The sequence below is a fragment of the Nonomuraea jabiensis genome (assembly GCF_014204795.1).
GTDB lineage: Bacteria > Actinomycetota > Actinomycetes > Streptosporangiales > Streptosporangiaceae > Nonomuraea > Nonomuraea jabiensis.
In genome coordinates, this window is sequence record NZ_JACHMB010000001.1 from 1,479,000 (window position 1) to 1,536,482 (window position 57,483).

At 69.0% G+C, this 57,483-nt stretch carries 50 protein-coding genes, 2 tRNA genes and 3 rRNA genes; 26 read left to right on the forward strand and 29 right to left on the reverse strand.

The features are described from left to right. The first annotated feature begins 294 nt into the window (after positions 1–294). From HD596_RS06260 to HD596_RS06285, 6 genes are all read left to right on the forward strand, one after another. Positions 295–1,014 carry a GntR family transcriptional regulator gene (locus HD596_RS06260; protein ID WP_185068360.1) on the forward strand — a complete coding sequence of 240 codons (720 nt, stop codon included), beginning with the start codon at positions 295–297 and terminating at the stop codon, positions 1,012–1,014. A gap of 39 nt (positions 1,015–1,053) precedes the next feature. After that, positions 1,054–1,764: a dethiobiotin synthase gene (gene bioD, locus HD596_RS06265; protein WP_185068361.1), complete on the forward strand. Its 711-nt coding sequence runs from the start codon at positions 1,054–1,056 to the stop codon at positions 1,762–1,764. Positions 1,765–1,841: 77 nt separating this feature from the next. Continuing rightward, on the forward strand, positions 1,842–3,005 hold the full coding sequence (locus tag HD596_RS06270; protein WP_185068362.1) for a sensor histidine kinase: 1,164 nt from the start codon (positions 1,842–1,844) through the stop codon (positions 3,003–3,005). After that, positions 2,996–3,652: a response regulator gene (locus tag HD596_RS06275; protein ID WP_185068363.1), complete on the forward strand. Its 657-nt coding sequence runs from the start codon at positions 2,996–2,998 to the stop codon at positions 3,650–3,652. The genes HD596_RS06270 and HD596_RS06275 overlap by 10 nt, the downstream gene beginning before the upstream one ends. Then, positions 3,649–4,428, forward strand: a complete 780-nt coding sequence (locus HD596_RS06280; protein WP_185068364.1) for a DUF4097 family beta strand repeat-containing protein — start codon at positions 3,649–3,651, stop codon at positions 4,426–4,428. The genes HD596_RS06275 and HD596_RS06280 overlap by 4 nt, the downstream gene beginning before the upstream one ends. Before the next feature lie 50 nt (positions 4,429–4,478). Then, entirely contained in the window at positions 4,479–6,119 is a 1,641-nt protein-coding gene (locus HD596_RS06285; protein ID WP_185068365.1) for an acetolactate synthase, read from the forward strand. 3 nt (positions 6,120–6,122) lie between these two features. Here the strand turns inward: HD596_RS06285 and HD596_RS06290 are convergent, their stop codons facing one another. Beyond that, a complete protein-coding gene (locus tag HD596_RS06290) occupies positions 6,123–7,706 on the reverse strand; it encodes a serine/threonine-protein kinase (RefSeq protein WP_185068366.1) in 1,584 nt (527 codons plus the stop codon). Between the two features lie 251 nt (positions 7,707–7,957). On the opposite strand from HD596_RS06290, the gene HD596_RS06295 reads away from it, so the two are divergent. Beyond that, a complete protein-coding gene (locus tag HD596_RS06295) occupies positions 7,958–8,347 on the forward strand; it encodes a thioesterase family protein (protein WP_185068367.1) in 390 nt (129 codons plus the stop codon). Here HD596_RS06295 and HD596_RS06300 read toward each other — a convergent pair. The 7 genes from HD596_RS06300 to HD596_RS06330 all read right to left on the reverse strand — a co-directional run bounded on the left by HD596_RS06300 (position 8,337) and on the right by HD596_RS06330 (position 14,718). Then, on the reverse strand, positions 8,337–8,549 hold the full coding sequence (locus HD596_RS06300) for a biotin/lipoyl-binding carrier protein (protein ID WP_185068368.1): 213 nt from the start codon (positions 8,547–8,549) through the stop codon (positions 8,337–8,339). The two genes, HD596_RS06295 and HD596_RS06300, sit on opposite strands and share 11 nt — an antisense overlap. Before the next feature lie 32 nt (positions 8,550–8,581). Further along, a complete protein-coding gene (locus tag HD596_RS06305; protein WP_313042981.1) occupies positions 8,582–9,937 on the reverse strand; it encodes an acetyl-CoA carboxylase biotin carboxylase subunit in 1,356 nt (451 codons plus the stop codon). Between the two features lie 97 nt (positions 9,938–10,034). Beyond that, the gene (locus tag HD596_RS06310; protein WP_185068370.1) at positions 10,035–11,327 is read right to left on the reverse strand and encodes an HD-GYP domain-containing protein; all 1,293 of its coding nucleotides are present in this window, start codon (positions 11,325–11,327) and stop codon (positions 10,035–10,037) included. Continuing rightward, the gene (locus HD596_RS06315; RefSeq protein ID WP_185068371.1) at positions 11,324–12,673 is read right to left on the reverse strand and encodes an HD-GYP domain-containing protein; all 1,350 of its coding nucleotides are present in this window, start codon (positions 12,671–12,673) and stop codon (positions 11,324–11,326) included. The genes HD596_RS06310 and HD596_RS06315 overlap by 4 nt, the downstream gene beginning before the upstream one ends. A gap of 225 nt (positions 12,674–12,898) precedes the next feature. Then, the gene (locus tag HD596_RS06320) at positions 12,899–13,840 is read right to left on the reverse strand and encodes an NAD-dependent epimerase/dehydratase family protein (protein WP_185068372.1); all 942 of its coding nucleotides are present in this window, start codon (positions 13,838–13,840) and stop codon (positions 12,899–12,901) included. A gap of 9 nt (positions 13,841–13,849) precedes the next feature. Next, positions 13,850–14,077, reverse strand: coding sequence for a mycothiol system anti-sigma-R factor (gene rsrA, locus HD596_RS06325; RefSeq protein ID WP_376775822.1), 228 nt, complete (start codon positions 14,075–14,077; stop codon positions 13,850–13,852). Positions 14,078–14,112: 35 nt separating this feature from the next. Next, a complete protein-coding gene (locus tag HD596_RS06330; RefSeq protein WP_173526616.1) occupies positions 14,113–14,718 on the reverse strand; it encodes a sigma-70 family RNA polymerase sigma factor in 606 nt (201 codons plus the stop codon). 234 nt (positions 14,719–14,952) lie between these two features. Between HD596_RS06330 and HD596_RS06335 the strand changes: the two genes are divergently transcribed. After that, on the forward strand, positions 14,953–15,693 hold the full coding sequence (locus HD596_RS06335) for a class I SAM-dependent methyltransferase (protein ID WP_185068374.1): 741 nt from the start codon (positions 14,953–14,955) through the stop codon (positions 15,691–15,693). A 61-nt stretch (positions 15,694–15,754) separates the two neighbouring features. On the opposite strand, the gene HD596_RS06340 is transcribed toward HD596_RS06335, so the two are convergent. Together HD596_RS06340 and HD596_RS06345 are read right to left on the reverse strand one after the other, a co-directional pair. Beyond that, a complete protein-coding gene (locus tag HD596_RS06340; RefSeq protein WP_185068375.1) occupies positions 15,755–16,087 on the reverse strand; it encodes a TraR/DksA family transcriptional regulator in 333 nt (110 codons plus the stop codon). Positions 16,088–16,241: 154 nt separating this feature from the next. Continuing rightward, entirely contained in the window at positions 16,242–16,988 is a 747-nt protein-coding gene (locus HD596_RS06345; protein ID WP_185068376.1) for an SOS response-associated peptidase, read from the reverse strand. Between the two features lie 144 nt (positions 16,989–17,132). Here HD596_RS06345 and aroA point away from each other — a divergent pair, with 144 nt between their 5' ends. From aroA to hisN, 3 genes are all read left to right on the forward strand, one after another. Beyond that, positions 17,133–18,434, forward strand: a complete 1,302-nt coding sequence (gene aroA / locus HD596_RS06350) for a 3-phosphoshikimate 1-carboxyvinyltransferase (protein WP_185068377.1) — start codon at positions 17,133–17,135, stop codon at positions 18,432–18,434. A gap of 248 nt (positions 18,435–18,682) precedes the next feature. Continuing rightward, entirely contained in the window at positions 18,683–19,723 is a 1,041-nt protein-coding gene (gene rsgA, locus HD596_RS06355) for a ribosome small subunit-dependent GTPase A (protein ID WP_185078315.1), read from the forward strand. A 292-nt stretch (positions 19,724–20,015) separates the two neighbouring features. Beyond that, positions 20,016–20,849 (forward strand): histidinol-phosphatase, encoded by an 834-nt coding sequence (gene hisN / locus HD596_RS06360; RefSeq protein WP_376775823.1) that lies wholly within the window; start codon positions 20,016–20,018, stop codon positions 20,847–20,849. Here the strand turns inward: hisN and HD596_RS06365 are convergent. Continuing rightward, entirely contained in the window at positions 20,839–22,530 is a 1,692-nt protein-coding gene (locus tag HD596_RS06365) for a right-handed parallel beta-helix repeat-containing protein (RefSeq protein ID WP_185068378.1), read from the reverse strand. The genes hisN and HD596_RS06365 overlap by 11 nt on opposite strands. A gap of 64 nt (positions 22,531–22,594) precedes the next feature. On the opposite strand from HD596_RS06365, the gene HD596_RS06370 reads away from it, so the two are divergent. Continuing rightward, positions 22,595–23,437: a TetR/AcrR family transcriptional regulator gene (locus HD596_RS06370; protein WP_185068379.1), complete on the forward strand. Its 843-nt coding sequence runs from the start codon at positions 22,595–22,597 to the stop codon at positions 23,435–23,437. Here the strand turns inward: HD596_RS06370 and HD596_RS06375 are convergent. Further along, positions 23,434–24,219 carry a fructosamine kinase family protein gene (locus tag HD596_RS06375; protein WP_185068380.1) on the reverse strand — a complete coding sequence of 262 codons (786 nt, stop codon included), beginning with the start codon at positions 24,217–24,219 and terminating at the stop codon, positions 23,434–23,436. The two genes, HD596_RS06370 and HD596_RS06375, sit on opposite strands and share 4 nt — an antisense overlap. Then, positions 24,216–24,692: a low molecular weight protein-tyrosine-phosphatase gene (locus tag HD596_RS06380; protein ID WP_185068381.1), complete on the reverse strand. Its 477-nt coding sequence runs from the start codon at positions 24,690–24,692 to the stop codon at positions 24,216–24,218. Before HD596_RS06380 ends, HD596_RS06375 begins: the two co-directional genes overlap by 4 nt. Positions 24,693–24,813: 121 nt before the next feature. Here HD596_RS06380 and pstS point away from each other — a divergent pair, with 121 nt between their 5' ends. Genes pstS through HD596_RS06405 form a run of 5 tightly spaced genes read left to right on the forward strand, consistent with a single transcriptional unit; the run spans position 24,814 to position 29,293 of the window. Next, entirely contained in the window at positions 24,814–25,917 is a 1,104-nt protein-coding gene (pstS, locus tag HD596_RS06385; protein ID WP_185068382.1) for a phosphate ABC transporter substrate-binding protein PstS, read from the forward strand. A 6-nt stretch (positions 25,918–25,923) separates the two neighbouring features. Then, positions 25,924–26,904: a phosphate ABC transporter permease subunit PstC gene (pstC, locus tag HD596_RS06390; RefSeq protein ID WP_185068383.1), complete on the forward strand. Its 981-nt coding sequence runs from the start codon at positions 25,924–25,926 to the stop codon at positions 26,902–26,904. Continuing rightward, the gene (gene pstA / locus HD596_RS06395) at positions 26,901–27,776 is read left to right on the forward strand and encodes a phosphate ABC transporter permease PstA (RefSeq protein ID WP_185068384.1); all 876 of its coding nucleotides are present in this window, start codon (positions 26,901–26,903) and stop codon (positions 27,774–27,776) included. The genes pstC and pstA overlap by 4 nt, the downstream gene beginning before the upstream one ends. A gap of 15 nt (positions 27,777–27,791) precedes the next feature. Further along, a complete protein-coding gene (gene pstB, locus HD596_RS06400) occupies positions 27,792–28,568 on the forward strand; it encodes a phosphate ABC transporter ATP-binding protein PstB (RefSeq protein ID WP_185068385.1) in 777 nt (258 codons plus the stop codon). Beyond that, positions 28,568–29,293, forward strand: coding sequence for a response regulator transcription factor (locus tag HD596_RS06405; protein WP_185068386.1), 726 nt, complete (start codon positions 28,568–28,570; stop codon positions 29,291–29,293). The genes pstB and HD596_RS06405 overlap by 1 nt, the downstream gene beginning before the upstream one ends. On the opposite strand, the gene HD596_RS06410 is transcribed toward HD596_RS06405, so the two are convergent. Both HD596_RS06410 and HD596_RS06415 read right to left on the reverse strand, forming a co-directional pair. Next, complete coding sequence (locus HD596_RS06410) at positions 29,262–30,194, reverse strand: serine hydrolase (protein ID WP_185068387.1); 933 nt, start codon at positions 30,192–30,194, stop codon at positions 29,262–29,264. The two genes, HD596_RS06405 and HD596_RS06410, sit on opposite strands and share 32 nt — an antisense overlap. 33 nt (positions 30,195–30,227) lie before the next feature. Continuing rightward, the gene (locus HD596_RS06415) at positions 30,228–31,115 is read right to left on the reverse strand and encodes a phenylalanine 4-monooxygenase (RefSeq protein WP_185068388.1); all 888 of its coding nucleotides are present in this window, start codon (positions 31,113–31,115) and stop codon (positions 30,228–30,230) included. 127 nt (positions 31,116–31,242) lie between these two features. Between HD596_RS06415 and HD596_RS06420 the strand changes: the two genes are divergently transcribed. Both HD596_RS06420 and HD596_RS06425 read left to right on the forward strand, forming a co-directional pair. Next, complete coding sequence (locus HD596_RS06420; RefSeq protein WP_185068389.1) at positions 31,243–31,695, forward strand: Lrp/AsnC family transcriptional regulator; 453 nt, start codon at positions 31,243–31,245, stop codon at positions 31,693–31,695. A gap of 36 nt (positions 31,696–31,731) precedes the next feature. After that, the gene (locus tag HD596_RS06425; RefSeq protein ID WP_185068390.1) at positions 31,732–32,727 is read left to right on the forward strand and encodes a YncE family protein; all 996 of its coding nucleotides are present in this window, start codon (positions 31,732–31,734) and stop codon (positions 32,725–32,727) included. Between the two features lie 55 nt (positions 32,728–32,782). On the opposite strand, the gene rrf is transcribed toward HD596_RS06425, so the two are convergent. From rrf to HD596_RS06440, 3 genes are all read right to left on the reverse strand, one after another. Continuing rightward, positions 32,783–32,899: ribosomal RNA gene (gene rrf / locus HD596_RS06430) — 5S ribosomal RNA — on the reverse strand. 73 nt (positions 32,900–32,972) lie between these two features. Continuing rightward, positions 32,973–36,074 (reverse strand): 23S ribosomal RNA (locus HD596_RS06435). Positions 36,075–36,371: 297 nt separating this feature from the next. Continuing rightward, a 16S ribosomal RNA gene (locus HD596_RS06440) occupies positions 36,372–37,891 on the reverse strand. The 16S, 23S and 5S rRNA genes sit together here, the layout of an rRNA operon. A gap of 583 nt (positions 37,892–38,474) precedes the next feature. Between HD596_RS06440 and HD596_RS06445 the strand changes: the two genes are divergently transcribed. Together HD596_RS06445 and HD596_RS06450 are read left to right on the forward strand one after the other, a co-directional pair. Then, positions 38,475–38,873, forward strand: coding sequence for a hypothetical protein (locus HD596_RS06445; protein ID WP_185068391.1), 399 nt, complete (start codon positions 38,475–38,477; stop codon positions 38,871–38,873). Positions 38,874–38,994: 121 nt separating this feature from the next. Then, positions 38,995–39,168, forward strand: a complete 174-nt coding sequence (locus HD596_RS06450; protein WP_246554170.1) for a hypothetical protein — start codon at positions 38,995–38,997, stop codon at positions 39,166–39,168. On the opposite strand, the gene HD596_RS06455 is transcribed toward HD596_RS06450, so the two are convergent. The 9 genes from HD596_RS06455 to HD596_RS06495 form a co-directional block, all read right to left on the reverse strand. After that, complete coding sequence (locus HD596_RS06455; protein WP_185068393.1) at positions 39,135–39,818, reverse strand: response regulator; 684 nt, start codon at positions 39,816–39,818, stop codon at positions 39,135–39,137. The two genes, HD596_RS06450 and HD596_RS06455, sit on opposite strands and share 34 nt — an antisense overlap. Next, entirely contained in the window at positions 39,815–42,310 is a 2,496-nt protein-coding gene (locus tag HD596_RS06460; protein WP_185068394.1) for a sensor histidine kinase, read from the reverse strand. The genes HD596_RS06455 and HD596_RS06460 overlap by 4 nt, the downstream gene beginning before the upstream one ends. A 9-nt stretch (positions 42,311–42,319) precedes the next feature. After that, a complete protein-coding gene (locus HD596_RS06465) occupies positions 42,320–42,787 on the reverse strand; it encodes a group II truncated hemoglobin (RefSeq protein ID WP_185068395.1) in 468 nt (155 codons plus the stop codon). A 100-nt stretch (positions 42,788–42,887) separates the two neighbouring features. Then, positions 42,888–42,961: transfer RNA gene (locus HD596_RS06470), tRNA-Met, on the reverse strand. A gap of 205 nt (positions 42,962–43,166) precedes the next feature. Further along, positions 43,167–43,243, reverse strand: a tRNA-Met gene (locus HD596_RS06475). 58 nt (positions 43,244–43,301) lie between these two features. Further along, positions 43,302–46,250, reverse strand: coding sequence for a UPF0182 family protein (locus tag HD596_RS06480; protein ID WP_185068396.1), 2,949 nt, complete (start codon positions 46,248–46,250; stop codon positions 43,302–43,304). 129 nt (positions 46,251–46,379) lie between these two features. Beyond that, positions 46,380–47,426 (reverse strand): YlbL family protein, encoded by a 1,047-nt coding sequence (locus HD596_RS06485; RefSeq protein WP_185068397.1) that lies wholly within the window; start codon positions 47,424–47,426, stop codon positions 46,380–46,382. Positions 47,427–47,436: 10 nt separating this feature from the next. Then, positions 47,437–47,862 carry a molybdenum cofactor biosynthesis protein MoaE gene (locus HD596_RS06490; RefSeq protein ID WP_185068398.1) on the reverse strand — a complete coding sequence of 142 codons (426 nt, stop codon included), beginning with the start codon at positions 47,860–47,862 and terminating at the stop codon, positions 47,437–47,439. 86 nt (positions 47,863–47,948) lie between these two features. Further along, a complete protein-coding gene (locus HD596_RS06495) occupies positions 47,949–49,022 on the reverse strand; it encodes an NAD-dependent epimerase/dehydratase family protein (RefSeq protein WP_185078317.1) in 1,074 nt (357 codons plus the stop codon). A 79-nt stretch (positions 49,023–49,101) separates the two neighbouring features. On the opposite strand from HD596_RS06495, the gene HD596_RS06500 reads away from it, so the two are divergent. Genes HD596_RS06500 through HD596_RS06510 form a run of 3 tightly spaced genes read left to right on the forward strand, consistent with a single transcriptional unit; the run spans position 49,102 to position 51,943 of the window. Next, a complete protein-coding gene (locus HD596_RS06500) occupies positions 49,102–50,367 on the forward strand; it encodes a zinc-dependent metalloprotease (RefSeq protein WP_376775824.1) in 1,266 nt (421 codons plus the stop codon). Beyond that, on the forward strand, positions 50,364–50,924 hold the full coding sequence (locus HD596_RS06505; protein ID WP_185068399.1) for an NUDIX hydrolase: 561 nt from the start codon (positions 50,364–50,366) through the stop codon (positions 50,922–50,924). The genes HD596_RS06500 and HD596_RS06505 overlap by 4 nt, the downstream gene beginning before the upstream one ends. A 32-nt stretch (positions 50,925–50,956) precedes the next feature. Continuing rightward, positions 50,957–51,943 carry an endonuclease/exonuclease/phosphatase family protein gene (locus tag HD596_RS06510; RefSeq protein ID WP_185068400.1) on the forward strand — a complete coding sequence of 329 codons (987 nt, stop codon included), beginning with the start codon at positions 50,957–50,959 and terminating at the stop codon, positions 51,941–51,943. On the opposite strand, the gene HD596_RS06515 is transcribed toward HD596_RS06510, so the two are convergent. Both HD596_RS06515 and HD596_RS06520 read right to left on the reverse strand, forming a co-directional pair. Then, positions 51,930–52,514, reverse strand: a complete 585-nt coding sequence (locus HD596_RS06515) for a glycosyltransferase family protein (protein WP_185068401.1) — start codon at positions 52,512–52,514, stop codon at positions 51,930–51,932. The genes HD596_RS06510 and HD596_RS06515 overlap by 14 nt on opposite strands. After that, positions 52,511–53,026 carry a M48 metallopeptidase family protein gene (locus HD596_RS06520; protein ID WP_313042994.1) on the reverse strand — a complete coding sequence of 172 codons (516 nt, stop codon included), beginning with the start codon at positions 53,024–53,026 and terminating at the stop codon, positions 52,511–52,513. The genes HD596_RS06515 and HD596_RS06520 overlap by 4 nt, the downstream gene beginning before the upstream one ends. A 720-nt stretch (positions 53,027–53,746) precedes the next feature. Between HD596_RS06520 and HD596_RS06525 the strand changes: the two genes are divergently transcribed. Together HD596_RS06525 and HD596_RS06530 are read left to right on the forward strand one after the other, a co-directional pair. Beyond that, positions 53,747–55,483, forward strand: coding sequence for a hypothetical protein (locus tag HD596_RS06525; protein WP_185068402.1), 1,737 nt, complete (start codon positions 53,747–53,749; stop codon positions 55,481–55,483). A 56-nt stretch (positions 55,484–55,539) separates the two neighbouring features. Beyond that, entirely contained in the window at positions 55,540–56,880 is a 1,341-nt protein-coding gene (locus HD596_RS06530) for an ABC1 kinase family protein (RefSeq protein WP_221519210.1), read from the forward strand. Positions 56,881–57,483 lie beyond the last annotated feature (603 nt).

A 57,483-nucleotide genomic window follows, 5' to 3' on the forward strand; every position in this document is an offset into this window, starting at 1 on the left:
CCAGGAGAGCTGCTCGAACCGCAGACGGGACGAGTCGGAGGTGATCGGCACGGGCAGGTGGCTGCACCCCGGCACGGATCAAGAACCGGCCTCGGTTGCGATCGCGCGCGCCGCTGTGGATATCCTTCACAATCAGCCTGAGCTGCCCGGATCCGTGCGAGCCGGCTACCGTGCCCGCCCGGTGCCGGTCGGCCGCCACAGCCCGCGGTTGACCGCTCGGGCTGATGTGAGTTCCGATGATCTCGCGGTGATCAGACACGCCTTCACCGCTGTGGCAGAAGTGAAGGTGAGAGCGTGACAGACGACAGCCCCCGCGTACCGAAGTACTACGACGTCAAACGCAGCCTGCTCGAGCTCACCAAGACCCTGCCCGCGGGCACCGCGCTGCCGCCGGAGCGCACGCTCGCCGTACGGTTCGAGACCTCCCGCACCACGGTCAGGCAGGCGCTGACGGAGCTCGTGGTGGAGGGCCGGCTGCTGCGCATCCAGGGCAAGGGCACCTTCGTGGCCCAGCCGAAGGTGGCGCAGGTGCTGCAGCTCACCTCGTACATCGGCGACCTGCGCACGGCGGGGCTGGAGCCGGACACCAAAATACTCGAGATCGGCTACATCACCGCCGACGAGTCCCTGGCCAGACGCCTGGCCATCAACCCGGGCGGCCGCGTGCTGCGCATCCACCGCCTCCGGCTGGCCAACGGCGAGCCGGTCTCCATCGACACCACCCACCTGTCCGCCCGCCGCTTCCCCCGGCTGCGGCGCGAGCTCGAGGTGCACGCGTCCCTGTACGAAACGCTGCACAACGCCTACAACGTCCGGCTCACGGACGCCGAGGAGATCATCGAGACGGTCCTGGCCACCCCGTACGACGCCAAGGCCCTCGGCGTCGACGTCGGCCTCCCCATGCTCCTCCTCACCCGCCACGCCTTCGACGCCGACGGCAACCCCGTCGAGTGGGCCCAATCCCTCTACCGCGGCGACCGGTACAAGTTCGTCACCCGCCTGCGGCGCCCCTGACCCAGCCGGTCCGGCCCGCACCACATCTAGGCTGGTCATGTGAGTGTTCTCGTGGTCACAGGCACCGACGTCAGGGTCGGCAAGACCGTCGTGACGGCGGCGCTCGCGGCGTTGGCCAGGCGGCGGGGCGCCTCCGTGGCCGTGGTGAAGGTCGCGCAGACCGGGGTCGCGCCCGGAGAAGCCGGGGACGTGGATCAGGTGATCCGGATGTCCGGGGCCGGCACGACCTTCGAGGTGCGGCGGTTCGCCGAGCCGTTGCCGCCCGCCGCCGCCGCCCGCGTCGCCGGCGTGCCGCCCGTGTCGCTGGCCGAGGTGGCGCAGCTCGTACGGGAGCTTGCCGAGAGCAACCGGATGGTGGTCGTGGAGGGCACCGGAGGGTTGCTGGAGCGGTTCGACGAGGACGGCGGGACCGTCGGCGACCTCGCCCGGGCCCTTAGCGCGCAGGTGCTCGTCGTGGTCCGCCCCGGCCGGGGGGCGGTGAACCACACCGCGCTCACCCTGGAGGCGATGGCCAATCGGGGGCTGGAGCCGACGGGGATCGTCATCGGGCGCTGGCCCGGTGAGCCCGGGATCGTCGAGCGGAGTTGCGTGTGCGACCTGGAGATGCTGGCCGCGCGGCCGCTGGCCGGGGTGCTGCCCGAAGGGGCCGGGGGGATGGGCGGGGAGGAGTTCGCCGAGGTGGCGCGGAGAGGGCTGGGCGTGATGCTGGGGGGCTCGTTCGATCCCGCCGGATTCAAGGCGACGCTCTGAGGGTGGGGAAAACCCCACCATTCATCAGCACACCAGGGCTATTTCGCGTCTCACCCGCTGCTCAATACCGTTGAGCCATGAAAGTCCCCCGTCCGTGGTCGGCGCGGGCGTGGCTCGACACGGCCCACGTGATGATCGGTCTCCCGGTCGCCGTGCTGCTCGGCGGGCTGACGCTCGTCCTGCTCGTGTGGCCGCGCCTGCTGATGCGGAGCGTGCCGCTGTTCACGGGCGTGCAGCGCTCCAGGTTCGAGGCGTTCCTGGGTGCGCGCATCCCGCCCGTACGCTCCCCGAGCAGCTGGCGCAGCCCGGCCACGTGGCGGCAGATCGGCTACCACCTGCTGTCGCCGTTCGTGGGATTCGTGGCCGCGGTGCTGGTGGGGCTGGCGTGGGGAGGGGCGATCGTAGGGCTGATGTCGTTCCTGCCGCAGAAGTTGCAGTCGCCGCCGATGGAGTTCGAGACGTTCGACCTCAGGGACGGCAGGGTCGTGGCGATCTACATAGCGATCGGGCTCATGCTCCTGCTGCTCGCGCCGGTCCTGGCGCGCGGCATGGCGGCGCTGGACCTGTCGGTGGCGCATACGCTGCTCGGGCCCAGCCGTTCGGAGCTGGGCCAGCGGATCGAGACGCTGACGGAGAGCCGGGCCGGAGTGATCGACGCGGCCGACGCCGAGCGCCGCAGGATCGAGCGCGACCTGCACGACGGCGCCCAGCAGCGGCTCGTCTCCCTCGCCATGAACCTCGGCCTGGCCAGGGCCACCCTGACCGACCTGCCCGAGCCGGCCCGCGAGGCCATCGAGCAGGCGCACGAGGAGGCCAAGCAGGCGCTCAAGGAGCTGCGCGACTTCGTACGGGGCCTGCATCCGGCCGTGCTGAACGACCAGGGCCTGGACGCGGCGCTGTCCGGCGTGGCCGCCCGCGCGCCGTTCCCCGTGAAACTCCACGTCGACATCGAGCGGCGTGCCACTCCGACCATCGAGGCGGTGGCGTTCTTCATCGTGTCCGAAGCACTGACCAACATCGCCAAGCACGCGGCGGCCACCAAGGCCGAGGTGAGCGTGCGGCGCGAGCGCGAGCGCCTGCACGTGCTCGTGTACGACGACGGCTGCGGCGGAGCCCGGCTGGACGGCGGCACGGGGCTGCGCGGCCTGGCCCAGCGGATCGACTCGGTGGACGGGTCGCTCCGGCTGTCCAGCCCGCTGGGCGGCCCTACGACGATCGAGGTGGAGCTGCCGTGCGAGTAGTGCTCGCGGAGGATTCCGTACTGCTGCGCGAGGGGCTGATCAGGCTCCTGGACGCCGCCGGCATGGAGGTGGTGGCGGCCGTGGACGAGGCCGAAGGGCTGCTGCGCGCCGCCGCGGAGCACAAGCCCGAGCTGGTCATCACGGACGTCAGGATGCCGCCCACGCACACCGACGAGGGCCTGCGGGCCGCGCTCGTGCTGCGCCGCCAGCAGCCGGGCCTGGCCGTCCTGGTGCTCTCGCAGTACGTCGAGGAGCGCTACGCCGCCCAGCTCCTCGCCTCGGCCGCGACGGGCGGGGTCGGCTACCTGCTCAAGGACCGGGTGGCGGACGTGACGGAGTTCATCGACGCGCTGCGCAGGGTGGCCGCCGGCGGCACCGCGCTCGACCCCGAGGTCGTGGCCCAGCTCCTGCTGCGCGGCAACAGCGACCCGCTCGAACGGCTCACGCCCAGGGAGCACGAGGTGCTCAAGCTGATGGCCGAGGGCCGTTCCAACGCCGGCATCGGCCAGTCCCTGGTGCTCAGCGAGGGGGCCGTCGGCAAGCACATCGGCAACATCTTCAGCAAGCTCGACCTGTCTCCGGCCGAGGGCGACCACCGGCGCGTGCTCGCCGTCCTGCAGTTCCTCAAGATCAGGAGCTTGCCGTGAGAGCCGCCTGGCTGGCGGCGGGCGCGCTGGCGACCGCGATCGCGCTGCTGCTCTCCACCGCGGGACTCTGGCGCGGGTTCGCGCGGGCCAGGATGCCGGAGGAGACCACGCTGAGGTCCATCGCGTTCGAGCACAAGGACGTACGCATCAAGGCGGGCAAGGGCACCCAGGTCAACCTGACCATCCAGCCGGGCAGGGCGGGCGAGCTGCTCATCGTGAGGGCGCTGCGCTGGTCGAGGGACCGGCCGGCCGTCACCGAGGACTGGGACGTCCGATCCAGCACCCTGCGGCTCGACGCCGTCTGCCCGGGTGAGGACCAGCCGAACGGTCCCCTCTGCTGGGCCGACTACGTGATCTACGTACCCCCGGAGACCGACGTCGAGGCCGGCACGGGCAAGGGCAGGCTCACCGTCAGCGACCTCTTCGGCAAGCTGCGCCTGTCCTCCGTCGCCGGCGACGTCGAGGTCAACAGCCTCTCCGGCACCCTCTGGGTCAGGAGCGGGACGGGCAACGTCGATGCCAGGGACCTCGACGTCGAGGCGGCCGACGTGGAGATCGGCTCGGGGGACGTCGACCTGTGGTTCGTCAGCGCCCCCACGACCGTCAACGCGGTGGTGCGGACGGCGGGCGACGTCAACCTGGACCTTCCGAGGACGGTCTACCAGGTGACGGCGGAGGGGGCCGACACCAAGATCGACGTCAATCAGAGCCTCACGTCACCGCGGAAGATCGTCGTGAGGGCGCCGAAGGGCAGGGTGTCCGTCTGCTGCGACTGAAGATCCTTAGGATCTGTTTACTCTGGTGACTGGTTGGTAAGTTCCCCGGCATGGAGTCTGCGAAGCACGCCGGTGACGCCGCTGTCGCCGTTTCCAAGGCCTACGGCGTCGAGACCATGTTCACGCTCTCGGGAGGGCACGTCTTCCCTCTCTACGACGGCGCCGTACACGAGGACATGCGCATCCTCGACGTACGCCACGAACAGAGCGCGGTCTTCGCCGCCGAGGCGACGGCCCGGCTGACGAGAAAACCGGGCCTGGCCGTGCTGACCGCGGGCCCCGGCATCACCAACGGCGTCAGCGGCGTCGCGACCGCCCACTTCAACGGCTCCCCCGTCGTCGTCATGGGCGGCCGGGCGCCCCAGTCGCGCTGGGGCAGCGGCGCCCTCCAGGAGCTGGACCACCCCCCGCTGCTCAAGCCGATCACCAAGCTGTCGTTCACCGCGACCGACGCCGAGTCCGTCGGCCAGGACGTCGAGATGGCCTTCCGCACCGCGGTCGCGCCCCACCGCGGCCCGGTCTTCCTCGACTTCTACATGGACCACCTGTTCTCCCCCTCGCCGGCGCACGAGGTGCGGACGCAGACGCCGTCGCCGCTCGAGCCCGACCCCGACGACCTGGCCGCCATCGCGCGGCTGCTGGCCGAGGCCGAGCGGCCCGTGCTGGTCTACGGGTCCGACGTGTGGATGGATCGGGCCGAGGAGGCCGCCCGCGACTTCGCCGAGACGTGGCGGCTGCCGGTCATCCCCAACGGCCAGGGCCGCGGCATCCTGCCCTCGGGCCACGAGCTGCTGGTCACGCGGGCCCGCAGCCTGGCCTTCAAGCAGGCCGACCTGGTCATCGTGATCGGCACGCCGCTCGACTTCCGCCTGAACTTCGGCTGGTTCGGCAACCAGGACGCGCTGGCCCGCGTCGTGCACATCGCCGACGCGCCCTCGCAGCTGGCCACCCACATGCAGCCCGCCGCGTCCGCCGCGGGCGACCTGTCCGTGGTGCTCTGGAGCCTCGGCACCGCCTGCGGCGACGCCGGGGTCAAGCCCGACGCGTACGCCTCCTGGGTGTCGAAGCTGGCCGACACGGCCGCCGCGGCCATCGCGGGCGACGCCGAGCTGCTGGCCTCCGACTCCGACCCGATCCACCCCATGCGCGTGTACGGCGAGCTGGGCAAGGTCCTGGCCGACGACGCCGTGGTGATCGGCGACGGCGGCGACTTCGTCTCCTACGCGGGCAAGTACGTCGAGCCGAAGCAGCCGGGCAACTGGCTCGACCCCGGCCCGTACGGCTGCCTCGGCACCGGCCTGGGCTACTCCGTCGCCGCCCGCCTGGCCAGGCCGTCCTCGCAGGTGGTGCTGCTGCTGGGCGACGGCGCCGCCGGGTTCTCCCTCATGGACGTCGACACCCTCGTCCGCCACAGGCTGCCCGTCGTCATGATCTGCGGCAACAACGGCATCTGGGGCCTGGAGAAGCACCCCATGCAGCTCCTGTACGGCTACGACGTGGCCGCCGAGCTCCAGCCGCAGTGCCGCTACGACCAGGTCGTGACCGCGCTGGGCGGAGGCGGCGAGCTGGTCACCAAGCCGTCGGAGATCGGGCCGGCGCTGCGCCGGGCGTTCGACTCCGGCATCCCGTACATGGTGAACATCGCCACCGACCCGCAGATCGCCTACCCCCGCAGCACCACGGGGGTGTGAGAGCTACGACTTCGGCGTGGCGCTGGGCGAGGGGCTGCCGGTGCTGTCCTCCGGGCAGACGCCGTCGACGATGACCAGCGTGACCGGCTTGGTCACGTCCTGTACCGTCCCCCCGCCCGGCGCGGTCTGGCTGACCTTGCCACAGCGCATGCCGTTGGAGGTGGAGGTCCGGTCGTCGGGGATGATCTCCTCGAAGCCCGCCGCCTCGACCATCTCCTGTGCCTTCAGGAACGGGATCCCGATCACCTTGGGCACGCGTGCCCTCTTGACGGTCGGCGTCGGGGTGCTCGTTGGGGTCTTGGTCGGCGTCTTGGTGACGCTCGGCGTGCTGGAGGGGGTCCTGGTCGGCGTCTTCGTCGGCGGCGTGGGCTCCTCGCTCTCCGTCGGCCTGGGCCTCGTGGTCGTCGGCTCGGGGTCCGGAGTCGGCTCCTCCGAGTGGGTCTTGGTGGGCTTCTTGGGAGGCTTGGGGCTGCTCTGCGACCCGTCGGCCACCGGAGAGGTGGTGCTCGTCGGCACGGGCTCGGGGGTCATGCCCGTCAGCGCGATCGCGGTGGCGCCCGCGCCGAGCACCGCCGCGACGGCGATGCCCGCGATGAGGCCGGTCCTGCGCGGCGCCTTGGCCGCGCGGCGGCCACCCGGGCGCCGGTCGGCCATGGTCGTCGTCTCTTCGGCGGGACGCGCCTGATGGGCGCCCGTCTGGTACGCCTCCGCCGGCGGCGCCATGGTGGCCCCGGTGTTCAGCATCGGCTGCTCGGGGATCGGGGCGGGCGTCTGCCCGCTCGCGATGGCCTTGGCCGCCTCGCTCATGGCCCTGGCGGTCGGGAAGCGCCTGGCCGGGTCCTTCGACAGCGCGACCTCGACCAGCGTGCGCACGGCCTGGGGGATGTCGGCCGGCAGCGGCGGCGGGGCCTCGCGGATGTGCTTGAGCGCGATCGTGACCGCGCTGTCGCCGTCGAACGGCCGCTGCCCCACCAGGCACTCGTACGCGACCACGCCGAGCGCGTAAATGTCGACCGCGGGCGTGACAGGGGCGCCCTCGGCCTGCTCGGGGGCGCAGTAGGCGGCCGTGCCGAGCACCATGCCGGCGTCGGTCAGCCGGTTGGCCAGGTCGGAGCGGGCGATGCCGAAGTCGGTCAGCACCAGCGTGCCGTCGCGCTGCACGAGCAGGTTGCCCGGCTTGACGTCGCGGTGCACGATCCCCTGATCATGCACGGCTTGGAGCGCCGACGCGGCCTGCGCGATCAGCTCCATGGCCGCCTGCGGCGGGATCCGGCCCAGCCTGGCCAGCAGCCGGTCGAGCGGCTCGCCGTCGACGAACTTCATCACCAGGTAGACGGTGTCGCCGCTGACGCCGTAGTCGTAGACGTCGACGACGCCGCCGTGGTTGATCGTGGCCATCGCCCGCGCTTCCCCCTGAAAGCGAGCGACGAACCCGGGGTCCTGCGTACGGCCGGGAAGCAGCACCTTGACGGCGACGGTGCGGGCAAGGACGATGTCCTCTCCGCGCCACACCTCGCCCATGCCGCCGGCGCCGATGCGGGTATCCAGCCGATACCGCCCCGCCAGCGTCGTTCCTTGGGCCACCATGACTCCCCCGTTACCCCCCTACACCTGTAACCTCTTGCACCCCGCGGCTCTCCAACAAAGCGAACTTTCGTCGCGGACAGGTCACACAGTGGTCACGGAACTCAGAGAGTGTACGACCCACCTGTCTCACATGCCACTCAAATGTCTTAAGCCGTACACACCCTATCCTGGGGCCTTATGCCCGCACTTGTCCGCGTTTCTGGGAAGTCAGCTGACCCATTGGACAGGCGTGACCGCCGTAGGCTGACCCCATGACGCTCGCTCCGGGCCTGCGTGCCCAGTTGCTCATCATGGTCGAGATGTCGGACACCGCGAAGAAGGTCGGCAGCGGGGACGTGCCGGTGCTCGCCACGCCGCGGCTGCTCGCGCTGGCCGAGGCGGCGACCGTACAGGCCGTGGAGAAGCACCTCGCGCCGGGCGAGACGTCGGTCGGCACCAGGGTCGAGCTCGAACACCTGGCCGCGAGCCCGCTGGGCACGCACGTGCAGGTCGGCGTCGAGCTCACCGAGGTCGACGGGCGGCGGCTGGTCTTCGCCTTCGAGGCCCACGACAAGCACGCCGTCGTGGGCCGCGGCACCATCGAACGCGTCGTCGTCGACCGCGCCAAGTTCCTGGCTAGGACACAGCGATCTACTGGATGACGGCGATCAGGTCGCCTTCCTGGATCACGTCGCCCTCGGACACCTTGAGCTGGGCCACGACGCCGTTCTCCTCGGCGAGCACCGGGATCTCCATCTTCATGGACTCGAGGATGACCAGCGTGTCGCCGTCGGAGACGGTGTCGCCCTCCTTGACGACGACCTTCCAGACGTTCGCGACCATCTCAGCGCGTACCTCAGCCACCGGAACTCCCCTCTGTCATCAATGTACTCACCTTAGGCCCGCATCCGCCCAACCAGACCAGTGTCATAGACACCAGTAACAAACTCCGCGTTTTCCAGCAGCTCCGCACAGAACGGCAGGTTGTTCTTGGGCCCTTCGACGACGAACGCGTCCACCGCCTTGCGCGCCTTCTCCAGCGCGTCGGCGCGGGTCTCGCCGTGGACGCAGAGCTTGGCCAGCAGCGGGTCGTAGAACGGGGTGACCGTGTTGCCCGCCGCGTAACCGGAATCGACGCGTACGCCCGCTCCGCCCGGCTCCACCCATGCGGTGATCGTGCCAGGTCCGGGGAGGAACCGCCGGGGGTCCTCCGCGTAGACCCGGAACTCGATCGCGTGCCCGGTGGTCGCGGGCCGCACCTCGGGGCTCTCGCCGGCCGCGACGCGCAGCTGCAGCTCGACCAGGTCGAGCCCGGTGACCAGCTCCGTGACCGGGTGCTCCACCTGCAGCCGGGTGTTCATCTCCAGGAACACGAAGTCCTGCGCGTCGGCGTCGACCAGGCACTCGACGGTGCCCGCGCCGAGGTAGCCGACGGCCTCGCCGGCGCGCACGGCGGCGGCCAGCATGCGCTCGCGCAGCTCGGGGGTGATGCCCGGGGACGGCGACTCCTCGACGACCTTCTGGTGGCGGCGCTGCACCGAGCAGTCCCGCTCGCCCAGCGCCACGACCCGGCCGTCGGGCAGGCCGAGGATCTGCACCTCGACGTGGCGGGCCCGCTCGATGTAGCGCTCGAGCAGCACGGCCGGCCCGTCGAGCGCGTCTCCCGAGAACCTGGCGGCCGCCCTGGCCGCCTGCTCGAACGCCTTGGCCAGGCCCTCGTCGTCGTGGGCCACGCTCATGCCGATGCCACCGCCGCCGCCCGCGGTCTTGACCATGACCGGGTAGCCGATGGCGTCGGCGGCCTTGAGTGCCAGCGACAGGTCGGTGACCGGCTCGCGGGTGCCCGCGGCGACCGGCACGCCGGCCTTCTCCATGAGGTTCCGGGCGTTGATCTTGTCGCCCATCTTGTCGATGGCCTCGGGCGTGGGACCGATCCAGACCAGGCCGGCGTCGATCACTGCCCTGGCGAACGCGACGTTCTCCGCGAGGAACCCGTAACCCGGGTGAATCGCCTTGGCGCCGGTCGCCCGGGCCGCCTCCAGCACCTTGTCGGCGTCGAGGTAGCTCTGCGCGGGGTCGGCCGGGCCGATCAGGACGGCCTCGTCGGCCTCCCGCACGAACGGCAGGTCCCCGTCGGCCTCCGAGTGGACGGCGATGGCACCCAGCCCCAGCCGCTGGACCGTGCGGATGACCCGCCGCGCGATCTCCCCTCGGTTCGCGACCAGAACGGGTCCGAGCGTCTCAATTAACACGCCGACCACACTAAAGCCGCGACCGCCGCGGCTCCTTTCCCTCTAAACCACCGATCCGGCGATCATGATCTGTAGGAACCCCACAATTCCGTACGAACTAAACCCGCCCGCGGTCGATCACCCGGGTGAGCGCCTCGATCGCGTGGGGATCATACGCGCTGCCCGACGACAGCCGGATGCGCTCCAGCGCGGCCCCGGCGCGGTCGCGGTCGGTCGAGGGCCCCACCAGGTCGTCGTAGGCGTTGGCGACCTTGATGATGCGGCTCGACAGGGGCGGGTCGTCGGTGATCGGATCGCACTGGCGCCGCACCACGTCGGCGACCCGGTCGAGCACGCCGGTCTGCCTGATCACCTCGGCGCCCAGCTCGGCGATGCGCCGCGCCTGGTCGGGCTCGGTGAGGACGGTGGCGCCGCCGGGGATCGGGTCGCGCAGCGAGAGCTGGCCGATGTCGTGCATCAGCGAGGCGTACTCCAGCTCCAGCAACTCGGGCTCGGACATGCCCAGCTCCCTGCCGATCGCCACGGCCAGGCGGCTCACCCGGCGCGAGTGGCCGGGCTCGACGTAGCCGCCGACCTCCGTGACCCGCGACAGCGCGCGTACGGTCTGCAGGTAGGTGGCGCGGATCCCGGCGTACTTCCGGAAGGCCACCTGCGTGACCAGCAGCGGCGCCGCGAACACCAGCAGCGCCACCAGGTCCATGCTGTGCGTGGCCAGCGCGAGCAGCACGCCCGACGAGGCGACGGCCGCGCCCAGCGGGAAGGCCATGTTGACCTCGTCGCGCACGGCCACCCGGAACGAGGTGCGCAGCCGTTCGGCGCGCAGCAGCGCGGCGATCAGCACGTCGATCAGCAGGGTGATCGCGATGAGGGTGACCATCACCGCGAGCGCCGGCCACCAGGTGCTGGTCGGCGGCTTGGTCAGCAGGTAGAGCGGGTCGGCCAGCGGGCGGAATGCGAAGGCCAGCAGCGCGCCGGTGAGCAGCCGCCGCGCCATCGCGTCCAGCCGCGGCGGGCGGCCGACCGCCAGGTGCGGGAGCGCGCCGGCCGCCATGCCGACCGCGATCACGGCGACGACCTGCAGGGCGGAGTGGCGCAGCGGGTTCTGGCTGAGGTCGAGCAGCAGCGTGTAGCCCAGCGCGGCGGCGGCGCCGATGGGCGCGACCTCCCTGTTGCCCGGCATGGTGAGCCGGGCCAGCTCGCCGACCGCGATCAGCGCCCCGAACCCGACCGCGATCTCCGTGCGGTCGAGCCCGACGGCCGCGGTGTGGGCGACGCCGGCGATCGCGACCAGCCCCGCCGCGCAGATGAGCAGCAGCTGGCCGGAGTCGAGCCGGCGGAAGACCGTGTTCAGGGAGCGTTCTGCGCGCCTCGGGCGCTCCGTGGTGATCATTGCCCGGTCACGACCTCGATGGGCATGGTGGGGTCGTCGTGGTCCTTGATCGGGGTCTCGTCGGGCGGCGGCGCCTCGACCTTGCGCGGCGGCTGCCACGGCTCCCGGTCGAGCACGCGGATGAAGGCCGCGACCATGACGGGGTCGAAGTGGGTGCCCGAGGTCTTGCGCAGCTCGTCGAGCGCCTCCCCCACGGGCCTGGCGCCCCGGTAGGAGCGGTCGGAGGTCATCGAGTCGAACGCGTCGGCCACCGCGATGACCTTGGCGAACTCGGGGATCTCGTCACCGGCCAGCCCCATCGGGTAGCCGGTGCCGTCGTGGCGCTCGTGGTGGTGCATGATCCCGGCGTAGGCCTCGTCGAGGAAGCCGATGCCGCGTACGATCTCCAGGCCCCGCATGGGGTGGAGCTGGATCGCGGCGAACTCCTCCTCGGTGAGCGGCCCGTCCTTCTGCAGCACCTTGGTGGGCACCCCCAGCTTGCCCACGTCGTGCAGCATGCCCGCGTAACGGATGGCCCGCACCCGCTCGGGGCCCATGCCGATCTCCTGGGCGATCATGGAGGAGGCGAGCGAGACCCGCGTGCAGTGGCCCCGGGTGTAGTAGTCCTTGGTCTCGACGGCCTGGCAGAGCGCGGCGATCGTGGCGTCGTACGAGCGCTGCTGCGCGTGATACTGGCCGAACGCCCACCGCGCCACGAACAGCGGCAGCAGCACCAGCACCGCCGAGATCGACTGCACGGTCGCCCAGAGCCCGGCCACCAGCAGGCCGAACGTGCCGTAGCCGAGATAGGACAGCAGGAACTGGGCCATGCCCCGCAGCGGCACCTCCGTGGCCCGCACCCGCGTGGCCAGCCCGATCATGGTCAGCGTGAGCGCGATGTTGAGCGGCACGAAGACCGCCATGGCGGCGGCGTAGGGGCCGATGAGATCGTCGAACGCGTTGACCTGGGGCACGCCGACCTGACCGTGGAGCGCCTCGTAGACCCGCCCGGCCACGTAGCCGCAGATGGCGAACTGCGCGCCGTTGAACAGGCGCTTGATGAGCGGCAGCCCGGGCCGCACGCTCACCATGGCGGTCAGCCCCACCAGCGCCGCCCCTTCCGGCCCGAGCAGCACCACCGCCGCCAGCGAGGCGGAGAAGCTGACCGACACCGCGAACTGCTCCACGTTGAGCAGCGTCGGCATCGACTCGCACACCAGGAACAGCAGGGCGAGCACCAACAGGACGTCGAGGTCCTCCGGGGCCACGGGAGCCCCGGAGACCATGACGCTGCGCACCATGAGAGCGACCGCCGCGCCGATCACGGCGACCAGATAGACCCTTGCGGGCCACGGCAGATCACGCATTGCGGCCCCCTACGGACATCAGGTCCAGGACACCCCTGGAGGAAGCACTCCCCCAGCGATCAGCATGACCACAGGAGTGAGCATGACGACAGCCGTGAGCAGCCGGGCGACCATAGATCTGAACATCCACATGCCTCCACGTCGAGTTCTGGGGTTCAACGCTACAGAAGACGACGTCCCCGCAAGGGCGGAGTCGGAAATCGCAAGCAAAGCGTAATCAAGCCACTACTTCACGCGACGATTTCGGGCCCATTCGACGGTTTTCTTCACACCTGTCGGCAGGTCCGTACGCGGCTGCCAGCCGAGCCCTTCGTGGGCCGGCACCGGATCGACCGCCATCGCGGGCAGGTCGCCCACGCGGGGCGGCGCGAACCCGGGCTTGTCCTGAGCGCCCGCCGCGTCGGCGATGAGGGAGTGGAGGCGGCGGTCGGTGGTCTGGATGCCGGTGCCGAGGTTGAACCTGCGGCCGTTGCCGCGCTCCCCGAGCGCCTGGACGAAGCCGTCGACCACGTCCTCGACGTAGACGTAGTCGCGGGTCTGGGTGCCGTCGCCGTAGACGACCGTGGGCGTGCCGCTGAGCAGCGCGTCGGTGAAGATCGACACCACGCCCGCCTCACCCTCGGGCGACTGGCGCGGGCCGTAGACGTTGGAGAGCACCAGAGTGGTGTATTCGATGCCGTGGAGCGCGCGGAACGCGGCGAGGTAGGTCTCGCCGCTCAGCTTCGACGCGGCGTACGGCGAGCGCGGGTCGGTGGGCGCGTCGGAGGGCACGGGGATCGTGCCCGGCCTGCCGTAGACGGCCACGGACGAGGCGAACAGCACCTTGCGGGCCCGCCCTTCGTGGGCCGCGGCGAGCACGGACGCGGTGCCCTCGACGTTGATCCGGGCGTCGCGCCGGGGCTCGGCCACGCTCTTGCGCACGCTGATCTGCGCAGCCAGGTGGCAGACGACCTCCGGCTGCAGCTCCGCGACCAGGCCGGTCAGCGCGGGATCGAGCACGTCGAGCACGTGCAGCCGGAAGTGGCCGCTGGCGGCGGCCCCGGCCAGGTTGTCCCTGGACCCCGATGACAGGTCGTCGACCACGTCGACCTCGTGCCCCTCGGCAAGCAGGCGATCGACGAGATTCGACCCGATGAACCCGGCACCCCCGGTGACCAACACGCGCATGGGGGAATCCTAGTCGGCCAGCTCCGCTCTCACCTGTGCGATGCGGGCGAGCACCTTGGAACGCAGATCGCCGGGGACCGGGTCGCAACCGCAGTGCTTGTGCACGAGCGCCTTGATCGCCTTGTCCAGGTCGTATTCCTGGAGGCACGGGCTGCACTCCTCGAGGTGCACGCGGATCTCGACGACGTCGGTCTCGGTCAGCTCGCCGTCGAGATAGGCGTAAACCTTGTCGAGCACCTCACGACAGTCGGTGTCATGCGGGTTGCCACAGCTCATTTCGATCCCTCCGCCGGGACCAGACCCCGCTCACGAGCATAGTCCTCAAGGAGGCCCCGGAGCTGCCTGCGTCCTCTGTGCAGCCTCGACATCACGGTGCCGATCGGAGTGCCCATGATGTCGGCGATCTCTTTATAGGGGAAGCCCTCGACGTCGGCCAGATAGACGGCGATCCTGAACTCCTCCGGCAGGGCCGCCAGCGCCTGCTTGATGTCGCCGTCGGGCAGGTGCTCGAGCGCCTCGACCTCGGCCGACTTCAGCCCGCTGGAGGTGTGCGACTCCGCGCGCGCGAGCTGCCAGTCCTCGATCTCCTCCGTGCCGGACTGCTTCGGCTCACGCTGCTTCTTGCGGTAGCTGTTGATGAACGTGTTCGTCAGGATCCGGTAGAGCCACGCCTTGAGGTTTGTACCCTCCTGGAACTGGTGGAACGACGCGAACGCCTTGGCGAAGGTCTCCTGAAGCAGGTCCTCCGCGTCCGCGGGATTCCGGGTCATCCGGAGCGCGGCGGAGTAGAGCTGCTCGAGATACGGCATGACGTCGCGCTCGAATCGCTCGCTTCGCTGCTCCAGCGTCTCCGCGCCTGTCGCGGGCACCGGACCCACCCCCCTAAGATCACCGGTGGCCGGCTGTTGCGGAACACCGTACTCAGGGGAGGATACCCGCTGGCCGGTGCCTTGCCGGTCAGTGGGGAGGGGTCTCGCCATAGTGAGCATGCTCGTCGCAACACGCCCGCGCCCTTGTCTGTTCCCGCAAGATAGAAGGTACGAAGGACCCGGTGCGGGGAACGTCCATACGTACCGGCTGGTAGCCCTTTACCCGGAACTCAGGAGTCGCGTGTGCTGCCCATTCCGGCCGAGGAACTGAACGGCTCAGGGACGCTTGGGCCGTACTGGACCTTCTACCGCGCCGTCGCCGCCGAACAACTCAACCGCTGGCTCCCCGACCGGCCCTCCGTCGTCCTCGATCTCTCCGGCGGCCGGGGACGTTGGTCCGGCCAGGTGGCCAGGGCAGGGCACAAGGTGATCGAGGTGCTCGACTTCCGCCGCACCCTCGACGGGCGGTCCGGCCTGCGGGACGCCGACCGGGTCCGGCACGTACGCGCCGACGACCTGGCGTTCCTGCCGGACGCGAGCGTGGACGCCGTGCTCGCCGAGGAGCGCGTGATGTCGATCGAGCTGATGGCCGAGTCGGCGATGAGCGACGTGGCCAGGGTCTTGCGGCCGGGCGGGCGGGCGCTGGTGTGCGTCGACTCGCTGGTGCTGGGCATGGCGATCCTGGCCGAGCAGGAGCAGTGGCAGCACCTGCGGCAGACCGGCGAGGTCATGCTCGTGCCGTGGCCGGACGGCAGCATCACGCGGTGCTTCAGCAGCGGGCAGTTGCGCGAGCTGCTGATGGGCGCCGGGCTCGAGGTGGAGTGGATGCGGCCGCGCACGGTGCTGTCGCCGTCCACGGTCGACCACGTGCTCGGGGCCGACGCGCGCGCGCTCAACTACCTGGTGCGTACGGAGCTGGAGGCCCATCCGGACGACGACGACACGGTCGGCATCCATCTGGTCGCCAGCTGCCGCAAAAGCTGACTCCGCCTGGCTGTAGAGGGGTGTGCCGCCGTTCTTCGTGTCCGGCGGCATCCCGGCTCGCTCAGCGGCGTCGCTCCCGCTTGCCCTGGCACTGCACGCACCGCGCGGCCTCCGGACGGGCTTCCAGCCGCCCTTCCGGCACCGGCTTGGCGCAGTCGACGCACCGGCCGTACACGCCTTGTTCCAGGCGCTTGATGGCCTCGACCACGGCGCGCCGCTGTGATGTGGCCACGGTCAGCATGGCCTGGGCCCGATCGGCGTCGGTCAGGTCGGAGCCTGCGTCGGCCGCCGAGTGCTCGCGCACGGCGACGGGGTCGCCCTGGAGGACCCCGATCGATCGGTCCAGTTCCGCGAGCATGTCTTCCAGCCGCTCACGAGCGGTCGTGACGTCCACGAATCCGCACCTCCGGGTGAATCACGGCAACCCGCGGCTGGGACTCCCCGGTTGTCCCGCCCGGTGCAATTAGGGGCATTTATGGCGGTGACACCGAGTAAACGGATGCATCGCTTTCCTCACCGGATGCCCACTTACCGTGCTTCTTACACCTTTAGAAAAGTGCGGTTCCTTCCTCTTCCGGTAGAGGTTTGATGAGGTCCGGGCCATTGTTTCTGACGTTGTTGACGTCCGTGGAGACCGGATACGCCGTGAGCCGCCCCTGCTCGGCGGGCACCAGCAGCCGCGTGGCCTGCGCGACGTCGGTGACCTTGGGGTCGAGCCATTCGGCCCAGCGCTCCCGCTCGATCATCATGGGCATCCTGTCGTGGATGCGGCCGAGCTCGTCCTCGGCGTCCGTGGTGATGACGGTGCAGGTCACCAGCCATTTGAGGGGATCGTCGTCGGCCCGGGACGGGTCTTTCCAGAACTCGTACAGGCCCGCCATCGCCAGCACCCCGCCGTCCTCGGGATGGATGAAGTACGGCTGTTTCTTTTTCTTCTCGCCTTCGACCGGCATCCACTCGAAATAGCCGTCGGCCGGGAGCAGGCACCTGCGCTTGGCGAACGCCTGGCGGAACGACGGCTTCTCGGCCACCGTCTCGATCCTGGCGTTGATCAGCCGGGACCCGATCGACGGGTCCTTCGCCCAGGCGGGCACCAGGCCCCATTTCACGATTCTGAGCTGCCGCACCGCCCGCTGGGCCTCCTTGGGCACCCGGCTCAGCACGGCGTAGACGTTCTTGGTCGGTGCGACGTTGTAGTCGTCCCCGAGCTCCCTGTCGGGGTCGCCGTCCTGCTCGACCTCGAACTCCTCGAGCAACTCGTGCTTCTTGCGCGCCGACGCGTATCTACCGCACATGACCCCACACTGCCACGTACGGTACGGCTTTCGCTCGCCTGTCCGCCTCGGGACGTTGACCGGGTTGTCCACAGGCGCGACGGCACGCCCGCCGCCGTCCACAGCCTGTGACCCTCGCCCTACCACTCCCAGTACTCTTTGACCATGCCCGCTCCGACCACGCCCACGCCGCACTGGCCCGCGCCCACGGCGACCTCTCCGGTCACCGCCACCGTCCCGCTGCCCGGCTCCAAGTCGGTGACCAACCGCGCGCTCGTGCTGGCCGCGCTCGCCGACGGCCCCGGCGTCGTGCGCCGGGCACTGCGCAGCCGCGACGCGGACCTGATGGCCTCGGCCCTGCGGGCCCTAGGCGCCACCCTGGAGCCCGCCGGCGAGAGCGCCGCGGGGGTCGACTGGCACGTGACGCCGGGCCCGATCCGGGGCGGCGCGAGCATCGACGCGGGCCTGGCCGGCACGGTCATGCGGTTCGTCCCACCGGTGGCCGCCCTGGCCGACGGCCCGGTCTCCTTCGACGGCGACCCGCACGCCCGCAAGCGCCCGATGGGCCCCATCCTCGACGCCCTGCGCTCGCTGGGCGCCAGGATCGACAACGACGCGCTGCCGTTCACCATCAGCGGGCCGCTGGCGGGCGGCGAGGTCACGCTGGACGCGTCGGGCTCGTCGCAGTTCGTGTCGGGGCTGCTGCTGACGGCGGCGCGGTTCGAGAAGGGCATCACGATCCGCCACGTCGGCCCGCCGGTGCCCTCGCAGCCGCACATCGAGATGACGGTGGAGATGCTCAGGGCGGTGGGCGTCACGGTCGACGACAGCGAGTCCGACGTGTGGCGCGTCGAGCCCGGCCCGATCGCGGCCAGAGACATGACGGTGGAGCCCGACCTGTCCAACGCGGCCCCGTTCCTGGCCGCCGCCCTGGTCACGGGCGGCACCGTGACGATCCCCACCTGGCCGGAGCGCACCACGCAGCCCGGCGACGCCCTGCGCGGCCTCCTCACCGCGATGGGCGCCACCGTGACCCGCTCCCAAAGCGGGGCCGACCTGGTGGTCACGGGGCGGCCCACGGGTGAGATCACCGGCCTCGACGCCGACCTCCACGAGGTGGGCGAGCTGACCCCGACGATCGCCGCCCTCGCCGCGCTCGCGACCACCCCGAGCCGCATCCGGGGCGTCGCCCACCTGCGCGGCCACGAGACCGACCGGCTGGCCGCGCTCGCCACCGAGATCAACCGGCTCGGCGGCGACGCCGAGGACACCGCCGACGGCCTGGTCATCCGCCCCCGCCCGCTGCACGGCGGCACCTTCCACAGCTACGACGACCACCGCATGGCCACGGCCGGAGCCGTGATCGGCCTCAGGGTGCCCGGCGTGGAGGTGGAGAACATCGCGACGACCGCCAAGACCCTGCCGGAGTTCGCCCGGATGTGGGCCGGCATGCTGGAGGCGCGGTGACCCGGCGGCCGCCCTCGGACGCGGGTTTCGCGCTGAAAACGCCGGGCACGTCGGAAAAGGGCGGCCTGTGAGGGTCCGCCGCCCGTACGGCGAGGAAGAGATCCACCAGCACGGCGCCACCCCGGCCTGCCCGCGGCGGCGCCCCATCCCCCATCAGCACCGAACGGCCGACGACGCGTCCCCGGCCTGACCGGGGGCGAGCGCGCGGGTCATCGAACGAAAGCGAGCGAGGACATGGGAGCAGACCGCTGAGGAAGCGGGAGTACGACGAGGACGACGTACGGGTCAGGCCGGGCAAGGGCTCCAGGCCGCGGACCCGGATCCGTCCTGCGCACGAGGACGCCGTGGAAGGCTTCGTGGTGGCCGTGGACCGCGGCCGCTACACGACGCTGGTCGAGCTCGAACGCCCGAAGGGGTCCGCGCAGAAACGCAAGCAGCCGCAGCGGCGCCTGGTGGTGGCCATGAAGGCCCGCGAGCTGGGCCGCAAGGGCATCGTGGTGGGCGACCGGGTGGCCCTCGTGGGCGACGTCTCGGGCCGCCCCGACACGCTGGCCAGGGTCGTCCGCGTGGAGCCCCGCACGTCGATGCTGCGCCGCTCGGCCGACGACACCGAGGACACCGACGGCATCGAGCGCCCGGTCGTGGCCAACGCCGACCAGCTCGTCATCGTCACCGCCCTGGCCGACCCGCCGCCCCGGCCCCGCATGATCGACCGCATCCTGGTGGCCGCGTTCGACGCCGAGATCGACACCCTGCTCTGCCTCACCAAGTCCGACCTCGCCCCGCCGGACGAGCTGGTGGCCCTCTACGAGCCGCTGGGCGTCCCGCACGTCGTCGTGCACAAGGGCGGCTCCCTGGAGGAGCTCCGCGACCATCTGAAGGGCCGCCTCAGCGTCCTGGTCGGCCACTCGGGCGTCGGCAAGTCCACCCTGGTCAACGCCCTGGTCCCCGACGCCAACCGCGCCGTCTCCCAGGTCAACGCCGTGACAGGGCGCGGCCGCCACACCTCCACCTCGGCCGTGGCGCTGGAGCTGCCGGAGAGCGGCTGGATCATCGACACGCCGGGGGTGCGCAGCTTCGGGCTGGCCCACGTGTCCATGGAAACGGTCCTGGCCGCGTTCCCGGACCTGGTGGAGGGCACGGTCGACTGCCCGAAGGGCTGCACACACCTGGGGCCGGAGTGCGCCCTGGACGCCTGGGTCGCCGCCGGCAACGCCGGGCCCGCCCGCCTCGAATCCCTCCGCCGCCTCCTCTCCAGCCGCGAAGGCACCCTCGACGACACCCCCTGACAGAGCCATCCCCGCACGCCCGCCACCAAGCGCCCCCTTCGCACGGGCTCCGGCGCTTTCGAAAGCGCCGCCGCTGCCCCACCACCCCGCACCCCACCACCGGGCACCGAGCGCCGGACACCGGGCAACGGAGCGCCCTGGCGGCGCACCACCGCCCCGCGCAGTCGTCACCGCACCGCCATCCCACCCCGCGCCACGGCCGCCCCGCGTCGTCGCCACCGCTCCACCGGCCCGGGCGGGGGCGACGCGCGCGAGATGGACGCCGTTACCAGAAAAGGGGCGTTGGTGACTGATGTTCTGTATGGCGGACACGGTAGCGTGGGCGATCGTGCAGGGTTACAACGATGATCTCCGGCTGGCGCACGTCATGGCGGATGCCGCCGACGACCTGACCATGCGGCGGTTCAAGGCGGTCGATCTCAAGGTCGACACCAAGCCCGATCTGACGCCGGTCAGCGATGCCGACCGCGCCGTGGAGGAGGCCATCCGGGGTACGCTGCGCCGCGCCAGGCCGCGCGACGCCGTGGTGGGCGAGGAGTTCGGGAAGACCGGCTGGGGCGCCCGTTCGTGGATCATCGACCCCATCGACGGCACGAAGAACTACGTGCGCGGCGTCCCCGTCTGGGCGACCCTGATCGCGCTCATGGAGTACGGCCGGGTCGTCGTCGGGCTGGTGTCGGCCCCCGCGCTTGGCCGCCGGTGGTGGGCGGCGACCGAGGGCGGCGCGTGGACCGGCAAGAGCCTGACGAAGGCGTCCCGGATGCACGTGTCCTCCGTGTCGAGCCTGGAGGACGCGTCGTTCTCGTACTCCAGCTTCGGCGGGTGGGAGAAGACGGGCAAGCTCGACAACTTCCTCGACCTCAGCCGAGCCTGCTGGCGCACCCGGGCGTACGGGGACTTCTGGTCGCACATGATGGTCGCCGAGGGATCGGTGGACCTGTCGGCCGAGCCCGAGCTGTCGCCGTGGGACATGGCGGCGCTCACGGTGATCGTCGAGGAGGCCGGCGGCAAGTGGACCGACGTCTCCGGCGTGAAGGGCCTGGAGGGCGGCAGCCTGGTCTGCACGAACGGCACCCTGCACACCGAGGTGATCGACCGCCTCAACGGCACCTCGATCATCTCCTGAGCCCCGCCCGCGACCGGATGTCGGCGGTGGCGGCGGCCAGCTCGGCGCCGTCCTTGATCGTCACGTTGTCCTCGTAGCGGACCCCGCTCGGCGGGTTGTCGTGGCCGATGGGGTCGGCGTCCCAGAAGTTGCCGCGGTAGACCACGTTCTCCAGCGGCGGCCCGACCTCCAGGACGGCGGTGTTGTCGGCCCGCATGACGACGTTCCCCTCGACCGTCACCCACGAGGCGCCGTAGTCGGTGTAGAGCCCGAAGTTGTACGGCGTCCGCGTGTCCTTGATGACGTTCCCCTGGACCAGGGCCTGGTTGTCAGCCGAGTCGCCCTGCACCCCGGACAGGTAGATGCCGCCCCCGTCGGCCAACGTCCCCATGGTGTCCACGGTGAGGTTGCGCAGGACCTGCGTGCCCTCCCCCGGTCCGACGGTGATGCCGCAGTGCGGGACGTCCGTGACCTCGTTGTTGGCGACGACGCAGCCGTACGTGCCCGTCACGCCGATCCCCGGTGAGCCGCTGAATTCGAGCCCGATGTGGTGAACCCTGTTGTCCTCGACAGAGGCGTTGCGCGTCCCGGTGATCACGATGCCGCCGCCCGACAGGGTGTCGAAGTCGCAGGCCCGCACCGTGACCTCGGCGCCGCCGGAGACCCCCAGCCCCGTGGCCCCGAGCCGGGTGAACCGGCAGCCCTCGACCTGCGCCCCTACCGCGTCCTCGAACCTCACGCACGCCGGAATCGTCACGGACGCGGTCGGATACGTCACGGACGCGCCCTCGCCGAGCACCGCCGTCTCGACACCGCCGCCCTCGTAGTAGCCGTTCCCGTGATAGTGCAGGAACCCTTCCGGGCGGCTCGGCCGCAGCCACGTCGCGTCCGCGAACACCAGCCCCTTGAACGCCACGTCGCGTGCCCCCGCCACGCTGACGACCGTCTCCAGGACCGGCGCCACCACCCGCGTACGAGCGGGATCCTCGCCGGGAAGGGGCAGGTAGAGCAGCACGTGACGCCCGGGCCGCGAGCGGTCGAGCACGAAGGTCCCGGGCTCGCGCAGGAAGCTCGGGTCGTTCTCGACCCTGGTCGGCAGCCCCAGGCCGCTCGACGTCTGCCCCGCCCAGACGGAGTTGTACAGCTCGGCGGCCCACCCGAACGCCGGCTGCGCCATCGTGACCACCGTGTCCCCGGACACCGACGCCACCCCGCAGCGCGCCTCGGTCCACGGATAGACGCCCCGGTGGACGAACTCGACGTCGCCCGGGCTCCGCCACCCGAGCGGCTCGTCCGTGACGTAACCGGTGTCGGTCGCCCGGGCATCGCCGGGCAGGCCGGGGATCCAGGCGCGCTCGGCCCGGCGGCCGTCCACGTAGAGCTGGCGGGTGTCGAGGTCGCCGACCTCCGCCGTCCAGACGCCGTCCCGCACCTGCCACCCGGTGATCGGCCGGCCGCCGCTCACCACCGCCTCCTCCTGCTCGGGAGTGCCGTAGCCGTACGCCTGGTACACCGTCCCGGAGTCGGCCTCGCCGAGCGAGAACGGCTCCGCCAGCACGTGGGTCCCGCCCCGGAGGTGCACGACGGCACCGCCGGCCGCCTCGCGGGCCGCGGAGCGCGCTCGTCCGAGGGTGGCGAACGGGTGGCCGTCCGAGCCGGGACCCGAGTCGTCGCCGGAGGGCGCGACGTGGAAGTGGAACATCAGAGACCGCCTTTGCTGTTTATGCCGTACACGTAGTAGTACACCATAAACAGGAGGAGGCGACATGACAACCGACCCCGAAGTCGAACTGCTCTGGCGGGAGCAGGGCCGCGAGCCGCGGCCCGGCCTGAGCCTGGGCAGGATCGTGCGGGCCGCCATCGAGATCGCCGACGCGGAGGGTCTGGAGGGCCTGTCGATGCGCAAGGTCGCCGACCGACTCGGCTTCACGACCATGTCCCTCTACCGCCACGTCCCCGGCCGCGACCAGCTCGTGGACCTGATGGTCGACGAGGTCTACGGCGAACAGGCGTACACCCCCGAGGAGCCAGCGGCAGGGCAGGGCTGGCGGGCGCGGCTGGAGGGCGCGGCCAGGCAGGGCTGGGCGCTGCGGCGGCGGCACCCCTGGCTGGCCGAGGTACGCGGCACCCGCCACCTCCCCGGCCCCAACGTCATCGCCCACTACGACCACATGCTGAGCACCGTCGCCGACACCGGCCTCGCCCCTTCGGAGGTGATCGCCGTCGTGGGCATGCTGGGCCGGTTCGTGGACGCCGAGGCGCTGACCCTGGTCGAGACCCGGCGCGAGGAGCGCCGCAGCGGCGTGTCCGAGCAGGAGTGGTGGGGCGGCCAAGACGCCCTCTACGAGCGCCTCGACCGCTTCCCCACCCTTTCCCGCCTCTGGGCGGAGGGCGGCTGGGACCACCCCGAGGACTCGTTCGAGTTCGGCCTGCGCCGCCAGCTCGACGGCGTCGAGGCCCTCATCCGGGAGCGTGACGAAAGTCGTGACGGAAGCTCCGGATGCCCGGAGTGCGGCACCCCGCTGGAGCCGGCGCCGTCCGGCCGCCCCCGCGTCTACTGCTCCCGCGCCTGCCAGCAACGCGCCTACCGCAAGCGCAAGAGCGGCTAGAGCGCGAGCACGGCCCGGACCGCGTTCATCAGCCCGTCACGATAGGACCCGCCGAACAACACCACATGAACGAGCAGCGGATGCAGCTGGTGCAGCGGCACCCGCTCCCGCCACCCCTCCGCCAGCGGGAACTCCTCCTGGTACGCCCCGAGCACCCGATCGAGGTACGGCAGCCCGAACAGCGCCAGCATGGCCAGATCGGTCTCCCGATGCCCGCCGTGGGCCGCCGGGTCGATCAGCACGCCCGACCCGCCCGACCACAGCACGTTCCCGTTCCACAGGTCCCCGTGGATCCGCGACGGCGGCTCGGCGGGCCCCGCGACCTCGGCGAACCTCTCCACGGCCCGCTCGACCAGCGCCACGTCCGAAGCAGGCAGCCGCGCCTGCCGCAGGAAGGGCAGCACCCGCCGGGAGGCGTAGAAGCCGGGCCAGTCCGGGCAGGGCGAGTTGTCCATCGGCAGCTCGGCGATGAACCCCGGCCACGGCGCCCCGAAGTCGGCCGCCCCCGCCCGGTGCAGCCCGGCCAGCGAACGCCCGAACCGCTCGGCCGCCGCCGCGCTGGGCGCCTCCTCCCGTACCCATGACAACACCAGCCGGTCGGGCCCCACCTCCAGTACCTCGGGCACCACGATGGCCTCCCCCAGCCACCGCAGCCCGGCCGCCTCCGAGGCGAACACCTCGGAAGCGGCCCCGGTCTTGGCGAACACCTCGCGCCCGTCGTCCAGCACGCCTTTCAGCAGCCGCCGGCCGTGCGACGAGCCCAGCTCCGCCGTCCAATTCATCTGGCGAGCTCATCGGCGATGTGCTTGGCCACGCCCTCGGAGGCCGACTCGACCAGCGCGAGCACCTCCTCGAACCCCTCGCGGCCCCCGTAGTACGGATCGGGCACCTCCGCCCCTTCCTCCGCCGCGGGGTCGAACGACCGGAACAGCCGCACCTCCACCCCCACCGGCGCCAGCCTCCGCAGATTGGCAAGGTTGTCCTGGTCCATGGCCAGCACCAGGTCGTAGCGGTCGAACCAGTCCTTGGTGAACTGCCGGGCCCGGTGCGCCGAGCCGTCGTAGCCGTGCTGCTCGAGGATGGCCAGCGCCCGCTCGTCCATGGGGTCCCCGGCGTGCCAGCCGCCCGTTCCGGCGCTCTCCACGGTGACGCGGTCGCCCAGCCCGCGCTCGGCGAGCGTCCGGCGGAGCACCACCTCCGCCATGGGGGATCGGCAGATGTTGCCCATGCACACCAGGCATACGCGATAAGTCATAACTCCCATCATGGGGGCGACCGGGCCCGTTCACCGAACGTTCACCCTTGTCAGGGGGCTGCAGTCACCTTGGCTGCATAGCTTCATGGCGACTAAGGACCAAGTGGGAGGAAACCCAACCGTGAAGTATGCAGGCCGGCTCGCCGCCGTAGCCGTCGTCGGCGCGCTCTCCCTCGCTGCGTGCGGCACTGACAACAACGCACCCGCGGGCAGCACCACGTCCGCCAGCGCGCCCGCCGCGGGCAATGACAATGGTCTGAGCGGTACGATCAACGCCGCGGGCTCCTCGGCCCAGGCCAACGCGATCACCGAGTGGACGAAGAACTTCACGGCCACGAACCCCGGTGTCACCCTCAACTACCAGCCCAGCGGCTCCGGTGCCGGTGTGCAGGCGTTCATTCAGGGCACGGTGGCCTTCGCCGGCTCCGACTCGGCGCTGAAGGATGACCAGCCCGCGCAGGCCGACGCCCGTTGCAAGACCGGCAAGGCCATCAACATCCCGATGGTGACCGGCCCCATCGCGGTGGTCTACAACCTGCCCGGCGTCGAGGGCCTGCAGCTGTCGCCGAAGACCCTCGGCGGCATCTTCGACAGCAAGATCACCAAGTGGGACGACGCCGCCATCAAGGCCGACAACCCCAGCGCCAAGCTGCCCTCCACCCCCATCCAGGCGTTCCACCGCTCGGACGAGTCGGGCACCAGCGACAACTTCACCAAGTTCCTCAAGGCCACCGCCGGCTGGGCCTACGAGCCCGCCAAGGCGTGGCCCGCCGAGGCCAAGGGTCAGGGCGCCAAGGGCTCCGACGGCATCGCCTCCTCCGTCAAGGACACCGAGGGCGCGATCAGCTACGTCGAGCTCTCCTACGCCGAGAACTCGTCGCTGCAGAAGGCCAAGGTCTCCAACGGCGCCAACGAGTTCGTCGAGCTCACCCCCGAGAGCGCGGCGAAGACCATCGAGACCGCCACGATCAAGGGCACCGGCAACGACCTCGCCCTGTCGATCGACTACGCCACCAAGACCCCGGGCGCCTACCCGATCGTCCTGGTGACCTACGAGATCACCTGCGAGAAGGGCCTGCCGGCGGAGGAGTCGAAGCTGGTCAAGAGCTTCCTCACCTACACCGCCAGCGACGAGGGTCAGGCGGCGCTGAAGGAACTGGGCTACGCCCCGCTGGCCGGCGACCTCCTCACCAAGGTCCGCACCGCTGTCGAGGCGATCTCCTAGCCATCGATGGCCACGAATCTGAAGACCCGTGACGGCGGACCGGCCATGAGCCGGTCCGCCTCGCGGCGCAGCCATGGTGAAGGCCCCTTCCGATTCCTCTCCACGGCGGCGGGCGTCCTCCTGCTGGCGATCATGGCGGCCATCGCCGTGTTCCTCATCAGCGAGGCCATCCCCGCCCTGCAGGCGAACAAGGCGTCCTTCTTCACCGAGCTGACCTGGGACCCCAACGGCCAGAAGGTGTTCGGCATCGGCGCCCTGGCGTTCGGGACCGTCCTCAGCTCGACACTCGCGCTCGTCATCGCCACCCCGATCGCGGTCGGCGTCGCGCTGTTCATCTCCCACTACGCGCCCCGCCGCCTGGCCTCAGGGCTCGGCTACCTGGTCGACCTGCTCGCCGCCGTGCCCAGTGTGGTCTACGGCCTGTGGGGCCTGGCGTTCCTGGTGCCGCTGATCCGAGAGCCGTCCCAGTGGCTCAACGAGACCTTCGGCTGGTTCCCGCTGTTCGCCGGGGAAGGCGCCATCGGCGGCAAGACCATGCTCGCGGGCTCGATCGTGCTGGCGATCATGATCCTGCCGATCATCGCGGCGATCTCGCGCGAGGTGTTCCTCCAGGCGCCGAAGATGAACGAAGAGGCGGCCCTGGCCCTCGGCGCCACCCGCTGGGAGATGATCAGGATGGCCGTGCTGCCGTTCGGCCGCCCGGGCGTCATCAGCGCCGCCATGCTCGGCCTCGGCCGCGCCATGGGCGAGACTATCGCGGTCGCGCTGATCTTCCCCGCGACCTTCGACATCACCTTCGAGATCCTCACGCCCCACGCCAACAGCATCGCGGCGAACATCGCCAACGGCTTCGGCGAGGCGACCCAGATCGGCCGCGGGGCGCTGATCGCCTCCGGCCTGGTGCTGTTCATCATCACGCTGCTGGTGAACATGGGAGCGCGCCTGATCATCAACCGCCGCAAAGAGTACTCGAGGGCCGGCGCATGACGACTATCCAGCACATCTCGACCAGCCGCCGGGTCAAGGACAAGATCGTCCAGGGGCTGGTCTACCTGGCGTTCGGGCTGGCCGTGGTGCCGCTCGTCTCGGTGCTCTGGCTGGTCATCTCCAACGGCCTGGCCCGGTTCGACCTCGAGTTCCTGACCCACTCGATGCGCGGCATCGGCGCCCGCGACGCGGGCGGCGGCGCGTACCACGCGATCATCGGGACGCTGGAGCAGGTCCTGCTCGCCTCGGCCATCTCGGTCCCCATCGGCCTGCTCACCGCGATCTACCTGGTCGAGTACGGCAACGGTGGCCGGCTGAGCCGGTCGATCAGCTTCTTCGTGGACGTCATGACCGGCATTCCGTCGGTCGTCTCCGGCCTGTTCGTCTTCGCGTTCTGGATCCTCTTCCTGGGCTTCCAGTTCTCCGGCTGGGCGGGCGCGATCGCGCTGTCGATCCTGATGATGCCGACGGTGGTCAGATCCGCCGAGGAAATGCTCCGGCTGGTGCCCAACGACCTGCGAGAGGCCTCGTACGCGCTGGGTGTGGCCAAGTGGCGCACGATCATGAAGGTCGTGCTGCCGACGGCGTTCACCGGCATCGTCACCGGCGTCATGCTGGCCGTGGCCCGCGTCGCCGGCGAGACCGCGCCGCTGCTGATGACGGTGTTCTTCACCAACTCCATCAACAACGATCCGTTCTCCGGGCCGCAGATGGGCCTGCCGCTCTTCGTGTTCGACCAGGCGGCCCGTCCCAACGACACCGCCATCGACCGGGCGTGGACCGGCGCCCTCACGCTCATCCTGATCGTCATGCTGCTCAACCTGGTGGCGCGCCTGATCGCCTGGTGGCGCTCGCCCGCCAGGGGCCGATAGGGGGTTACCGCCGTAATGTCCAAGCAGATCCAGGTCTCGGGTCTCGACGCGTACTACGGGTCGCACAAGGCGATCGAGGACGTGTCGATGACCATCGAACCGCGTTCGATCACCGCCTTCATCGGCCCGTCCGGGTGCGGGAAGTCGACGTTCCTGCGCACGCTCAACCGCATGCACGAAGTGATCCCGGGCGCCCGCGTGGAGGGCAAGGTCCTGCTCGACGGCGAGGACCTGTACGGCCCGACCGTCGCGCCCGTCTCGGTGCGCCGGATGATCGGCATGGTCTTCCAGCGTCCCAACCCGTTCCCGACGATGTCGATCTACGAGAACGTGGCCGCCGGCCTCAAGCTCAACGGCCGGGTCGCCAAGTCGCAGCTCGACGGGATCGTGGAGGAGTCGCTCAAGGGCGCCAACCTCTGGAACGAGGTCAAGGACCGCCTCAACAAGCCGGGCGCCGGCCTGTCGGGCGGTCAGCAGCAGCGCCTCTGCATCGCCCGCGCCATCGCGGTCAAGCCGCAGGTCCTGCTGATGGACGAGCCGTGCTCGGCGCTCGACCCGATCTCCACGCTGGCCATCGAGGACCTGATGGCCAAGCTCAAGGACGAGTACACGATCGTCATCGTCACCCACAACATGCAGCAGGCCGCCCGGGTCAGCGACAGGACCGCGTTCTTCAACCTCGCTGAGCAGGGCAAGCCCGGCAAGGTGATCGAGATGGACGAGACGTCCCGCATGTTCACCAACCCGTCCCAGAAGGCAACAGAGGATTACATCACGGGGCGCTTCGGCTGATGACCCAACAGCAGGCGGCATCCACGGTGTTCGGGGACGCGCGGACGAAGCCCGTACTGCTCATCGCCGACCCCGACGGCGCGGTCGTGGAAGACCTCGCCACGGCGCTCGAACGGGAGGGCGTGTCCGTCACCGGCACGCCCGACGGGGCGCAGGGCCTCCTCCAGGCAGGGGCCCTGCAGCCTGACGTGGTGCTCGTCTCGGCCACACTTCCGGTCATAGACGCGGTGGAATTCGTCCGCGCGGTACGGCTGGCGCGCGCCGTACCCGTCCTGCTCGGCGTCGGCGAGGGCCACGCCGAGCAGGCGGTACGCGCGCTCGCCGCCGGCGCGGCCGCCTGCGTGGCCAGGCCCTACCGGGTGGCCGAGCTGCTGCCCTTCATCCAGGCGGCCTCGCCCGGCGCGCGCCAGGTGCTCGCGGTGGGCGGGGTCGAGCTGGACGTGCAGGCCTACCAGGTACGGGTGGGCGGGCGAGCGGTCCACCTGCCCCTGCGGGAGTTCGAATTACTGCATTACCTGATGCGCAACGCCGATCGCACGGTGACCCGCGAGCAGATCATGCGCCACGTGTGGCACGCCGCGGCCAACACCTCGACGAACACGATCGCGGTGCACGTCAAACGCCTGCGCGCCCGGCTGGGCGACGAGGACGACCAGCTCATCCAGACCGTCCGGGGCGTCGGCTACCGCCTGGTCACGCCGGGCACTTCCGGAAGTCCTGCATGATCCGCTTCGTCACGCCTTCGACCGTCGCTATGCCGTACCCCACCTCGGGACTTCCCTCGGTGAGTACGGCAACGGCGTAGTCGTGGCCGTCGCCCCGGATCAGGCCCACGCTGACCGTGGCCCAGAGCTTGTTCGAGACGTGCTTGAGCCAGCCGTTCTTCAGCGCCACGCGGTCGTCCGCGCACGCGGCGGCGCTGATGCCCCAGTTCTGGCCCGCCACGACGTGACCCATGAGCTTCAGCACCTGGTCGCGGTCCTTGGCCTTCAGCGGGCTCCTGCCGGACACCAGGGCCCGGATGAGGCGGATCTGGTCGTCTGCCGACGTTCGGGTGATTCCCCAGCAATACAGGTCCACGCACTCGCCTGGGACGCCCTGGGTGTGTTTCAGGCCGAGCTTCCTGCCCGCCGTGGTGAAGCCGGGCGCGCCGCCGATGCGTGACCAGAGGCGGTCGGCGGCGTGGTTGTCGCTGTAGCGGATCATGATGTCGGCGTCGTGCCGGACAGCCGCCGGCAGCTTCTTCCACGAGGTCCGCAGCAGCAGCGCCATGAGGATCTGCACCTTGGCCGTGCTGGCGGTGATCAGGCGCTCGCCCGGGTGGTAGCGGTAGAGCCGGCCGGTCGTCAGGTCCTTGACCATGGCGGTGACCTGCCCGGACCGGCCCGCGAGGTAGCGGTCGAGCCGCCTGCCGATCCGCTCGGCGCGGATCGGCGCCAGGTTCTCCTCGGCCGAGATCTGCTCCAGCCGCGCCCCGAGGGCCACCTCCCGTACGCCCAGGACCGTTTCCCGCCGGGCGGGCGGGGGCGGCTGCGCCCCGACTCGGGCGGGCGTCGGTAAGAGAGCTGTGAGCAGGGCGAGGGCGATGACCGCTCGTGGTATCGCCTGGCCGCGGCCCGCGGTCATTGACGCATTATCACGAAAAATCGTGACAGGCCGCTAGACGGCCGCGGCGGCCAATTTCGCGATCGACTCGTCGTCGCAGGTGGCCCAGAAGTCCCCCACGACGTCCTCCAGGTGCTGGAGGGAGTCCGCCCGGAACAGCACGTCCTGATATTTCGTGATGTCGTAGTGAGTCGTCCCCATGGCGGACAGGTCCAGCGGCCTGATGTCCATGCCGCGGAACTCCTCGATCTCCCCGTACGACGAGAGGATCCCCGCCCCGTACGCCCTGAGCTCGCCCCCTTCCGCCATGACCCCGAACTCCAGCGTGAACCAGAAGACCTTCGACACGAACTCCAGCGCCTCCTCCGACTCCACCCGCCGCGCGGCCTGCCCCGCCAGGCGGTATAGGGCCGCGTACCGGGGGGCGGCCAGCGCGTTGGCGTGGCCGATCACCTCGTGGATGACGTCGGGCTCCGGCGTGTAGAAGGGCACGGAGTGGTGGCGGATGTACTGCGTCGAGTGGAAGAACCCGTCGGCCAGCACCCCGTAGAAGTCGCGCAGCGGCACCAGCCCGGCGGCGGGCAGATACCGGAACCCGGTCAGCGGCTCCAGCAGCCGTGAGACCTCTTCGAGCTGCGGGATCCGCTCCTTCGGCAGCCCCAGGCGCGCGGCGCCCTCCAGGTACTCGGCGGTGGCGTACTTGGCGTGCTTGACCGCCAGCTCCCTGGTGACCAGGGCCCAGACCTCGTGCTCCCGCGCCGTGTACTCGGCCGCCGGAATGGGCGTCCCCCGGCGGTGGTTGACGGCCAGCCCCGCGATCGCGTTCCGCCGCGCCCGGTAGACCTCGTCCGCGAACCCCGGGTGGGACGCGGCCAGCTCCACCACCACCGACCCGTCCTCCTGGGCCGAGACAGGGGCGAAGTACTGTGCTTCTTCGAACATGCTCCAAATGACAGCAATTCTGGCTTCGCTTGACAATAGCGACCAGTTTTGCTGGGCGATACGCTTGATTCCGCCTTCCGAAACCCACATCTTCTGCTCGAATCGCACAGTCCAGGGAGGGTCCGCCATGGACGACCTCGACGCCAGGTTGCTCGTGACCATGCGCGCCCATCCCCGCGTCGGCCTGACGGAGCTGGCCCGGCTCCTGGGGGTGGCGCGCGGGACCGTACAGGCCCGGGTGGAGAAGCTGACGGCGAGAGGCGTGATCGAGGACTTCGGCCCGACCGTGTCACCGGCCGGCGCCGGCCACCCCATCCTGGCGTTCGTGTGGCTGCAGATCGCCCAGGGGCGGCTGGCGGAGGCGGTCGAGGCGCTGCGCGCCGTACCGCAGATCCTGGAGGTGCACGGCACCAGCGGCCAGCACGACCTGCTGTGCCGGGTGGTCGCGCACACCACCGACCACCTGCAGGAGATCATCGCCAGCATCCTGGCGTCCCCGGCGGTGCAGCGCACGGACACGACCATCGCCCTGTCCACCCAGATCCCCTATCGCATCGAGCCCCTCCTCGAAAACCGCTAGGACCTCGCCGGCATCCAACCTGATGGAGGGGGTGCCATGAGGAAGTTCGTAGTGATCGCAGCCGTGGTGGCGGCCTGCGCGGCCCTGGTCCCCGCGTGGACCGCCGTCCGCGCGCCGGGCCAGCGGCCCCGCCCGGCCCCGGCTCCTGGCGAGGCTGCTGCCTACGCGTACCTGTGCGACAACGCTAACGATGAGGGGCCGCACGAAGAGTGCGCCCACTGGTTCGTGGTGACGTCCGGCGGGAGGACGTGGCAGCTCACGGACGCGGTGGAGCGGGGCCACGTGGACCTCACCGCGGACGGCCGCTACCTGGCCTACCAGCGGGCCGGCGACGGCCGCCTCGTGGTCCGCGACCTGGTGGGAGGAACGGTCCGTGCGATCCAGGAGGCCGCACCCGGGGTGGACGGGGACCGGCTCGCGTACCGTCCCGTGCTGCTGGGCAAGGGGCGCTGGCTGTACGTGGACTACGCGGCGGGCTGGGACGGCGTGGCCGAGCCTCCGAGCTTCGTCGCGGACGTGGCCACCGGCCGCACGGTGTGGCGGCTGCCCAGGGGCTCCTGGCTGGGCGGGCTGGACGACGACGGATCGAGGCTCATAGTCGAGGACGACAAGTCGTTCTCGGTCATGGACGCCTCCGGGACCACCACGAGGCCGCTGCCGGCCCGCCTCCGCGCCGTCGAGGCGACCGGCTCCCTGACCCCGGACGGGACGGGCCAGGCCGCGCAGGTCGTCTCCAGGAACTTCCCGGCGGGCGGCGCCGACCTCCGCCCGGCCCGGCTGGTCACCATCGACACCGGGACCGGAAAGGCACTCCATGACGTACGCCTTGCGCTTCCGCTGAAGGACAGGGCGAGCAGGTGCGACGTCAGCGGGTGGGCGGGCACGCGGGAGGTCCTGCTGAGATGCGGGACGGGCGAGCCGTTCCACGAAATCGTCTTCCGCGTGGACACCCGCACGGGGCACCACACCAAGGCGGGAGAGACGCGGCCGCCCAGGTCACACCTGTTCGAGCTGGTGTGGGCGGCGGATTAGCCCGCAAACGAGAAATGGCCCCACGCACCGGCGTGGGGCCATTTCTATAAAGATTGTCCGGCGGCGACCTACTCTCCCACACCCTCCCGAGTGCAGTACCATCGGCGCAGAGAAGCTTAACTTCCGGGTTCGGAATGTAACCGGGTGTTTCCTTCCCGCCATAACCGCCGTAACCCTACGAAACAGCCGCTTGCTGTCTCAGAATCACATAATGGACGCGAGCAACGACTCAGAAAGTCTGCTTTGTGGTCAAGTCCTCGGCCTATTAGTACCGGTCAGCTCCACACGTTACCGCGCTTCCACCTCCGGCCTATCAACCCGGTCGTCTACCGGGAGCCTTACCCCCTCACAGGGTGGGAGACCTCATCTCAAGGCAAGCTTCCCGCTTAGATGCTTTCAGCGGTTATCCCTCCCGAACGTAGCCAACCAGCCGTGCACCTGGCGGTACAACTGGCACACCAGAGGTTCGTCCGTCCCGGTCCTCTCGTACTAGGGACAGCCCCTTTCAAGTCTCCTGCGCGCGCAGCGGATAGGGACCGAACTGTCTCGCGACGTTCTAAACCCAGCTCGCGTACCGCTTTAATGGGCGAACAGCCCAACCCTTGGGACCTACTCCAGCCCCAGGATGCGACGAGCCGACATCGAGGTGCCAAACCATCCCGTCGATATGGACTCTTGGGGAAGATCAGCCTGTTATCCCCGGGGTACCTTTTAGCCGTTGAGCGACACCGCTTCCACACGCCGATGCCGGATCACTAGTCCCAGCTTTCGCTCCTGCTCGACCCGTCAGTCTCACAGTCAAGCTCCCTTGTGCACTTACACTCAACACCTGATTGCCAACCAGGCTGAGGGAACCTTTGGGCGCCTCCGTTACCCTTTGGGAGGCAACCGCCCCAGTTAAACTACCCACCAGACACTGTCCCCGATCCGGATCACGGACCAGAGTTAGACATCCAAAACGACCAGAGTGGTATTTCACCAATGACTCCACCCGAACTAGCGTCCGAGCTTCCCAGTCTCCCACCTATCCTACACAAGCCGTTCCAAACACCAATGTCAAGCTGTAGTGAAGGTCCCGGGGTCTTTCCGTCCTGCTGCGCGAAACGAGCATCTTTACTCGTACTGCAATTTCACCGGGTCTGCGGTTGAGACAGCGGGGAAGTCGTTACGCCATTCGTGCAGGTCGGAACTTACCCGACAAGGAATTTCGCTACCTTAGGATGGTTATAGTTACCACCGCCGTTTACCGGCGCTTAAGTTCTCACCTTCGCCAGCCGAAACTGACTAAGCGGTCCCCTTAACGTTCCGGCACCGGGCAGGCGTCAGTCCGTATACATCGTCTTACGACTTCGCACGGACCTGTGTTTTTAGTAAACAGTCGCTTCCCCCTGGCCACTGCGACCCCCACCAGCTCCGAGTGCAAAACCCATCACCAGCAGAGGTCCCCCTTCTCCCGAAGTTACGGGGGCAATTTGCCGAGTTCCTTAACCACAGTTCACCCGATCGCCTTAGTATTCTCTACCTGACCACCTGAGTCGGTTTAGGGTACGGGCCGCCACAACACTCGCTAGAGGCTTTTCTCGGCAGCATAGGATCATCCACTTCACCACAATCGGCTCGGCATCACATCTCAGGATATATGCGAGGCGGATTTGCCTACCTCACTCCCTACATGCTTACCCCAGGACAACCATCGCCTGGGCTGGACTACCTTCCTGCGTCACCCCATCGCTTACCTACTACCCGATCGGATCGAGCGTTCACTCTGACCCCAAGCCCGAAGGCCCGAGCGAGCTAAGGACTCTTAGCATCACGAGGTTCGATATGGGCGCGTTGAAGCGGGTACGGGAATATCAACCCGTTGTCCATCGACTACGCCTGTCGGCCTCGCCTTAGGTCCCGACTTACCCTGGGCGGATTAGCCTGCCCCAGGAACCCTTGGTCATCCGGCGCGAGGGTTTCTCACCCTCGATTCGCTACTCATGCCTGCATTCTCACTCGCACAGCCTCCACAACTAGATCACTCTGCTGCTTCACCGGCTGCACGACGCTCCCCTACCCACCAACAACTAACGCTGTCAGTGCCACGACTTCGGCGGTGTACTTGAGCCCCGCTACATTGTCGGCGCAGAATCACTTGACCAGTGAGCTATTACGCACTCTTTCAAGGGTGGCTGCTTCTAAGCCAACCTCCTGGTTGTCTCTGCGACTCCACATCCTTTCCCACTTAGCACACGCTTAGGGGCCTTAGTCGGTGATCTGGGCTGTTTCCCTCTCGACTACGAACCTTATCGCCCGCAGTCTCACTGCCACGCTCTCACTTACCGGCATTCGGAGTTTGGCTGACGTCAGTAACCTTGTCGGGCCCATCGGCCATCCAGTGCTCTACCTCCGGCAAGAAACACGCGACGCTGCACCTAAATGCATTTCGGGGAGAACCAGCTATCACGGAGTTTGATTGGCCTTTCACCCCTACACACAGATCATCCCCCAGGTTTTCAACCCTGGTGGGTTCGGTCCTCCACCCAGTCTTACCTGAGCTTCAACCTGCCCATGCGTAGATCACTCCGCTTCGGGTCTACAGCATGCGACTCAACGCCCTATTCAGACTCGCTTTCGCTACGGCTCCCCCACACGGGTTAACCTCGCCACACACCATAACTCGCAGGCTCATTCTTCAAAAGGCACGCAGTCACATCACACAGAAGCAAGCTTCTGTAAGCTCCTACGGCTTGTAGGCACACGGTTTCAGGTACTATTTCACGACCCCTCACCGGGGCACTTTTCACCTTTCCCTCACGGTACTCGTGCACTATCGGTCACCAGGGAGTATTTAGGCTTACCAGGTGGTCCTGGCAGATTCACACAGGATTTCTCGAGCCCCGTGCTACTTGGGATCCCCTCAAGGAGTCCATCCGATTTCGTCTACCCGGCTCTCACGGTCTACGGCGCCCCTTCCCAGAGGCTTCAACTATCAGAAGGATTTATCACTCCTCGAAGCAGCGGCAGCCACTCCAAGAGGGTCCCACGACCCCGGACATGCAACGCCTGCCGGCTATCACACACGCCCGGTTTAGCCTCATCCGCTTTCGCTCACCACTACTCACGGAATCACTCTTGTTTTCTCTTCCTACGGGTACTGAGATGTTTCACTTCCCCGCGTTACCACCAACCGCCCTATACATTCAGGCGGAGGCAACACCACATGACTGGTGCTAGGTTTCCCCATTCGGACATCCCCGGATCAACGTCTGGTTGGCGACTCCCCGAGGCTTAACGCAGCCTCCCACGTCCTTCATCGGCTCCTGATGCCAAGGCATCCACCGTGTGCCCTAAAAAACTTGGCCACAAAGATGCTCGCGTCCACTATGCAAATCTCAAACAACAAACAGCAACCGCATCCAAGCCCGGGAAACCCCGAACCCTTCAGCGGCCCTGTACTCCAGAAGAACCGAACACGCATGCCCGTTTCCTCAGGACCCAACAGTGTGTCCGACACCCCACGATCGCGGTACCAACGTTCCCACTCCCCGAAGGGCGGTACTAGCCAGCCGTTGACCCTGCTGTGCCGAGTAGCCAGTGCTCCACTAGTGAGCTGTCACCCCACCACACACTCGGTGGTGACGGGTGAAGATGCTCCTTAGAAAGGAGGTGATCCAGCCGCACCTTCCGGTACGGCTACCTTGTTACGACTTCGTCCCAATCGCCAGCCCCACCTTCGACCGCTCCCCCCACAAGTGGTTGGGCCACGGGCTTCGGGTGTTGCCGACTTTCGTGACGTGACGGGCGGTGTGTACAAGGCCCGGGAACGTATTCACCGCAGCATTGCTGATCTGCGATTACTAGCGACTCCGACTTCATGGGGTCGAGTTGCAGACCCCAATCCGAACTGAGACCGGCTTTTAGGGATTCGCTCCACCTCACGGTATCGCAACCCTCTGTACCGGCCATTGTAGCATGTTTGCAGCCCAAGACATAAGGGGCATGATGACTTGACGTCATCCCCACCTTCCTCCGAGTTGACCCCGGCAGTCCCCCATGAGTCCCCACCACCCCGAAGGGCGTGCTGGCAACATGGAGCAAGGGTTGCGCTCGTTGCGGGACTTAACCCAACATCTCACGACACGAGCTGACGACAGCCATGCACCACCTGTCACCCAGTCCGAAGAGGCGCCTGTCTCCAGGCGTTTCCGGGTGATGTCAAACCTTGGTAAGGTTCTTCGCGTTGCGTCGAATTAAGCAACATGCTCCGCCGCTTGTGCGGGCCCCCGTCAATTCCTTTGAGTTTTAGCCTTGCGGCCGTACTCCCCAGGCGGGGCGCTTAATGCGTTAGCTCCGGCACGGAGATCGTGGAAGATCCCCACACCTAGCGCCCAACGTTTACAGCGTGGACTACCAGGGTATCTAATCCTGTTCGCTCCCCACGCTTTCGCTCCTCAGCGTCAGGTAAGGCCCAGCAAGCCGCCTTCGCCACCGGTGTTCCTCCTGATATCTGCGCATTTCACCGCTACACCAGGAATTCCACTTGCCCCTACCTACCTCTAGCCGACCCGTATCCACCGCAGACCCGCAGTTAAGCTGCGGGCTTTCACGGCAGACGCGACCAGCCACCTACGAGCTCTTTACGCCCAATAATTCCGGACAACGCTTGCGCCCTACGTATTACCGCGGCTGCTGGCACGTAGTTAGCCGGCGCTTCTTCTGCAGGTACACGTCAACTTCGTCCCTGCTGAAAGAGGTTTACAACCCGAAGGCCGTCATCCCCCACGCGGCGTCGCTGCGTCAGGCTTCCGCCCATTGCGCAATATTCCCCACTGCTGCCTCCCGTAGGAGTCTGGGCCGTGTCTCAGTCCCAGTGTGGCCGGTCGCCCTCTCAGGCCGGCTACCCGTCGTCGCCTTGGTAGGCCACTACCCCACCAACAAGCTGATAGGCCGCGAGCCCATCCCCAACCGAAAAAACTTTCCACCACCACCCGATGCCGGGGGCGGTCGTATCCGGTATTAGACCCAGTTTCCCGGGCTTATCCCAGAGTCAGGGGCAGGTTGCTCACGTGTTACTCACCCGTTCGCCGCTCGAGTACCCCGAAGGGCCTTTCCGCTCGACTTGCATGTGTTAAGCACGCCGCCAGCGTTCGTCCTGAGCCAGGATCAAACTCTCCAAACAATGTCTCTTCGTCTGGATTGTGAATCCAAGCAATTTCCGTCAATCATGACGGGGATATGCATGTAAATCATGCACTGGCTTTTAACACACTGTTGAGTTCTCAAGAAACGGACGCGTACTTCCTCACTCAAGACCGTTCCGGTCTTTCGCTCGGAGGCGTTCATTTCGTTGTGTCTTTATTCTTTCAGCCGTTCAAGTCCCTGTCAAATTGACCCGACTCGCTCGACTTGCTGGAATTAAGACCTGCCCCGCTTCCGGGACAACCCCTCTAACTTACCAGGCGATCCGAACCGATGCGAATCCACCGGAGGACGACCCTGGAAGTAAGTGGGATTTGCCGGGCATCTCCGGGAGTCTCTGTGGACCCCCTCGGCCGCCCTGCGCGAAGCAACTCTAGCAGCCCGACGCACCCACTTCGCGCCACTCAGGTAATCGCGTGGTTCTTCCCTCACCACGCAACGCCCAAACCTCACCAAGGACACCCAGGTCGGCGCCCCGGCCGTCAAGCCGACGGCAAGTCGTCCGCAACCGGTGCCAGGTACGAAGTACCTACGAGCAGACTGCGCTCTCGGAGGTGCCCGCTATGACCCGCTCGGAGTTCGACGACATCCGTGCCTTCCTCGCCGACGAGGCGACCCATGCCGGAGACCTGCTGAGAATCGCCAGGACCCTGATCGACGACCTCGAACACGCCCGCATGCGCGAGGCCGTACTCCGTACCCACTACCTGCGTCTGCTCACGGCGGCGCGGGCGACGGTGGCGGCCGACATCGCCGGCGCCCCCGACCCCATGGCGTTCCTCAAGCACGAGCTGTCCGAGCGCGGCCAGATGCCGGAGGACGGCGAGGCCGTGCAGCGCATCCTGGCAGACGCCCGTACGGCGGCCCTGCTGCTCGCCTGCCTGGAGGAGTCCGTCCCCCAACGTCCGCGCGGATTGCGTTTGCGCCGGTGCGTCGGCATGACGCGGACCCTGCCGCATTAACCGCTGACCCGATGAGCACTCGGCCCATACCCGGCCTTGGCTGACCGACTGTAAGACTTCGCATATGTGGCAGCGCGGGATGAACTGGGCGGCAGTCGCACTAGTCGGGATATTTGGCCTGATGTGGGTCGGCGTCGTGATCTATGCCGATCAGGGCTCTTCCCTCTGGATGCGGGTCGTGCAGGTGGCCTTCGGGATCCTGCTCCTGGGCTGGGCCGTGCAGCGAGCGGTCGCGATGCTCGTCAAGCCGGCAGGCCACTGCTACTCGGAGGAAGCCGACGGCTGGAACCGGTAGCCCATCCCCGACTCGGTCAGCAGGTGCACCGGGCGGGCGGGATCCCGTTCGAGCTTACGCCGGAGCTGGGCCATGTACTGGCGCAGGTAGTGCGTCTCCTTGAGGTAGGAGTCTCCCCAGACCTCCCGCAGCAGCTGGCGCTGGCTGATCAGCTTGCCCGGGTTACGCAGCAGGATCTCCAGGAAGTGCCACTCCGTGGGCGTCAGCCGTACCCCTCCCGAGATCGTCTTGCTGGAGAGGTCGATCACGTGGTCGCCCAGCCGCACCGTGGCGGCCTCCTCCTCGTGCTGGCCCGTGCGGCGGGTCACCGCGCGGACGCGGGCGAGCAGCTCGTCGATGCTGAACGGCTTCGTCACGTAGTCGTCGGCGCCCGCGTCGAGCGCGTCCACCTTGTCGGTGCTGTCCGCGCGCCCGGAGAGGACGATGATCGGTACGGCGGTCCAGCCGCGCAGGCCCTCGATGACCTCCACGCCGTCCAGATCGGGCAGTCCGAGATCGAGGATGACCAGGTCGGGATGCCATTCGGCGGCCTGGCGCAGCGCCGAGCCGCCGTCGGGCGCGACCGCCACCTCGTACTGCCGGGCGGCCAGGTTGACGCGCAGCGCACGCAGGATCTGCGGCTCGTCGTCCACCACCAGCACGCGGGTCACGGGTGTCTCCGCAGCGAGACGGTCATGGTCAGGCCCCCTCCGGGCGTGTCCTCCAGCACGAGCGTGCCGCCCATCGCCTCGGTGAGGCCGCGCGAGAGCGCCAGGCCGAGCCCCACACCCGTGTGGTTGCCGCGGTCGCCGAGCCGCTGGAACGGCATGAACACCCTTTCATGCGCTTCCGGCGGAATGCCGGGGCCCCGGTCGATGATGCGGATCTCCACGTTGTCGCCGTGCCAGCTGGCGTTGACGAGCACGGGCTCGCCGTCGGGGCTGTAGCGGACGGCGTTCGACATGAGGTTGACCAGCACGCGCTCCAGCAGGGCGGGGTCGGCCATGATCTCGGGGACGATGGGCGGCAGGTCGCTGCGGATCTGATCGCGTAGCGGTCCGAGGTCGTCGATGGCGTGCGGCAGCACGTCCTCGATCGCGACGGGCTCCAGGTTCACGCCGAGCACCCCGGCCTGGAGGCGGCTCATGTCGAGGAGGTTCGCGACGAGCCGGTCCAGCTTGATCAGCGACTCGTCGGCGGTGGCCAGCAGCTCGCCGCGGTCCTCCTCCGACCAGGTCACGTCGGTGCTGCGCAGGCTCTCGACCGCCGCCTTGGCCGAGGCGAGCGGCGTACGCAGGTCGTGGCTGACGGCGGCCAGCAGAGCGGTGCGCATCCTGTCGGCCGCGGCCAGCGGCTCGGCCTGCTCGGCCGCCTCGCGCAGCCGCTGCTCGCGCAGGGCGACCGCCGTCTCCGCCGCGAACGCCTCCAGCACCCGCCGGTCGCTCGCGTCCAGCAGCCGCCCCCGGGCGGCGAGCACGAGCCGTTCGTCGATCATGACGTCGGTGTCGGCCGTGCCCGGGCTCGTGCACGGCACGCCGCCCGAGGTGGCGACGATGTGCCAGTCGTCCGCACGCTCCAGCAGCGTCACCGAGCTGAACCCGAACGTCTCCCGCGTCCTGGCCAGCAGCGACGGCAGCGCCGCCTCGCCCCTCAGCACGTGACCCGCCAGCGTGGACAGCACCTCGGCGTCCGCCCGCGAGCGCGCCGCTTCCCTGCTGCGCCTGGCCGCCAGGTCGACGACCGTGCTGACCATGACCGCCACCAGCACGAAGGTGGTCAGCGCGAGCACGTTCTGCGGCTCGGCGATCGTCAGCGTGTGCAGCGGCGGCGTGAAGAACCAGTTGAGCAGCCCGAACCCGAGCACCGCCGCCGTCAACGCCGGCCACATGCCGCCCACCAGGGCCACCCCGACGACCAGCAGCAGGAAGAGCGGGATCTCGCTGGGCAGCGAGAGGCCCAGCGGCAGGAGCGCGGCCGTGAGCAGCGGCGATCCGAGCAGCGCCAGCGCCCAGCCGGACAGCCGCCGCCTGCGGGTCAGCGCGGCGCTCGACCGCGTCCGCCCGCGGCCCGTCCTGGTCTCCTCGTGCGTCACCAGGTGCACGTCGATCGGCCCGGACAGCGCCGTCGTCGTCACGCCCACGCCACGCGCGACGATCTGCGCCAGCCGTCCCCTTCGCGACGCACCCAGCACGAGCTGGGTGGCGTTCACGCCACGGGCGAACTCCAGCAGCGCGTGCGGGATGTCGTCGCCGACCACCTGGTGGTAGGACCCGCCGAGGGCCTCGACAAGGGCCCGCTGGTGCAGCAGGTTCGCGGGGTCGCCGGCGGTGGTGAGGCCGTCGGCGCTCGTGACGTGCACGGCCAGCAGATCGGCCCCCTTGCTCCTGGCCGCGATGCGCGCTGCCCGGCGGATGAGCGTGTCCCCTTCCGGGCCTCCGGTGAGGGCGACGACCACGCGCTCGCGGGCCTCCCAGGTGCCCGCTATGGCATGGTCGGCGCGGTATTGGTCGAGTTGCTCGTCCACCTTGTCCGCCAGCCAGATCAGGGCGAGCTCCCGCAAGGCGGTCAGGTTGCCGACACGGAAGTAGTTGGCCAGCGCGGCGTCGACGCGATCGGGCGGGTAGACGTTCCCGTGCGCCATCCGCCGGCGCAGCGCCTCGGGTGACATGTCGACGAGCTCGATCTGGTCGGCCCGCCGCACCACCTCGTCGGGCACGGTCTCCCGCTGCGACACGCCGGTGATCTGCTCGACCACGTCGTTCAGGGACTCGAGGTGCTGGATGTTGAGGGTGGAGACGACGTCGATGCCGGCGTCGAGCACTTCGTCGATGTCCTGCCAGCGCTTGACGTTGCGGGAGCCGGGGACGTTCGTGTGGGCTAGCTCGTCGATCAGCGCCACGGTGGGGGCGCGGGCGATGACGGCATCGACGTCCAGCTCGGTGAACGTCGCGCCGCGGTAGGTGATCGTCCGCCTCGGCAGGACCTCAAGCCCGTCGAGCAGGTGGGCCGTCCTGGCGCGGCCGTGGGTCTCGACGAACCCCACGACCACGTCCTTGCCACGTTCGCGGGCGCGGTGCGCCTCGCTCAGCATGTCGTACGTCTTGCCCACGCCGGGCGCCGCACCCAGATGAACGCGCAGCCTCCCGCGGGACGTACTCCCCATTCCTCCAGGTTACGGCTGGTACGGCGGCGCGACCCCCCAACCCCAGTGGGGCACGGGGGCCTCGAGCGGAGGCGTGGCGTCCGGCTGGGAGTTGTGCCTGGCCAGCCGGGTGCCCCATTCGACGTAGCCGGCGAACGCCGCCCTGAACTCGGGGTCGTCAGGGAGCCCCACCTCGTCGGCGGCGTCCATGAGGAGATTCACCCACCTGCGGCGCTGGGGCTCGGTGATGGCCTTGCCGAGGTGGTGGCGGAGCATGTTCGGGTAGCCGCCGCGCTCCTGGGTGTACCGGTCGGGGCCGCCGAAGACCTCGCTGAGCCACATCGCCACGTATTTGGGGTGGTCGGGGTCCATGTGCGCGAACAGCGGGCCGATCAGGTCGTCCTTGACGACCGTGCGGTAGAAGGCTTCGGTCAGCCGCTCGAACGCCTCGGTGCCGCCGGCCCAGTCGTACAGCGTGGGTACTGGTTCTTCAGTCATGTAATGATGTAATCAGTCGCTGGCCAGGGGCGGCAAGATCCGGAAACGACAGAGTCCCTGGCCTCCGGATCTCTCCGGTGACCAGGGACTCTGGGTTTTGTAGCGGGGACAGGATTTGAACCTGCGACCTCTGGGTTATGAGCCCAGCGAGCTACCGAACTGCTCCACCCCGCGTCGGTGTGTATGAGATAACTATACAGGGCCCGCGACAGTGCTTTGACCACACCGGCCGGGACCACCCGCCGTCAACGGTGATGGCCCCTCGCGGACGTCGGCGGCACAGCTCACGCACCCGCCCGCCCGCGACCGTCCGCTGGCGGGACCATCGCCCGGGATAGCAAAAGCCCGGACTCCGTGGAAGGAATCCGGGCTTCTGGATTGGTAGCGGGGGCAGGATTTGAACCTGCGACCTCTGGGTTATGAGCCCAGCGAGCTACCGAACTGCTCCACCCCGCGTCGCCTTGTTGCTTTTCAAGCGTAGTGGGCGGCGAGGGGTGGACGCAAACTGATTGAGCTAGGACGTGCCCGCCGCTTGCGATCCCGTAGGCGATGGCGAGCCGGAAGGCGTGACCGAGGGCGAGACCGATGGGGTCGCCGACGGCGTGGCGGACGGGGTGGCCGAGGGGGTCGCCGAGGGCTTGGGCTGCTGGGCGTTGGCCCCCTCCAGCGCCTTCAGCGCCTCCTCCAGCCTCTTCTGCGCCTCGCCATAGGCGTCCCAGTTGGGCGGACTGGACTGCAGGGCCTTCTGCGCGTCCTCGTACGCCTTCTTGGCGTTGGCGATCGCCGAGTTGATCGCCGTGTTGGCCTGGTTGGGGACGTTCTGCTCCGTGGGGGTGTTCGGCTGCTGTTGCTGGCCGCCGAAGACCTCCGCGAGCGCCTTCTCCAGGTCAGGCCCGACGCCGATCTTGTTGCCGTACGACACCAGGACCCGCTGCAGGATCGGGTACGGCTCCTGGCCCCCACCCGCGGCCACCTGGACGTATACGGGCTCGACGTAGAGCAGGCCGCCCGCGTACGGCAGCGTCAGCAGGTTGCCGTACCGCAGCGACGAGCTACCCACGCCCATGACGTTGAGCTGACCGGCCAGGCGGCTCTGGAAGGCGTTCTGCACCTGCCCTGGGCCCGGGATGGGCGTGTTGGACGGCATGCGCAGGATGCGCAGCCGGCCGTAGCCGGAGCCGGCCGACGAGTCGACCGCCATGAACGCCGACAGGTTGGCGCTCCCCTGCCGCGGCACGAACGTCGTCGTCAGCGAGAACGTCGGCGTGCCGCCCGGCATCGTGGTGGTCAGGTAGTAGGGCGGCTGCTTGATGTTCTTGTCGTTCTGCGTGGGGTCGCCCGGGACGTTCCAGAAGTCCTGGCCGTTGTAGAAGGCGGCCGGGTTGGTGATGTGGTAGCGCGACAGCGTGTAGCGCTGCACCTTGAACAGGTCTTCGGGGTAGCGGACGTGGTTGCGCAGGTCGGCGCTCATCTCCGAGGCCGGGCGGATGACCCCCGGGAACGCCTTGCTCCAGGTCTTGAGCAGCGGGTCGTTGGTGTCCCAGCCGTAGAGCGTGACCGTGCCGTCGTAGGCGTCGACCGTGGCCTTGACGGAGTTGCGGATGTAGTTGATCTTGTCGCTCGGCTGCTGGGCGATCACGCGGCGGTCGGTGGACGCGTCGCGCGTCATGTCGCCGAGGCTCTCGCTCTGCGAGTACGGGTAGTCGTTGGACGTCGTGTAGCCGTCGAGGATCCAGGTGATGCGCCCGTCGACGATCGCCGGGTAGGGGTTGCCGTCGAGCGTGAGGAAGGGCGCGACCTTCTGGACCCGGTCGCGCGGGTTGCGCACGTACAGGATCTGGGAGCCGCTGTTGATGTCGCCCGACAGCAGGATGTTCGCCTCGCCGTACTTGGCGGCGTAGACGAGCCTGTTGAGGAACGAGCCGACGCGGACGCCGCCCTTGCCGTCGTAGATGTTGTCCGCCTGGCCCGTGCCGCCCGTCTGCGGGTAGTCGAGCTCCTTCGTCTTCGGGTTGCCGCCCGCGATGATGTACTCCTCGGCGGCCGGCTCCTCGCCGAAGTAGATGCGCGACTGGCGCAGCCCGGTGGTGGTCGCCAGGGGGCCGGTGACCGGCATGTCCTTGGCGTCGTAGTTGGGCAGGCCGCCGCCGTCGACCTGGTTGCCCGGCGCGGCGACGAAGCCGTAGCCGTGGGTGTAGACCAGGGCCCGGTTGATCCAGTTGTTCTGGCCCTCGGGCGGGCCGGTCATCTCCCGCACGCCGACGACGTGGTCGACCAGCTTGCCGGTGCTGTCGGGGTAGCGGTCGACGTCGAGCGTGTCGCCGAAGTTGTAGAAACCGCGGATGCGCTGCGTCTGCTCGTACGTCGAGGACAGCAGCGCCGGGTCGAGCAGCCGCACGCCGGAGACGGAGGCGTCGCCTTCCTTCTGGACCTTGGACGGGTCGGACTCGGCGTTGTAGTTTTCGACCTCGGTCTTGTCGATGTTGTACGCCTCGCGCGTGGCGTTGATGTTGCGCTGGATGTAGGCCGTCTCCTTGCCCTGCTGGTTGGGCTTGACCTGGAACTGCTCGACCAGCGCCGGGTAGACGCCGCCGATCAGGATGGCCGAGAGCACGAGCAGGCCGGCCGAGACGCCGGGGAGCATGCCGCCGGGCCGGAAGATGCCGGCGAAGAACAGGGCGGCGCAGATCAGCGCGATGATCGCGAGGATGGTCTTGGCCGGCAGGACGGCGTTGACGTCGGTGTAGGAGGCGCCGTGGACGAACCCGCGGTCGGAGAAGACCAGGCCGTAGCGGTCGTAGAAGTAGGCGACGGCCTTCAGCAGGACGAAGACGCCGAGCAGCACCGAAAGGTGGATGCGGGCCGCCCTGGAGGCGTGCACGCCCGGGGACTGCAGCCGGAACCCGCCGTACAGGTAGTGCGTGATCGCCGCCAGCACGATCGAGATGATCACGGCGGTGAACAGGAAGTTCAGCACCATCCGGATGAACGGGTAGTCGAACATGTAGAACGAGATGTCCACCTTGAACAGCTCGTCCTGCTTGCCGAACGACTCGCCGTTGATGAACTTCAGCCACGTCTCCCACTGGCCGGCGAACGAGGAGCCGGAGAAGAGGGCGAGCAGGCCCATGCCGACGATGAAGATCAGCTTGCGGTGGGGGTCGAGCGCCATGCGGTAGCGGTCGGCGCCGCTGCCCCCGCCGAACATCGCCGGCCCGAACATCGGCCGCGTCCGGAAGGCCAGCAGCATGTTGCCGCCCACGATGCCGACCATCAGCAGCGCCCCGACCAGGAACAGCACGATCTCGGTCAGCAGGACGCCGGAGAAGATGGACGTGTAGTTGGCCGCGTCAAACCATAGATAGTCGGTGTAAATACCGGAAAATAGGAAAAAGAGCGCCACGATCGCCACCAGAGCGATCGCCACAGGCAGAAGCAGTCTCGGACGGCGGGGCAAGCGCATCGCCCTACCGGCTCCTGGGGTCCGGAAGCTCAAGGCCAACCCCTCGTCGTGATGAAGAAACGGTCCGTGTCTGGCAACTTACACCGCTGTGCCAGCCCTACGGCTAACGCACGGCGAGCTCCAGAAGTTTCATCCGGCCTCGCACGCGGGCACGTTTCCCTTGCCCGTGCGCAGCGCGTCGAGCGCCAGCACCGCGTCATGCAGCGTGTCGGCCCTGACCAGCCGGAGCCCGTCGGGCACGGCTTGCATGGCCTCGGCGCAGTTGTCGGCGGGCGTCAGGAAGACCGTCGCGCCGGAGTCTTTCGCGCCCACCATCTTCTGGGCGATGCCCCCGATCGCGCCGACCTCGCCCGTCGGCTGGATCGTGCCGGTGCCGGCGATCCGCTTGCCGCCGGTGATCTCACCGGGCGTCAGCTTGTCGACTATGCCGAGCGAGAACATCAGCCCCGCGCTCGGCCCGCCGACGTCGCCGACGTTGATGTCGACGTCGAACGGGAACTTGTACTTGGCCTGCATGACCACGCCCACGAGGGTCTGCCCCTTGGGCCCGGCCACGGTGGGCACGGTGACGTCGAGCTTCTGGCCTCCCCTGGTGACGGAGAAGGTCACGTTGTCGCCCGGCTTGTGCGCCTTGACCGCGTCGCCCACCACGTCGACGTCCTTCGCGGGCTTGCCGTCCACCGAGTTGATCTCGTCGCCCTTCAGCAGCTTGCCGTCGGCGGGCCGGCCCTTCTCCGTGGAGACCACGGTCACGACCATGCTGAAGGGGATCTTGAGCTCGCTGAGGGCGGCGGCCCTGGCGGAGTCCTGGGAGTTGGTCATCTCGACCGTGTTCTCCTCCTCGACCTCCTTGGGGTCGCGGTTGGGAGCGAAGATGGTCTCCTGCGGGACCACCGCCACGGTCGGGTCGATCCAGCCGCGCAACGCCGTCAGCAGGTCGATCTGGGCGGCCGGGCCGCCTTGGTAGGCCACCGTGACCAGGCTCAGCGCGCCGCTGGTCGGGTAGGTCTCCCGCCCCTTGATCGAGATCACGGGCTTCTTGTCGACCTCGCCGATCGTGTTCTCGGTCGGGCCGGGGCTCAGCACGACGTACGGGACCGGACTGAACGCGCCCACCACGCCGAGCGCGAGCACCAGGAATCCCGCGAGCAGAAGGGTCAGGGCGCGTCGTGACATGTCGATGAGCTTATTCGCCGGCGCCGACCCATTCGGTCTCACCGTCGGCGAACACCTGGTGTTTCCAGATGGGGACGTTCGCCTTCAGGTCGTCGATCAGCCGTCGCGAAGCCTTGAACGCCTCGTCCCTGTGGGGTGCGGCCACCGCGACGATGACGGCCGCCTCGCCCAGCTCCAGGTCGCCCACGCGGTGGACGGCGGCCAGCGCCGTCACGGGGAAGTCGGCGGCCACCTTCTCGGCGACCTGCCGCAGCTCGGCCTCCGCCGAAGGGTGGGCCGAGTAGGAGAGCCTGGTCACCGGCTTTCCGTGGTCCTGCTCGCGCACGGTGCCCACGAAGACGGCGGTGCCACCGGCGGCATGGTCGCTCACTGCGGCCAGCACCTCGTCGGTGGAGAGCGGGGTATCACGAATGCCGAGCAACCGGATGACGTCCACGCAAAGAGCCTACCAACAAGAAATCCGCCCGCCGGACTGCCGAAACGCCGTCGTACCTGGTCAACGCCGGGTTGGCGGCGGATTTCTCAGCCGCGCCGCTTCTTGCGCACCTGGCGGACGATCGCGGCGGTGCCGATGACGGCCACGGTGGCGCCGGCCGCGGTGAGCGTGGCCTCCTTGACGGGCAGGCGCCGGCCGACCACGGTCGTCCTGTTCTCGCGCAGCTCAAGGAGCTGCGCGAACGCGGCCTCGTTCGTCCACGAGGGCTTCCAGCCCGCCTCGCGCAGCGCCGTGCAGTCGACGACCCACGGGTAGACGACGTAGTGCAGGTCGGTCGCCGGGGCCGGGGTGATGCCGAGCCGGTGGAGGCGCTGGGCCGTGCTGAACGTCAGCCCCGCGGGCAACTCGAACCTGCGGATGCTCGACAGCTCCTCGACCTGCTCCTGATCCATCCATCCGTCGGAGCCGACGGCGACCACGCCCGTGACGGCGCCGCGGGCGGCCAGCTCCAGCGCCGAGACCAGGTCGTCGATGTGGCAGAACTGCCAGCGCGGGTTGCAGCCCTTGACCGTCAGCAGTCTCGGCGACTCGAAGTGACGGGTGATGACGGTGTCCACTCCCGGGCCGACGACCGCGGCCGGGCGCAGCACGGTGACCTCCAGGCCGGGGTGGCTGCGCAGCGATCGGCGTACCAGGGACTCGATCTCCAGGTAGTCGCCCACGACGCCGGTGTCGGGCTCGGCCGCCACCGGGGCGTCCTCGGGCAGGGGCACCTCGTTGTCGGGCGCGGCGCCGTACACCATCGCGCTCGTGACCAGCACCACCCGCCGCACGCGCGCCGCCGCGCAGGCCGTCAGCACCGTCTGGGCGGCCCGCAGATTGTACGCGCGCCGCTCGGACGGGTCGGAGTCGACGGCGTAGTCACCGGCCAGATGGACCAGGACGTCGATGTCGGAGATCCGGTTCGCCAAGAGCGGATCCCGTACGTCGATCACTCTCCACGTGGCTTCCCGAACATCGCCGCGCTCTTCGTCAATGGCCACCACCCTGCGGAAATCCGCGGAGGATACGAGCCTCGCGAGCAGCTCTCGGCCTATGCCGGAGGCCGCTCCGGTGACGGCCACTACGGGTTGGCTCGGGCGTTTCGAGGTAGGCACCAGGTCCTCACTTTGCACTGATCCGCCGTAGGACGACTAACGTGGCGGATGTGGACTCCTCCATCCTGCACGAGGTAGAGCGGTGACTGACCTGCCAGGTCGCGAAAACGACCCTAACGAGAACCCGTTCGCCATGTTCGGCAACCCTGAGCAGATGGCTCAGGCGATGCGCCAGTTCGCCGACATGCTGTCGGCGCCTCAGGGCTCAGGCCCTGTCAACTGGGACATGGCGAAGAACATCGCCCGGCACGCCGTGGTCGCCCAGGGCGATCCGAGCGTCATGGAAGGCGAGCGCCGTCAGATCGTCGACGCGCTGAGCCTGGCCGACCTGTGGCTGAACGAGGCGACGACACTGCCGAGCGGCGTGTCCAACCCGCAGGCCTGGAGCCGGTCCGAGTGGATCGAGAACACCGTCCCGGTCTGGCGCAAGCTCTGCGAGCCGATCGCGGAGCGGATGGTCGAGACCATGGGCGGCGCGCTCGGCGGATCCGGGCTGCCTCCCGAGGCCCAGCAGATGGCCGGCCCGCTGCTCGGCATGCTCAAGCAGATGGGCGGCATGATGGTCGGCCAGCAGATCGGGCAGGCGCTCAGCTCGCTGGCCGGCGAGGTGGTCGGCACCACCGACATCGGCCTGCCGCTGTCCGACACGGCCGCGTTGCTGCCCGGGGGCATCGCCTCGTTCAGCGAGGGCCTGGAGATCCCGGCCGACGAGATCCGGCTCTATCTGGCGCTGCGCGAGGCCGCGCACCACCGGCTGTTCCAGCACGTCCCGTGGCTGCGCTCCCACCTGCTGGGCGCGGTCGAGGAGTACGCCAAGGGCATCACGGTCGACACCTCGGCGCTCGAGGAGCAGATCCGCGGCCTCGACATCAACAATCCCCAGGCGATCCAGGAGGCGCTGAGCGGGGGCAACCTGCTCAAGCCCGAGGAGACCGAGCGGCAGAAGGCCGCCCTGGCACGGCTGGAGACGATGCTCGCCCTGGTCGAGGGGTGGGTGGCGACCGTGGTCGACCAGGCTGCCGAGGGCAAGCTGCCCTCCGCCGTGGCGCTGGCGGAGACCGTACGCCGGCGGCGCGCGACCGGTGGGCCCGCGGAGCTGACGTTCGGCACGCTGGTGGGGCTGGAGCTGCGGCCCCGGCGGCTGCGTGAGGCGGCGACGCTGTGGCGCGCGCTGGAGAGCGAGCGCGGGCTCGAGGGGCGCGACGCGCTGTGGGGCCACCCCGATCTCATGCCGACGGCCGACGACCTCGACGATCCCGACGCGTTCGTACGCGGCGAGACGGCCTGGGACATCTCCCAGCTGGAGGCCAAGCCGGACGACGAGGGCGACAAGGGCGACGAGAGTTGAGCCTGCACGGCGACGCGGTGGCGGTGCTGTCCGCGTGGAGCGCGCCCACGCCCGAGGAAGAGTCGTTGCGCCTGGAGTTCCTGGAGCATTTGCGTGCGCATGACGATGCGATGCTGCGGGGATGCGTACCGGGGCATCTGACGGCCACGACGGCAGTGCTGTCGCACGACGGCACGCAGGTGCTGCTCACGCTGCATCCGAAGGCCAAGAAGTGGCTGCCCATGGGTGGCCACTGCGAGATTTCCGACATGTCGCTCGCGGAGGTTGCTCTGCGGGAAGCATGGGAGGAGTCGGGAATTTCCGGGCTTGAGCTGCTGCCTGGGCCGCTCGCGGTCGACAGGCACGAGGTGTGGTGCCATCCCCCGCGCAGCTGGCATCTCGACGTCGAGTACGCGGCCGTCGCCCCGCCCGGCGCCGAGGCCGTGATCAGCGAGGAGTCGCTCGACCTGCGCTGGTTCCCCGTGGACGCGATCCCCGAGCTGTCCGACGAGGCGACGCGGCGGTTGGCCGCACGCGGACAGGCGGCGCTTAGCTCGGGCTCACGCGCGTTTGGCTAGAGTCTTTTGCGTCGTTCCAAATAGGGGGCTGCGTGGAGACTTCTGCCGTCGGCGGCACGATCGTGACACCCGGGCGCAAGCGCCGGAAGTTTCCCGCAACGGCCCTGACCTGGCTGGCCGTGACCCCGTTCGCGGCGTGGGCCGTGGTGCGGGTGGCCGGTCTGGAGCGGGGGTCGCTGCCCACGCAGATCATGACCGCCACCCCGTACGCGGCGGCCGGCTCGCTGGTCCCGCTCCTGATCGCCGCGGTCGGGCGTAAGCGGGCGGCGACCGCCGTCGCGCTGCTGGCCACGACCGCACTGGGCTTCAGCGTGCTGCCCCGGGCGCTCGGCAGGTCGGAGGCCGCCGCGGGCAGGCCGCTGAAGGTCATGACGATCAACATGCTGTTCGGCCGGGCCGACACGGCGACGATCATGAAGCTGGTGCACGAGTTCCAGCCCGACGTGCTGAGCACGCAGGAGCTGACCCCCGGGGCGGTCGCCGACCTCGACGAGGCCGGGCTCAAGGAGCTGATGCCGTACCGCGTGCTGCAGGACGAGTGGAGCGCCGGCGGGAGCGGGCTCTACTCCAGGCATCCGGTGGAGCCGCTGTGGGACCTGATGCCCCCGGTCGGGCACCAGATGCCCGCCGCGCTGATCTCGCTGCCCGGTGGGAAGCCGGTCGAGTTCATCGACGCGCATCCGTTCCCGCCGCTCGGACCCCAGGTCGTCGAGTGGAACGAGGCCATGGCGGCCTTTCCCTCCGCCTCCCCCGACCGGATCCGGATCATCGCGGGTGACTTCAACGCCTCGCTCGACCACGCCGCCCTGCGCGGGCTGCTGGCCCGCGGCTACAAGGACGCGGCCGACACCGTGGGGGCCGGGCTGATACCCACGTGGCCGGCGAACAAGCGGGTGCCGCCGATCATCACGATCGACCACGTGCTGGTGGACGAGCGGGTGGGCGTGAAGGAGGTCAGCGTGCGCGACGTGCCGAAGACCGACCACCGGGCGGTGCTGGCCGAGCTCACCGTGCCCTGATCAGCGCTCTGGTGCTCTCCCAGCCTTCCAGTCCGGGGTCGAGGCGTTCGACGTCTTCGGGGGTGCGCAGGCGGTGCCAGCCCGGGGTGGTGGCGACCCTGCGGGGGCCCGGGGCCTGGGCGCGCAGGGTGGTCACGATCCGCTCGTCGTCGAGGTCGGGGTCCGCCCAGGTGGGTGGGGGGAGCGCGCAGGCCATGGCCACGGCGCCGCCGTTCTCCGCCGGGCAGACGGTGATCTCGGCCCTGCCGAGCTCCCTGAACAGCTTGCCGACGAGGAGGGGCGGCAGGTCGGGCGCGTCCGCGCTGATCACAGCGACCTGGTCGGCCTTGAGGCGCTTCAGGATGATTTTTAGCGGTTCATCGTCTTTTATCGTGATTACTTCGGTGCCCGGCCAGACGATCTCCTCCAGCTCGGGAACGCTGGTGATCAGGACCGGGGTGACGAGCTCCAGCCCCGCGACCATCTCGTAGGTGTCCTCCGCCACTGCTTCGAGAAACTGTGCGGGATCCACGCCCGGGGGCGCCGCCTGTGCCATGCGCTGTCGTATCAGGACCGCGGCGATGCGCGTCAACACTCCTCCGGTGCCGTCTGGGCCGCGGCCGAGAATCCCTCCAGAAACCCGCGCGCGCGTTCGGCCTTGGGATACTGTTCTACCAGCGCCCAGAACTTGGTCCCGTGACTGGGCACCAGCAGATGCACCAGCTCGTGGATGATCACGTAGTTGATGACCCATTCAGGCAGGCCCTTGAGCCTGGTCGAGATCCTGATCGTGCCGTTCTCGGGAGTGCACGAGCCCCAGCGGTGCTGCTGGTTGTCGACCCAGCGCACGCTCGCCGGCTCCGCCTTGCCGTCGAGGAACTTGGCCGACAGTTCTCTGGCTCGCTCGAGCAGCGCCTCGTCGGTGGGCCTTCGTCGGCGTTCCTTCGCAGCCAGCCGATCCAGCATCCGGCTCACCCATTCATCTGCGTCTTCGCCACTCAGCCAGGCGGGCAGGAGCACGATCGTCTTGTCGCCGTCGCGGTAGGCGGAGACCGTACGCCGGCGACGAGAACTGCGACGAACCTCGACTGTCTCGGGGGGCACATATGCACGGTAGCCGACCCTGGCGAAATTCCACAGAGGGTGGACGTTGTTTCTGCTGGTCAGATGATTAAGAGCCGGTGAATTTGGGCACGCGGCGTTTCCCGATGGAGGGTGAGCGCCTGATCATGGGGGTGGAGGTCGTGGTCAGGGGGCGGACGGAAGATTCCCACCTCAGCACGGCCTCCAAGCCTTGATGGCGTTGGTTCTGGGGTAGTTTGCGGGGTCTTGTGGGGGATGGGAGCGTTCTAAATGATCTTCATTCCGGTCTCCCAAGCTTCCGACATTCGGTCATTTTTCGGGAAAGTTTGATTTACCAGACCTTTATCTACGGATCTTCCGCTGGGCCCTCCTTGACCACGCTCCGGTGGGACCCATGGGACCCCCGAGGCCACTCTTTCGTGCCCCAAGGTCACTCCCTCACCCCAACCACCTGCGCGGCACCATCCGGCGGTCGCTGCCCGAGCCCACCGTCCCGCCCCCTCCAAACGGCTCCCCCACAACCGCCCAGCCCATCCTTGGGCGGCCCTCCTGGGGCGGCCCTCCTTGGATGGGCTTCCTTGGATGGCCTTGCCCTTCATCAGCCGGATATGCGTACCCATCAGTGCTCTGACCTGCTTGCCTCCACAGGCCCCCTTCGAGACCCGTAGTTATCCACAGCCACCGCCGAACCCACTCGGGATCTTGCTCGGGCATGGAACCCTTCCCGCCATGAGGCCACGTGTGAAGCCCGCCCTCCGGCGCATCATCCGCGACAAGCACACTCTCCAGTACGGCGCGCACCCCCTCCGGGCCGTCATGTTGAGCGGCCTGACCGAAGCCGTCCGACAGTGGATAGAGGGCCTCGACGGCACCCGTGACCTGGAGTGCGTCCTGAAGGAAGCGGCCGCCGCCGGCCTGGACGAGATCCACGCCCGATCCCTGCTGGATGAGCTCGCCGCCCAAGGCGCTCTCCACGACGCCGCCACCAGCCCCGCACCGATCGCCGACCTCTCCTTGGCCGAACGGGACCGCCTGCGACCAGACCTCGACGCCCTCGACCTCGCCTCGACCGCCCCCGACGGCGCGATCGGCCTCATCGCCCGCCGCCGGGAGCGCCGGGTGCGCGTCTACGGGGCGGGCCGAGTGGGCGCCCAGGTGGTCGCCCTGCTCGCCGCCTCCGGAGTCGGCAACATCCGCATCCTCGACCCAGCCACGGCACGCCCGTGCGACATCACTCCTGGCGGCCTGACCTGGACGGAGGTGGGCCTCCCCCGTGAGGTCGGCGCCGCGACGATCGCCAGCCGCCTCACCTCAGGCGGCCACACCTCCACAGCGCAACGCAACCCGACCACCACGACGGGACGCAACCCCGCCGCCACCGCACCTCCCGTTCCCGTGCACACCACCCGAGCCACGCCAGGCAACCGCATCCCCCAAACCGAGAAAGACAACCCCATCGCACGCGCTCGTGAGGGCGCCCGCGCCGCTCCACCCCTGGAGGGGACGCAGCCCACCAGCTCAGCACCCTCCATTGGAACCATGGAAAGCGGGCAGCCCGCCGGCCCAGCAGCTTCCACCCGAACTACACAAAGCGGGCAGCCCACCAGGTCAGCGCCCTCCGCTCGGATCACGAAAGGCGAGCAGCCCACCAGCTCGGCACCTTCCACCCGAACCACACAAAGCGGGCGACCCGCCAGCTCAGCACCTTCCACCCGAACCACACAAAGCGGGCGACCCGCCAGCTCAGCACCCTCCGCTCGGACCACGAAAGGCGAGCAGCCCACCGGCTCGGCACCTTCCACCGGAACCACACAAAGCGGGCGACCCGCCAGCTCAGCACCCTCCGCTCGGGCCACGAAAGGCGCGAAGCCAGCCGGCTCGGCACGGACTGCAGCAGTCCCCGCGCAGGACGGGAGCCGTTGGGGTGGCCTGGAGGACGAGGCCGACGAGAGCGCGCGGCGGCGGCCGTCCGTCAACGCGATGGCCGGAGGCTCGTACCTCGGGGATCAGTCGGATCGCCCCGACCTCGTCATACTCACGCCCGTCGCCCCCCTCGACGGGGTGCTGGTCAACGAGTTGACCTCGCTCGGCATCCCGCACCTCCTGGGCTCGGCCTTCGAAGGGCACGGGACGGTGGGCCCGCTGGTCATCCCGGGGAAGACGGCGTGCCTGCACTGTCTGGACCTGACGCGGCGGGATCGCGACCCCATGTGGCCGATCGTCACCGCCCGGCTGGGCGGGTATCCGCCGGGCGAGACAGCCTGCGACGTCACCCTGACGGCGCTGGTCGCGGCGGCGGTGGCCGGTCATGCGCTTGCTTACCTTGATGGCGGAGAGTCGGCTGTGACCAACGGCACAATAGACGTAACCCCTGATTGGCGCTGGAAAAGACGGTCGTGGACCATGCATCCGCAATGTCGTTGTATGCGAAACAATCCATATTCGCTAAGAATGGTCATGTCTCCTAACCGCGACTGACGTGCTCAGAGGATGACCATGAAGGGGGGAAGCGGCATCTCGTCGAGGTTCCGCGCATGAGGGTGAGCGATCTTCCGCGCCGTGCTGTCACGCGTTCCGCCAAGCTGGCCACCCTTCCGCTCGGTTTCGCCGGCCGCGCCGCTCTGGGGCTGGGCAAGCGACTCGGCGGCAAGTCTGCCGAGGTCGTGGCTCAGGAGGTTCAGCAGCGTACCGCCGAGCAGATCTTCAAGGTGCTCGGCGAGCTCAAGGGCGGCGCGATGAAGCTCGGGCAGGCGCTGTCCATCTTCGAGGCCGCACTGCCGCAGGAGATCGTCGGTCCCTATCGAGCCACGCTGACCAAGCTTCAGGACGCCGCTCCCCCGCTGCCCGTGTCCACCGTTCACAAGGTGCTCACCGAGCAGTTGGGTGACGACTGGCGGGAAAACTTCCTGTCGTTCGACGACCAGCCGACGGCCGCGGCATCCATCGGCCAGGTGCACCGGGCCGTGTGGCACGACGGCAGGGAGGTGGCCGTCAAGATCCAGTACCCGGGGGCGGGCAAGGCTCTGCTCGGCGACTTCGCGCAGTTGGCGCGGCTGGGCAAGCTGTTCGGCGTGATGCTGCCCGGCCTCGACGTGAAGGCCGTGCTGGCGGAGCTGCGCGAACGGATCGCGGAGGAGCTCGACTACCTCCGGGAGGCCGAGGCCCAGCACGCCTTCGCGCTGGAGTTCAACGATGATCCCGACTTCCACGTCCCCGATGTGGTCGCGGCCAACGAGCTGGTGCTGGTCAGTGAGTGGATGGACGGCACCCCGCTGTCCCGCGTCATCACCGAGGGCACCAAGGAGCAGCGCGACCGGGCGGGCTTACTCTTCGTACGGTTCCTGTTCTGCTCCCCCGCGCGGGTCGGGATGCTCCACGCCGACCCACACCCGGGCAACTTCCGCATGCTGGCCAACGGCAAGCTCGGCGTCCTCGACTTCGGCGCGGTCAACCGCCTGCCCGGGGGCTATCCCAAGACGTTCGGGCAGCTGACGCGGATCTTCAACGAGGGCGACATGGAGACCGTCATAGCGGGCCTGCGCCGGGAAGGCTTCATCCGCAGCGACATCGAGATCGATCCGGACGCGCTGCGGGCCTTTCTCGCGCCGTATGTTGAGCCGACGGCGGTGGAGGAGTTTACGTTCAGCCGGGAGTGGCTGCAGGCCCAGGCCGCGAGCGTGACGGATCTGCGGCCCACCAACGTGGTCCGCCAGCTCAATCTGCCCACGTCGTACGTACTCATCCACCGGGTCCACGCGGCGGGCATCGGCGTCCTCTGCCAGCTGGGCACCACGGCGCGCTTCCGCGACGAGGTGATCCGCTGGGTCCCCGGCTTCGCCGACGATTCCAACGACGAGGCCCTTGCCCTCGGTTGATCGCCCAACCTTGCCTTGGGGACTGATCCGGCTGCCTGTTGGTGGGTTAGCCCCGCCCGATCGGGCTGCCTGCTGGTGGGGCAGCCCCCAGCCGATCCGGCGACCTGTTCGTGGGGCAGCCCCCAGCTCATCCGACGGGCCGTTGGCGGGCCAGCCCCCAGCCGATCCGGCGACCTGTTGGCGGGCCAGCTCCAGCTCATCCGACGGGCCGTTGGCGGGCCAGCCCCCAGCCGATCCGGCGACCTGTTGGCGGGCCAGCTCCAGCTCATCCGACGGGCCGTTGGCGGGCCAGCCCCCAGCCGATCCGGCGACCTGTTGGCGGGCCAGCTCCAGCTCATCCGACGGGCCGTTGGCGGGCCAGCCCCCAACTGATCGGGCGGTCTGTTGGTGGGCCGACTCCAGCTCATCCGACGGTCTGTTGACGGGGCAGCCTCCAGCTCATCCGGCGGACTGTTGGTGCGCCAGCCCTCAGCCGATCCGACGACCCGTTGGCGGGCAGCCCCAGTTCATCCGACGGTCCGTTGGCGGGGCAGCCCCCAGCCGATCCGGCGGTCTGTTGGTGGGCCCGCTCCAGCTCCTCCGGCGGCCCGTTGGTGGGGCAGC

Bases quoted from the DNA above. Each gene is read 5' to 3' on its own strand.
- HD596_RS06270 (WP_185068362.1), top strand. From the start codon at position 1,842: ATGAAAGTCCCCCGTCCGTGGTCGGCGCGGGCGTGGCTCGACACGGCC.
- HD596_RS06285 (WP_185068365.1), top strand. From the start codon at position 4,479: ATGGAGTCTGCGAAGCACGCCGGTGACGCCGCTGTCGCCGTTTCCAAG.
- HD596_RS06290 (WP_185068366.1), bottom strand. From the start codon at position 7,706: ATGGTGGCCCAAGGAACGACGCTGGCGGGGCGGTATCGGCTGGATACC.
- HD596_RS06295 (WP_185068367.1), top strand. From the start codon at position 7,958: ATGACGCTCGCTCCGGGCCTGCGTGCCCAGTTGCTCATCATGGTCGAG.
- HD596_RS06310 (WP_185068370.1), bottom strand. From the start codon at position 11,327: ATGATCACCACGGAGCGCCCGAGGCGCGCAGAACGCTCCCTGAACACG.
- HD596_RS06315 (WP_185068371.1), bottom strand. From the start codon at position 12,673: ATGCGTGATCTGCCGTGGCCCGCAAGGGTCTATCTGGTCGCCGTGATC.
- HD596_RS06320 (WP_185068372.1), bottom strand. From the start codon at position 13,840: ATGCGCGTGTTGGTCACCGGGGGTGCCGGGTTCATCGGGTCGAATCTC.
- HD596_RS06345 (WP_185068376.1), bottom strand. From the start codon at position 16,988: ATGTGCGGTAGATACGCGTCGGCGCGCAAGAAGCACGAGTTGCTCGAG.
- aroA (WP_185068377.1), top strand. From the start codon at position 17,133: ATGCCCGCTCCGACCACGCCCACGCCGCACTGGCCCGCGCCCACGGCG.
- hisN (WP_376775823.1), top strand. From the start codon at position 20,016: ATGTTCTGTATGGCGGACACGGTAGCGTGGGCGATCGTGCAGGGTTAC.
- HD596_RS06365 (WP_185068378.1), bottom strand. From the start codon at position 22,530: ATGTTCCACTTCCACGTCGCGCCCTCCGGCGACGACTCGGGTCCCGGC.
- HD596_RS06370 (WP_185068379.1), top strand. From the start codon at position 22,595: ATGACAACCGACCCCGAAGTCGAACTGCTCTGGCGGGAGCAGGGCCGC.
- HD596_RS06375 (WP_185068380.1), bottom strand. From the start codon at position 24,219: ATGAATTGGACGGCGGAGCTGGGCTCGTCGCACGGCCGGCGGCTGCTG.
- HD596_RS06380 (WP_185068381.1), bottom strand. From the start codon at position 24,692: ATGACTTATCGCGTATGCCTGGTGTGCATGGGCAACATCTGCCGATCC.
- pstC (WP_185068383.1), top strand. From the start codon at position 25,924: ATGGCCACGAATCTGAAGACCCGTGACGGCGGACCGGCCATGAGCCGG.
- pstA (WP_185068384.1), top strand. From the start codon at position 26,901: ATGACGACTATCCAGCACATCTCGACCAGCCGCCGGGTCAAGGACAAG.
- pstB (WP_185068385.1), top strand. From the start codon at position 27,792: ATGTCCAAGCAGATCCAGGTCTCGGGTCTCGACGCGTACTACGGGTCG.
- HD596_RS06405 (WP_185068386.1), top strand. From the start codon at position 28,568: ATGACCCAACAGCAGGCGGCATCCACGGTGTTCGGGGACGCGCGGACG.
- HD596_RS06410 (WP_185068387.1), bottom strand. From the start codon at position 30,194: ATGACCGCGGGCCGCGGCCAGGCGATACCACGAGCGGTCATCGCCCTC.
- HD596_RS06415 (WP_185068388.1), bottom strand. From the start codon at position 31,115: ATGTTCGAAGAAGCACAGTACTTCGCCCCTGTCTCGGCCCAGGAGGAC.
- HD596_RS06420 (WP_185068389.1), top strand. From the start codon at position 31,243: ATGGACGACCTCGACGCCAGGTTGCTCGTGACCATGCGCGCCCATCCC.
- HD596_RS06425 (WP_185068390.1), top strand. From the start codon at position 31,732: ATGAGGAAGTTCGTAGTGATCGCAGCCGTGGTGGCGGCCTGCGCGGCC.
- HD596_RS06445 (WP_185068391.1), top strand. From the start codon at position 38,475: ATGACCCGCTCGGAGTTCGACGACATCCGTGCCTTCCTCGCCGACGAG.
- HD596_RS06450 (WP_246554170.1), top strand. From the start codon at position 38,995: ATGTGGGTCGGCGTCGTGATCTATGCCGATCAGGGCTCTTCCCTCTGG.
- HD596_RS06460 (WP_185068394.1), bottom strand. From the start codon at position 42,310: ATGGGGAGTACGTCCCGCGGGAGGCTGCGCGTTCATCTGGGTGCGGCG.
- HD596_RS06465 (WP_185068395.1), bottom strand. From the start codon at position 42,787: ATGACTGAAGAACCAGTACCCACGCTGTACGACTGGGCCGGCGGCACC.
- HD596_RS06480 (WP_185068396.1), bottom strand. From the start codon at position 46,250: ATGCGCTTGCCCCGCCGTCCGAGACTGCTTCTGCCTGTGGCGATCGCT.
- HD596_RS06485 (WP_185068397.1), bottom strand. From the start codon at position 47,426: ATGTCACGACGCGCCCTGACCCTTCTGCTCGCGGGATTCCTGGTGCTC.
- HD596_RS06530 (WP_221519210.1), top strand. From the start codon at position 55,540: ATGAGGGTGAGCGATCTTCCGCGCCGTGCTGTCACGCGTTCCGCCAAG.